The sequence below is a fragment of the Acetobacter persici genome (assembly GCF_018256955.1).
GTDB lineage: Bacteria > Pseudomonadota > Alphaproteobacteria > Acetobacterales > Acetobacteraceae > Acetobacter > Acetobacter persici.
The window spans coordinates 1-57,671 of the sequence record NZ_JAERKU010000006.1; the positions used below are offsets into that span (position 1 = coordinate 1).

Annotated in this window: 47 protein-coding genes and 2 tRNA genes (1 of these 49 running past the window's edge); 30 read left to right on the forward strand and 19 right to left on the reverse strand. The window is 57.6% G+C overall.

The genetic code is table 11. The features are described 5' to 3' along the window. The first annotated feature begins 104 nt into the window (after positions 1–104). Both JK199_RS08420 and JK199_RS08425 read left to right on the forward strand, forming a co-directional pair. Entirely contained in the window at positions 105–1,802 is a 1,698-nt protein-coding gene (locus JK199_RS08420) for a Hint domain-containing protein (protein ID WP_212375211.1), read from the forward strand. A gap of 225 nt (positions 1,803–2,027) precedes the next feature. Continuing rightward, entirely contained in the window at positions 2,028–2,987 is a 960-nt protein-coding gene (locus tag JK199_RS08425) for an NAD(P)H-dependent glycerol-3-phosphate dehydrogenase (RefSeq protein ID WP_212375213.1), read from the forward strand. An 83-nt stretch (positions 2,988–3,070) separates the two neighbouring features. Here JK199_RS08425 and JK199_RS08430 read toward each other — a convergent pair whose 3' ends face one another. Beyond that, positions 3,071–3,973, reverse strand: a complete 903-nt coding sequence (locus JK199_RS08430; protein ID WP_212375215.1) for a S1/P1 nuclease — start codon at positions 3,971–3,973, stop codon at positions 3,071–3,073. Positions 3,974–4,234: 261 nt separating this feature from the next. Between JK199_RS08430 and JK199_RS08435 the strand changes: the two genes are divergently transcribed. Both JK199_RS08435 and JK199_RS08440 read left to right on the forward strand, forming a co-directional pair. Then, complete coding sequence (locus JK199_RS08435; RefSeq protein WP_212375218.1) at positions 4,235–6,316, forward strand: phosphocholine-specific phospholipase C; 2,082 nt, start codon at positions 4,235–4,237, stop codon at positions 6,314–6,316. A gap of 482 nt (positions 6,317–6,798) precedes the next feature. Further along, positions 6,799–9,075: a TonB-dependent receptor gene (locus tag JK199_RS08440; RefSeq protein ID WP_244985026.1), complete on the forward strand. Its 2,277-nt coding sequence runs from the start codon at positions 6,799–6,801 to the stop codon at positions 9,073–9,075. A gap of 91 nt (positions 9,076–9,166) precedes the next feature. On the opposite strand, the gene JK199_RS08445 is transcribed toward JK199_RS08440, so the two are convergent. From JK199_RS08445 to upp, 4 genes are all read right to left on the reverse strand, one after another. Next, positions 9,167–9,862 (reverse strand): YfdX family protein, encoded by a 696-nt coding sequence (locus JK199_RS08445; RefSeq protein WP_212375220.1) that lies wholly within the window; start codon positions 9,860–9,862, stop codon positions 9,167–9,169. 160 nt (positions 9,863–10,022) lie between these two features. Further along, positions 10,023–10,535, reverse strand: coding sequence for a hypothetical protein (locus JK199_RS08450; RefSeq protein ID WP_077931376.1), 513 nt, complete (start codon positions 10,533–10,535; stop codon positions 10,023–10,025). 108 nt (positions 10,536–10,643) lie between these two features. After that, positions 10,644–11,318 (reverse strand): YoaK family protein, encoded by a 675-nt coding sequence (locus tag JK199_RS08455; protein ID WP_212375222.1) that lies wholly within the window; start codon positions 11,316–11,318, stop codon positions 10,644–10,646. Between the two features lie 5 nt (positions 11,319–11,323). Then, positions 11,324–11,974, reverse strand: coding sequence for a uracil phosphoribosyltransferase (upp, locus tag JK199_RS08460; RefSeq protein WP_212375224.1), 651 nt, complete (start codon positions 11,972–11,974; stop codon positions 11,324–11,326). A 179-nt stretch (positions 11,975–12,153) separates the two neighbouring features. Between upp and gpt the strand changes: the two genes are divergently transcribed. The 7 genes from gpt (at position 12,154) to JK199_RS08495 (ending at position 18,033) form a co-directional block, all read left to right on the forward strand. Continuing rightward, positions 12,154–12,651 carry a xanthine phosphoribosyltransferase gene (gene gpt / locus JK199_RS08465; RefSeq protein ID WP_025826780.1) on the forward strand — a complete coding sequence of 166 codons (498 nt, stop codon included), beginning with the start codon at positions 12,154–12,156 and terminating at the stop codon, positions 12,649–12,651. Positions 12,652–12,708: 57 nt separating this feature from the next. Then, a tRNA-Pro gene (locus JK199_RS08470) sits at positions 12,709–12,785 on the forward strand. A gap of 21 nt (positions 12,786–12,806) precedes the next feature. Next, a complete protein-coding gene (locus JK199_RS08475; protein ID WP_212375226.1) occupies positions 12,807–13,112 on the forward strand; it encodes an ETC complex I subunit in 306 nt (101 codons plus the stop codon). Between the two features lie 39 nt (positions 13,113–13,151). After that, a tRNA-Arg gene (locus JK199_RS08480) sits at positions 13,152–13,228 on the forward strand. A 184-nt stretch (positions 13,229–13,412) separates the two neighbouring features. Continuing rightward, positions 13,413–14,567 (forward strand): UDP-galactopyranose mutase, encoded by a 1,155-nt coding sequence (gene glf / locus JK199_RS08485; RefSeq protein WP_212375228.1) that lies wholly within the window; start codon positions 13,413–13,415, stop codon positions 14,565–14,567. Positions 14,568–14,645: 78 nt separating this feature from the next. Then, positions 14,646–16,745, forward strand: coding sequence for a glycosyltransferase (locus JK199_RS08490; protein WP_212375230.1), 2,100 nt, complete (start codon positions 14,646–14,648; stop codon positions 16,743–16,745). Between the two features lies 1 nt (position 16,746). Beyond that, a complete protein-coding gene (locus tag JK199_RS08495) occupies positions 16,747–18,033 on the forward strand; it encodes a polysaccharide pyruvyl transferase family protein (RefSeq protein ID WP_212375232.1) in 1,287 nt (428 codons plus the stop codon). 128 nt (positions 18,034–18,161) lie between these two features. Here JK199_RS08495 and JK199_RS08500 read toward each other — a convergent pair whose 3' ends face one another. After that, positions 18,162–20,402, reverse strand: a complete 2,241-nt coding sequence (locus JK199_RS08500; RefSeq protein ID WP_212375234.1) for a glycosyltransferase — start codon at positions 20,400–20,402, stop codon at positions 18,162–18,164. 287 nt (positions 20,403–20,689) lie between these two features. On the opposite strand from JK199_RS08500, the gene ispF reads away from it, so the two are divergent. The 10 genes from ispF to JK199_RS08550 all read left to right on the forward strand — a co-directional run bounded on the left by ispF (position 20,690) and on the right by JK199_RS08550 (position 33,482). After that, positions 20,690–21,844: a 2-C-methyl-D-erythritol 2,4-cyclodiphosphate synthase gene (gene ispF, locus JK199_RS08505; protein WP_212375402.1), complete on the forward strand. Its 1,155-nt coding sequence runs from the start codon at positions 20,690–20,692 to the stop codon at positions 21,842–21,844. Positions 21,845–21,969: 125 nt separating this feature from the next. Next, positions 21,970–23,334 carry an 8-oxoguanine deaminase gene (locus JK199_RS08510; protein WP_212375236.1) on the forward strand — a complete coding sequence of 455 codons (1,365 nt, stop codon included), beginning with the start codon at positions 21,970–21,972 and terminating at the stop codon, positions 23,332–23,334. 113 nt (positions 23,335–23,447) lie between these two features. Further along, positions 23,448–24,506: a tRNA dihydrouridine synthase DusB gene (gene dusB / locus JK199_RS08515; RefSeq protein WP_212375238.1), complete on the forward strand. Its 1,059-nt coding sequence runs from the start codon at positions 23,448–23,450 to the stop codon at positions 24,504–24,506. 10 nt (positions 24,507–24,516) lie between these two features. Then, positions 24,517–25,629: a two-component system sensor histidine kinase NtrB gene (locus JK199_RS08520; RefSeq protein ID WP_212375241.1), complete on the forward strand. Its 1,113-nt coding sequence runs from the start codon at positions 24,517–24,519 to the stop codon at positions 25,627–25,629. Positions 25,630–25,685: 56 nt separating this feature from the next. Further along, positions 25,686–27,134, forward strand: a complete 1,449-nt coding sequence (gene ntrC, locus JK199_RS08525) for a nitrogen regulation protein NR(I) (RefSeq protein ID WP_025826792.1) — start codon at positions 25,686–25,688, stop codon at positions 27,132–27,134. Between the two features lie 9 nt (positions 27,135–27,143). Next, complete coding sequence (locus tag JK199_RS08530) at positions 27,144–29,405, forward strand: sensor histidine kinase NtrY-like (protein ID WP_077931387.1); 2,262 nt, start codon at positions 27,144–27,146, stop codon at positions 29,403–29,405. Next, a complete protein-coding gene (ntrX, locus tag JK199_RS08535; RefSeq protein WP_077931388.1) occupies positions 29,395–30,786 on the forward strand; it encodes a nitrogen assimilation response regulator NtrX in 1,392 nt (463 codons plus the stop codon). Before JK199_RS08530 ends, ntrX begins: the two co-directional genes overlap by 11 nt. A 67-nt stretch (positions 30,787–30,853) precedes the next feature. Then, positions 30,854–31,138: an RNA chaperone Hfq gene (hfq, locus tag JK199_RS08540; protein ID WP_025826794.1), complete on the forward strand. Its 285-nt coding sequence runs from the start codon at positions 30,854–30,856 to the stop codon at positions 31,136–31,138. Then, a complete protein-coding gene (gene hflX / locus JK199_RS08545; RefSeq protein ID WP_051551864.1) occupies positions 31,089–32,435 on the forward strand; it encodes a GTPase HflX in 1,347 nt (448 codons plus the stop codon). The genes hfq and hflX overlap by 50 nt, the downstream gene beginning before the upstream one ends. 126 nt (positions 32,436–32,561) lie before the next feature. Beyond that, positions 32,562–33,482, forward strand: a complete 921-nt coding sequence (locus tag JK199_RS08550) for an arginase family protein (protein ID WP_212375243.1) — start codon at positions 32,562–32,564, stop codon at positions 33,480–33,482. A gap of 149 nt (positions 33,483–33,631) precedes the next feature. Here the strand turns inward: JK199_RS08550 and JK199_RS08555 are convergent, their stop codons facing one another. The 4 genes from JK199_RS08555 to JK199_RS08570 all read right to left on the reverse strand — a co-directional run bounded on the left by JK199_RS08555 (position 33,632) and on the right by JK199_RS08570 (position 38,838). Next, positions 33,632–34,588, reverse strand: a complete 957-nt coding sequence (locus JK199_RS08555; protein WP_212375245.1) for a ribokinase — start codon at positions 34,586–34,588, stop codon at positions 33,632–33,634. Between the two features lie 96 nt (positions 34,589–34,684). Beyond that, entirely contained in the window at positions 34,685–35,317 is a 633-nt protein-coding gene (locus JK199_RS08560; RefSeq protein ID WP_212375247.1) for an NUDIX hydrolase, read from the reverse strand. A gap of 84 nt (positions 35,318–35,401) precedes the next feature. After that, complete coding sequence (gene clpB, locus JK199_RS08565) at positions 35,402–38,011, reverse strand: ATP-dependent chaperone ClpB (RefSeq protein ID WP_212375249.1); 2,610 nt, start codon at positions 38,009–38,011, stop codon at positions 35,402–35,404. Between the two features lie 218 nt (positions 38,012–38,229). After that, positions 38,230–38,838: a superoxide dismutase gene (locus tag JK199_RS08570; RefSeq protein WP_212375251.1), complete on the reverse strand. Its 609-nt coding sequence runs from the start codon at positions 38,836–38,838 to the stop codon at positions 38,230–38,232. Positions 38,839–39,106: 268 nt separating this feature from the next. On the opposite strand from JK199_RS08570, the gene JK199_RS08575 reads away from it, so the two are divergent. Beyond that, the gene (locus JK199_RS08575) at positions 39,107–39,913 is read left to right on the forward strand and encodes a squalene/phytoene synthase family protein (protein ID WP_212375254.1); all 807 of its coding nucleotides are present in this window, start codon (positions 39,107–39,109) and stop codon (positions 39,911–39,913) included. Here the strand turns inward: JK199_RS08575 and JK199_RS08580 are convergent. Both JK199_RS08580 and JK199_RS08585 read right to left on the reverse strand, forming a co-directional pair. Beyond that, positions 39,908–40,273 (reverse strand): helix-hairpin-helix domain-containing protein, encoded by a 366-nt coding sequence (locus JK199_RS08580; RefSeq protein WP_244985018.1) that lies wholly within the window; start codon positions 40,271–40,273, stop codon positions 39,908–39,910. The genes JK199_RS08575 and JK199_RS08580 overlap by 6 nt on opposite strands. Continuing rightward, complete coding sequence (locus JK199_RS08585; protein ID WP_212375256.1) at positions 40,263–41,138, reverse strand: NAD(P)-dependent oxidoreductase; 876 nt, start codon at positions 41,136–41,138, stop codon at positions 40,263–40,265. Before JK199_RS08585 ends, JK199_RS08580 begins: the two co-directional genes overlap by 11 nt. Before the next feature lie 222 nt (positions 41,139–41,360). Between JK199_RS08585 and msrP the strand changes: the two genes are divergently transcribed. Both msrP and JK199_RS08595 read left to right on the forward strand, forming a co-directional pair. Continuing rightward, positions 41,361–42,314: a protein-methionine-sulfoxide reductase catalytic subunit MsrP gene (msrP, locus tag JK199_RS08590; protein WP_212375258.1), complete on the forward strand. Its 954-nt coding sequence runs from the start codon at positions 41,361–41,363 to the stop codon at positions 42,312–42,314. Positions 42,315–42,318: 4 nt separating this feature from the next. Beyond that, entirely contained in the window at positions 42,319–42,936 is a 618-nt protein-coding gene (locus JK199_RS08595) for a protein-methionine-sulfoxide reductase heme-binding subunit MsrQ (protein ID WP_077931396.1), read from the forward strand. Between the two features lie 244 nt (positions 42,937–43,180). Here the strand turns inward: JK199_RS08595 and JK199_RS08600 are convergent, their stop codons facing one another. Then, positions 43,181–44,662, reverse strand: a complete 1,482-nt coding sequence (locus JK199_RS08600) for a SulP family inorganic anion transporter (RefSeq protein WP_212375260.1) — start codon at positions 44,660–44,662, stop codon at positions 43,181–43,183. 134 nt (positions 44,663–44,796) lie between these two features. On the opposite strand from JK199_RS08600, the gene lpxB reads away from it, so the two are divergent. After that, positions 44,797–45,984 carry a lipid-A-disaccharide synthase gene (gene lpxB / locus JK199_RS08605; protein ID WP_212375406.1) on the forward strand — a complete coding sequence of 396 codons (1,188 nt, stop codon included), beginning with the start codon at positions 44,797–44,799 and terminating at the stop codon, positions 45,982–45,984. Positions 45,985–46,122: 138 nt separating this feature from the next. On the opposite strand, the gene hisI is transcribed toward lpxB, so the two are convergent. Genes hisI through JK199_RS08630 form a run of 5 tightly spaced genes read right to left on the reverse strand, consistent with a single transcriptional unit; the run spans position 46,123 to position 51,182 of the window. After that, on the reverse strand, positions 46,123–46,542 hold the full coding sequence (hisI, locus tag JK199_RS08610) for a phosphoribosyl-AMP cyclohydrolase (RefSeq protein ID WP_212360545.1): 420 nt from the start codon (positions 46,540–46,542) through the stop codon (positions 46,123–46,125). Then, on the reverse strand, positions 46,539–47,426 hold the full coding sequence (gene ygfZ, locus JK199_RS08615) for a CAF17-like 4Fe-4S cluster assembly/insertion protein YgfZ (RefSeq protein WP_212375262.1): 888 nt from the start codon (positions 47,424–47,426) through the stop codon (positions 46,539–46,541). The genes hisI and ygfZ overlap by 4 nt, the downstream gene beginning before the upstream one ends. A 29-nt stretch (positions 47,427–47,455) precedes the next feature. Further along, on the reverse strand, positions 47,456–49,228 hold the full coding sequence (gene asnB, locus JK199_RS08620) for an asparagine synthase (glutamine-hydrolyzing) (RefSeq protein ID WP_212375408.1): 1,773 nt from the start codon (positions 49,226–49,228) through the stop codon (positions 47,456–47,458). Further along, positions 49,228–50,277, reverse strand: coding sequence for a glycosyltransferase (locus JK199_RS08625; RefSeq protein ID WP_212375264.1), 1,050 nt, complete (start codon positions 50,275–50,277; stop codon positions 49,228–49,230). Before JK199_RS08625 ends, asnB begins: the two co-directional genes overlap by 1 nt. Further along, positions 50,274–51,182, reverse strand: coding sequence for a glycosyltransferase family 9 protein (locus tag JK199_RS08630; protein ID WP_212375266.1), 909 nt, complete (start codon positions 51,180–51,182; stop codon positions 50,274–50,276). Before JK199_RS08630 ends, JK199_RS08625 begins: the two co-directional genes overlap by 4 nt. 203 nt (positions 51,183–51,385) lie before the next feature. Here JK199_RS08630 and JK199_RS08635 point away from each other — a divergent pair, with 203 nt between their 5' ends. The 4 genes from JK199_RS08635 to der all read left to right on the forward strand — a co-directional run bounded on the left by JK199_RS08635 (position 51,386) and on the right by der (position 55,476). Continuing rightward, complete coding sequence (locus JK199_RS08635) at positions 51,386–51,778, forward strand: hypothetical protein (protein WP_086656072.1); 393 nt, start codon at positions 51,386–51,388, stop codon at positions 51,776–51,778. Positions 51,779–51,902: 124 nt separating this feature from the next. Beyond that, on the forward strand, positions 51,903–52,595 hold the full coding sequence (locus tag JK199_RS08640) for a tetratricopeptide repeat protein (protein WP_212354492.1): 693 nt from the start codon (positions 51,903–51,905) through the stop codon (positions 52,593–52,595). A gap of 111 nt (positions 52,596–52,706) precedes the next feature. Continuing rightward, positions 52,707–54,029: a PQQ-binding-like beta-propeller repeat protein gene (locus tag JK199_RS08645; protein WP_212375411.1), complete on the forward strand. Its 1,323-nt coding sequence runs from the start codon at positions 52,707–52,709 to the stop codon at positions 54,027–54,029. A gap of 13 nt (positions 54,030–54,042) precedes the next feature. Next, positions 54,043–55,476: a ribosome biogenesis GTPase Der gene (gene der / locus JK199_RS08650; RefSeq protein WP_025825836.1), complete on the forward strand. Its 1,434-nt coding sequence runs from the start codon at positions 54,043–54,045 to the stop codon at positions 55,474–55,476. A gap of 120 nt (positions 55,477–55,596) precedes the next feature. Here the strand turns inward: der and JK199_RS08655 are convergent, their stop codons facing one another. Then, complete coding sequence (locus JK199_RS08655) at positions 55,597–56,940, reverse strand: GntT/GntP/DsdX family permease (protein ID WP_212375268.1); 1,344 nt, start codon at positions 56,938–56,940, stop codon at positions 55,597–55,599. A gap of 317 nt (positions 56,941–57,257) precedes the next feature. Between JK199_RS08655 and JK199_RS08660 the strand changes: the two genes are divergently transcribed. After that, positions 57,258–57,671: the 5' end (the start) of an MFS transporter gene (locus JK199_RS08660; protein ID WP_212375270.1), read on the forward strand. 996 nt of this gene lie beyond the right edge of the window; 414 of the gene's 1,410 nt are visible here — the first part of the coding sequence; it begins with the start codon at positions 57,258–57,260; the stop codon falls past the right edge of the window.

Consider the following 57,671-nt stretch of genomic DNA (forward strand, 5'->3'; position numbering starts at 1 on the left):
CGACTGCGTTTCATTCGTCCGTATCCTTCTCGATCGGACTCTACTTTTAAATGGTTACATTTTCGGGGGGCACGTCAGGGCCAACTGAAAATAGAGAGGGTTCCATGGTTGCATCTGTACATCTCATTAACAATGACAGTGGAGATGAAATTCTGCTGAAGCCCAATAGCGACGGCATTATTGAAATTACGTCAGACTACAATGGTTGGACTATCGACGGGGCGACTGCAAATGGTGGCGCTACGACTGGGGTAAGTGTTGTTGTTGACGCCGGGGTGTCTGTAGATGCTGATGGATGGCGCATCGGTACTTCTACCTCATCGTCAACAGTGACAGTTAATGGTTCTCTAACGCTTCGTAACTCTGACATCATTGCTGACGGCTCTAAAACAATTGTTGGTGATGGTGGAACTCTGATTCTGGGTGGTTATGCAACTACCACTTCCGGTTTGATCGAATTTTCTGGCTCAGCTAACACACCTGCAGGTGGTGGTGGAACAATTGAAATTGCTGCAGGCACTACCCCAAGTATTATTGGATTTATTACAAACATAACGGAAAATGATACCATAATTATTGATGGTATGACTGCTGATGGCTACACTTATGTCGATGGTGTTTACACTTTGACAAGTAACGGCACAGCAATTAACGGTACGTCTTCTTTTCAGCTTCCCGCTGCGAACGAAGGTACAACGTTTACTGTTACAACAGTTGGCGGAAAAACCTATTTGAATGCTGATGTCGTGGTTTGCTTCCTTGCTGGCAGCATGATCCGCACGGCTGATGGTGAAGTGGCGGTTGAAGATCTCCAGATTGGTGATCAGGTTGTCACATTTGACTCGGAAACGGGCGTAGAGAGTGTTCGTCCGGTCGTGTGGGCCGGTAAAGCATCTGCAACGGCTCATGTTGGTCTGCCGGATGATCAGGCTGGTTATCCTGTTCGCATTCTTAAAGACGCTGTTGCTGAAGGTGTGCCTTATAAAGACCTTCTGGTTACGTCAGAGCATTGCATGTTCTTCGATGGTAAGTTTGTGCCGGTGCGTATGCTGGTAAACGGCTCTTCCATCTTCTACGATAAATCTATCGTTGCTTATGATTATTATCATATTGAAACGGCAGAACATGCGGTCATTTCAGCTAATGGCATGCTGACGGAAAGCTACCTGGATACGGGGAACCGTCGTTCCTTCCGTCAGGAAGGCAAGGTTGCAAGCATTGGTGGCCGTGCAAAGACATGGGCAGCGGATGCCGGTGCAGCACTGTGTGTTGACCGCGCATTTGTAGAGCCGCTGTTCCGCAAGCTGGAAGCCCGCAAGAGCAGCGTTGCAGAAGGTCTGCGTCATGCTGACGTTGTGGAACTGACCAACGATGCCGATCTGCATCTGGTTACGGAGACAGGCGCGGTTGTTCGCCCGGTTCGTCATGAAGGTCAGCGTTATAGCTTCATGCTGCCGGCGAATGTGTCTTCTGTGCGCATCGTGTCCCGCGCCAGCCGCCCGGCTGATGTGATTGGCCCGTTTGTGGATGATCGTCGTCAGATGGGTGTTGCTGTCGGTGACATCACGTTTGTAACGGCTGCTCGTCAGGAAAACATTGTGGTGCATCTGGCGGAAACCAAGCCGGAAGGCTGGCATGCTGATGCAAGCCAGGCTGAAGCAGCATGGACTGCAGGCAATGCTGTTCTGCCGCTGTCTGGCCTCACAGACGGTAACATGGGTCTGCTCAGCCTCAACGTTGTCGCCGCTGGCCCGTATGTTGTTGAAGCGCAGAAGGAAGATGTTCAGGTTCTCAGCGCCTGATATTTTCTTAAGTCTGTAGCCTGAAGGCAGGTCCTGTTCCGAAAGAAGCAGGGCCTGTTTTCGTAAGAGCCGAAATTTTCTGAATATGTTTGCGTCCTTCAGCGTATGAGCTTCGGTAGCTTTAAAATTGCATGGATTAAGAGAGCTGCCTCGGAAAATTGGTGGTCGTCTTATTTGCAATTATAGGCGAAAAGCCAGACGTGTCGCTGTTATAGGAAGCTGAGAATGAAGCATATTGCCGTTATTGGTGCGGGGGCCTGGGGAACGGCGCTGGCTCTCCATGCCAGCCGGACCGGGGCTGCGGTGTCTCTTTGGGCGCGAGACCCGGCTTCTCGCTTCATGAACGGGGCAATGCCGCGCCTGAGTGCTTTTCCCCTGCCTTCAAGCATTACCCTGACAAATGAATTCGCGTTCCGTGCTGACGTAACGCTTGTGGCTGTGCCCATGCAGCATCTGGCGTCCATTTTGACACAGATTGAAACAGACTCGCCTCTCATTCTGTGCTGCAAAGGAGTCAAACCCGATACACTTCAGTTTCCGCTGGATAGTCTTGAGGCCATCAGGCCAGGCCATGCGGGCGCTGTGTTGTCTGGGCCGAATTTTGCGCATGAGGTGGCGGCGGGACTTCCCGCTGCGGCTGTTGTCGCGGCACGGGAGGAGGGGCAGGCGCGTTCTCTGGCGGATCTGTTGGGAACGCCAGTTTTTCGGCTGTATGACAGCACGGATGTTATCGGGGTCCAGCTTGGCGGCGCAGCCAAGAATGTGATTGCGATAGCCGCAGGTGTGACGATTGGTGCAGGGCTTGGAGAAAATGCGCGCGCAGCCCTTGTAACGCGGGGACTGGCAGAAATTAGCCGTCTTGCGCAAGCACTTGGGGGCGATGCCGCGACTGTGTCCGGCCTTTCCGGAATGGGGGATCTGCTTTTGACCTGTACCGGCACATCCTCCAGAAATTTCCGTGTTGGCCGGGCATTAGGTGAAGGTCTCGCGCCATCAGACGCGGAAGCGGCAGCCGGTGGCGTTGCAGAAGGGGTTACCACGTCGCTGGCTCTGACTGAACTGGCCCGTCGCCATCAGGTCAATGTGCCGATTATCGAGGCTGTGGCCGCCCTTGTTACAGGGCAGGCATCTTTACAGGCGTTAATGGACCAGCTTCTAATGCGGCCTGCCGGGGCTGAAATCTGAGAGCAGATCTCCTGAACTGGATAACAGGGCGGCTTTTGCGTCTATGGGAAACATACACCGCCCCGGCGCGGCGCTAAGCCCGGTTATTGTTTGATCTGGACGTCCGCTAAGGCTGTGTTCAGCAGGTAAGCCAGCCGCACACCTGCCTTCATCAACTGGAGTGAAACAACAGTGCGTGCGGCGGCATCATAGCCAGCGGGGAGTTCAACCGGTGCGCTATCCGGGTCACATCCAGCTTTTGCGGTGTTCAGCTGATAAGCATAGGTTCGTGCCAGACCAAAACTTTCCTGTGCCCAGTCAGAAGGGGTCCCACTCTGCCATGCCTGCTTGTCATCATAGATAATGTGCATGAAGAGAGAGTCGCTCAGGCTTTTGGCGTTCGGGTCCAGTTCTGAAACAAGCGCCGTATCCCAGTAGGAGTGAAGGTTGGTTGTACGTGGGCCACCCAGCGCAAGGCGGACACAGTTACCGCCTTTGTCATGATTATCGGCCGCATGCAGCGGCTGGTGCAGATCCCCTACAAAATGGACCAGATATTTCAGGGCGAGAACGCGCTCAGCAGGTGGTGTGTCCGGGGCTGCGAGTTCTTTTGCAAACTGGGGAATTTTATTGACCACACAGTCTTTTGCCGGGCCACCGCTGGCAGGGTTGGTCTGCGCCGGGAAATTGTAGCACGCCTGAGCCAGATCCGGGTGGTCAAGCTCGATATCTACAAAATGCCATTCACCCGTTTCCTTGTGCCCGGCGCTGCGCCAGGAATCGGCCCATGTTGAGCGGGAGAGAAAGTCGGGCGGGGTCAGTGTATCTTTGTCCTGCTTTAACAGCAGGTCGATTTTATGCCGGACATCGGGAGTCAGGTAATCCCACGCCAGCGCCGCCACAACCTGATGGCCTTCACGCCCCCATGCCAGCGCCTGTGTGCTTGTGGCTGTCAGACCAAGCATCAGGCAGCCTGCCGCAGCGAGATGGGTGAAAGAGTGTCTCATGGAGAAGGCCTTCAAAAATTCTGATGAGGTCTGAGGAGTATCGTTTTTTCAGAAAAATGTATCTATTCGGAAAGGTAATATTTTTTACTCCTGGGAACAGCGCAGTTCTAAAGCACGCCGCATCAGGTCCGGGATGTCCTGATATGTGACATCATGATGAAGCCTGTCATTATTGGCGCGGAGAGGGTTGCTTCTGTATAGAGCTGCCTCTTGTCTGTTCGCAAAAGAGTTTTGTGAGCATGTGAAATCGAGAGGGCATGTATGTCGGTTATCGGGCGCCGAGGACTTCTGAAGGGCGGAAGTGGACTTGTAACAGCGGGTCTCCTTTCCTCCATTAACCGTGCGCTGGCTATTCCGGCGGAACGCCGGAGCGGCACGCTGGAAGATGTTGAGCACATTGTTGTGCTGATGCAGGAAAACCGCTCCTTTGACCATTATTTTGGCCACCTGAACGGGGTGCGCGGGGTTGGGGACCGTCACCCGGTGCGCTCGCCGGATGGGACGCCGGTCTGGTCACAGTGGCGCGCAAAACCCGAGAACGGGCGCGTTCTGCCATTTCAGCTCCGGACGCATGTCACAAGCGCGCAATGTGTTCTGGACCTTGACCATAACTGGGCTCCTACGCACGCCGCGATCAACGCCGGGTGGAATGACCAGTGGCCCCGGCACAAGACCGACATGACCATGGGCTATTACACGCGTGAGGATATTCCGTATCATTACGCGCTGGCGGATGCCTTTACGGTCTGCGATCATTATTTCTGTTCCACCCCGACGCAAACTCACCCCAACCGCTTTTACCTGATGACCGGAACCGTGGACGGGGAAGGTGTTGGCGGCGGTCCTGTGCTGGACAATGTGGACTGGGTTGATCGTGCCTTTTACCCGAAGGTGCCCGGACCATTTAACTGGACCACTTATCCGGAACGGCTTGAGGCCGCCGGGGTCAGCTGGCAGGTTTATCAGCAGGGGCTTTCTCCGGCTGATGTGGAGAAAGGTAATTTCGGTACGAACGTGCTGATGAACTTCCGCAACTATGTCGATGCGCCCGAGACGTCCCCGCTTTATCAGCGCGCCATGACGAAGCGCACGCTTGATACGTTGCGGCAGGATGTGCTGGCGGATCGGCTCCCGCAAGTTTCCTGGCTCCTGCCGCCTGCGGCTTATTCCGAGCATCCGCGCTGGACCCCCGGTTATGGCGCGACCTACATTGCCCGTGTGCTGAATGCTCTGACAGCCAATCCGGACGTGTGGGCAAAAACCGTTCTGCTCGTCATGTATGATGAAAATGACGGATATTTTGACCATGTTCCGCCGCCGCAGCCGCCCACGCCTGTTTTGCCGGGGAAAAGTACCGTTGATACCCGCGGCGAGATTCATGATCGTCTCACGCCGCATGAACCGAAACGCTACACCGCAGACATGCTGCCTTACGGGCTGGGGCCGCGTGTCCCTATGCTGGCTTTGTCTCCGTGGAGCACGGGTGGGTTTGTCTGCTCGGAAGTGTTTGACCACACCTCGGTTCTCCGGTTTATCGAAGCTCGCTTTGGGGTGCGTGAAACCAATATTACGCCTTGGCGGCGTTCTGTCTGCGGGGATCTGACCAGCGCGTTCGATTTCTCACGCAAGCAGGGATTGAAGGGGAATCTCCCGGATACGGCGGATTACAGGAGCAAAACGGACCAGTCCTGCAAGCTGCCTGATCCGGCGGTTCCGGTGCAAAGCAGTCTGTCTGATATTGGCGAACAGGAAAAAGGACACAGGCCAACGCGCCCGCTGCCCTATATTCTTGCTGTTAATGAGGTGGATGGACCCGCAGGAGCCTGCACTCTTCAGTTTGAAAATCATGGCACAGCCGGGGTCTGCTTCTATGTTTATCAGGAGCAGTCAGATGAAAAGCCGCGCCGGTATACGGTCGGGGCTGGTGCGTCGTTGCAGGATCAGTGGCATGTGCCTGCGGGCGGGATGCTGCGTCTCATGGTGCTCGGGCCGAATGGGTTCGCGCGGTATTTCCATCGTAAAGGGCGTCCGGATGTCGGCGTTTCAGTGATGGATCAGACCGGGGCAGGGGCGATTGTTGTCAAACTGACAAACCATACAAACCGGCCACAAAATGTGCAGATGCAGGACAATGCGTATGGCCTGGCAAAGCGGACGGTGGTGCTGCCTGCCCGTGGCGTCCGGCAGGAGCAGATTGGTCTGGCCGGAAGCCACCACTGGTATGATGTGACGGTTTTTGCATCCGCAGAGCCAAATGTAACCAGCCGTTTTGCAGGGCATGTTGAAACAGGCAGCACGGGCGTGACGGACCCTGCAGCCGGGAAGCCCCTTCTTCACGGATGAGGCATCATGCTCCCGGTGCGCCGGGAGCATGCGGTGCCCAGCTGATTGATACGAATATGTATAAAAATTAAATAAAGGCGTATTTTTTAATGAGGAAAAATAAGGTGCGTAAAGCGGTCTGGAAAAATAAGAAATGCAAAAGAAGCTCAGGAAAAATGTAGTTTTCTGAAGTTGCCTAAATTTTTTTTATTATTCCGATTTCGATTTGTTGCAAAAAAACATCAGGCTGTTGTTTTTAGGCGGCTGTCATAAAATTTTAAAATAAATCTTATTTCGCAAATGTTAAGGGAGGGCTGCGCCTAACAATAATTTTAATGGAACAGTTCACCGCAATGCAGAAACTTTTGGCCACTTCCGCGCTGATTGGCTTTACAACCCTCCCGTTCTCAGCAGGCTTTGCTGCAGAACCTGATGCGACGAAAAAGAACGTCGGGCATGTGCGTGCGTCTGCACCGTCAAAAGTTTCCTCCAGTGAGCCATCCATGATGGGCTCCACGGCTCCGACCGATCAGGCTCCTGAAAAGGTTGAAGTCAAAGGTGCACGCCACCGTCAGGTGGGCGGGGGTCTGATGGTCAAGGAAGACGCGCCGAAATCGCGCTCGACCATCACGTCAGAATATATTGAAAAGCAGGCAACTGGCCTGAACCCGATGCAGCTTATTGAAATGCTGCCGGGGGTGAACACCACCTCGACAGACCCGATGGGCCTGTCCGGTGGTCATATGACTATGCGTGGCCTGACTGAAAGCCAGATCGGCTTTACTCTTGAAGGCTTCCCGATCAACGATATCGGGAACTATGCCGTCTATCCGCAGGAAATCGTGGACCCGGAAAACCTGCGCAGTATCAATGTTGAGCAGGGCTCTGCGGATCTGGACAGCCCGCATATCAGCGCCACCGGTGGTGCTGTCAACATGTATCTGATGAACCCGAAAGATCATCTGGGCGGGAAAATCGTTGGTTCCTACGGGAATTATAATGCACGCCGCATTTTTGGTCGTCTGGATACCGGCTATGTCGGCCATACCAACGTCAAAGGCTTTGTCTCTTTCTCCGATGCGGCTGAGCAGTCCTGGCGCGGGCCGGGCGGCCAGAACAAGATGCATGGGGAAACCAAGTGGATGAGCGCCTGGGGGAAAGGCAACGTTGTGTCTTTCTCACTGGTCGGTAACCAGTCAACCGGCGTGCTGTTCCCGTCCACGAATATGGCGGCCTGGCAGTCAAAAGGTGTTTACAACACCTATGAAAGCAAATGGGACCCTAAAAAGCCGAGTGCAAACTATTACCAGCTGCACCGCAACCCGTTTACCAACATTTATGCCAGTGCTCCGTCTACCTTTACGCTCACTGATAATCTGACCCTGACCGAAACGCCCTACTTCTGGTATGGCAATGGCAACGGCGGCGGTGCGTATAATGAAAGCCTGACCAGCCAGCAGTATGGTGAGCAGACAGTGACTGGCTCTATCGGGCCTTATAATGCTTCCAACACAAAATCTCTGCTGCTGTATAACCCGTCCAATACGCAGACCTACCGCCCCGGTGCGGTGACAAAACTGACGCTGCACACCGGCATTAACCGCCTGACCGTGGGCTACTGGTTTGAATATTCAAAGCAGCGGCAGACAGCGCCGTTCAGTCTGATTGACGGCGAAACAGGCAAGCCTGACGATCTGCTGGGCGGCGGGACCAACATGGTCTATTCCAACGGTGTGACGGCGCAGTATCGTGACACGCTGACGCAGACCCGTATCCACACCATGTTCATTGTGGATAGTCTTTCTCTGCTGAATAACCGCCTTACGATTGAGGCCGGCCTGAAATACGCTGTGGTTAATCGTGACGGGCAGAACAACCTGCCGGATACATCTACCGGGCCTTATATTAAAGGGTCCTGGCAGCAGCCGCTGCCGGCTGTGTCTATTCGTTACAAAATTAACGATGAAAACCAGCTTTTTGCGTCTTCAACCACCAACTTCCGTATTCCGATGAATACGTCACTGTATGACTCAGGGTCCTACAACACAAAATCCCACAGCTACAGCACTCAGGCTAACGCGAACATGAAGCCGGAAATCTCCATTTCTGAGGAGTTCGGCTGGCGTTATCAGGGGCCGCTGGTGATGGGTTCTGTGTCATACTTCCATTATAACTTCACCAACCGTCTGTATCAGCAGAGCGTGGTGACAGATACAGGCTATACCTATACCCGCAGCATCAACGGCGGGAACTCTCATGCTGATGGTGTGGATCTGGAAGTGGGCACACGGCCGATCCTGTATCACCTGCGCCCCTATTTCTCTGCTGAATATATTAACGCCCGCACAGACAGCAATATTGCTGCCGGTGGTGCCAGTGACTTTGTGTTCAGCAAAGGCAAGTTTGCGCCGCAGACGCCGAAATATCAGCTGGGCTTCAACCTCGATTATGATGACGGGCACCTGTTTGGTGGCTACAGCCTGAAATATGTTGCCAGGCAGTATTCAACGTTTGTGAATGACCAGCATATTCCCGGTTATCTGACGATGAACATCAATGCGGGTTATCGCTTCAAGGACTGGGGTATTATGAAGTCTCCCACCCTGCGCCTGAACCTGCGGAACATCACGGATCGTCGTTACCTTGGGTTTGTTAACGGTACGGCCGCTAACGCTCTGGCAACAACCGGGATGTATGGGTCCAAGATCAAAGGTGGCAACACAACCTATTCCGTCGCAGCACCGTTTATGGTGATGGGAACGGCCAGCGTCGATTTCTAAAAAACCGCACTGACACGCAGCCTTTTCAGCTGCGTGAAAGGTCTGGATGGGGGAGGTGCCGTGTGCGCCTCCCCCATTTTCTTTTCAGCCGTCAGTGGCTGGATTTTGCAGGCGCTTTGCCGTGATCCGGCATGGCGGACTCAGCAAAATCTTCTGAGACAAATACCAGACCGTTCAGGATCTGGTCGAGCGCTGCAACAGCTTCAGACGCCTGCTTGCCTTCGGTAAAGACCGTTGCGCGGTTCAGCGCACCCTGCGTCTGCGCCAGCGGCGCAAGCGCGACGATGAAGTCAGCATCTTCCCCCACAACCTGCATGGTCTGGGCAGCCTGATCGGTCTGACCAGCTTTCAGTTGACCATTCGCCGTGGCAACAGCTGCCTTCTTTTCCGGAGCCAGTGTTTCTGTGGCGATGAATTCTCCGCCAACCGGAATCCATGTGGTGGGTGTGGTTGCGGGCGTGTGATCGGGAGACGCCGGATGTTGCGGTGCTGGCTGAAGCTGGCTTTCCGCAGCATTAAACTTTGTTTCAGCCTTGCCGGCGGCGGTCAGACGCTTCTGAGCATCGTAAAGTGCCGGAATCGCGGCGTCGGTTTTGCCTGCTGCCAGCGTTTCACGGGCCTGAACAATGTCTGCCATGGCGCGCTGGCCGTCAGCGGACAGATGGCGGAAGGCGCGGCCCGCTTTAAACTGTTCCCATTTGGTGTGAAGGCTGCTGGCGTGCGCCATCATCGGTGTGGCGGTCAGCATGGCCAGAGCGGCCAGAGATGCCTTTGTGTTAAAACGCATGAATAAGATCCATTGCTGCAATAAAGAAGGGCGCTGTCAGAAAGGCCCTTTTCCGCACACTAATATTGGATGCGCCGTGGCTTCCGACAACTCTCTGCCGCGGGATGCTGCTCAGCGGGTTTATCCTAGCCTGATACCTCCTTCCGGGATGGCCTGCGGTTCAGAGGCTGGTCCGCATATGGTCCCGCAGTGCGTTGCAGCGTTTGGCATATTGAGACGCTTTGGAGGCGGTGACAAAATTGATGAGAAACGCGGCAACCAGTGAGAAGAAGGACAGGACAGTCAGCAACTCACCGGTGAATGAAATGTCCTCATTATAATGCAGGGCGGAATACCAGAGCAGGGTAATGCTCAGCACTGCGCCAAAAAAGCCAAACACCCCGGTTGATTTGATCAGGGAATCTTCAATGCTTTCAAAGGCAGACGTCTCCCGCCACAGATCAAAAAGCTGGCGGTCCACTTCGCCTATGGCATTTGCGTGGTCTGCCTTTTGTTCATCCGTGCGCATGTGCGGGTTTTTGCGGTGGATATCCAGTTCCTGCCGCGCCTTGGTGAAGACGCGCCGACGCTCCTTGATGGCGGGCAGGCTGATATCGACAAAACTCAGGATGGCCACGTTAAGCCCGGCTGAAAGCTGCACCACAGCCTGAAAATCACCCCAGGAGATACTCATATCCGGCCGCCTTGCTGCTCAGTCTTTGTGATGCCAGTCTCCTACTGAGAACGGCGTCTGGCACCAAGGGCTCTCGGGCATGTCAGCTATTCGGCAAAGCGGAACTGCTCAGTCGAGCTGGCCGGTGCGCTCGGCCCGGCCAATATCAATGCAGAGCAGGACAATTACGGGTAACGGCCAGAGAAAAGGGAATTGCGCATGCAGGCCCAGAGCCAGAGACGCTACGGCTGCTCCGGCCAAAAAAGCGACCCATGATAATCCCGGCAGAAAAAGTGTCGCCAGTGAAGGGCGGGGAATTTTACGACCCGGCCAGAATGACAGCAACCACGCGGCTATGGCCGCCGCGCATTTCAGCAGATTGCTGGTAATAACGACTGTCTGAATGGCGTTGCCTGAAAAACGGGCCAGAGTTTGCCCCTGAATGGCCATGAGAGCAGGCAGGATCAGACGTTCATAACGCACCTGCTGAGGTGCGCCATGCAGGCCTTCCGCAAGGCACAGCAGAAGCGCCATGATGATAAAATTATAGACTGGCGGCACAATAAGCCGGAGGCAGGATGCAAGAATGGCTGTCAGAAAAAAGACCAGAATCAGTTCCGCAATCTGCATGCCATGCTGCCAGTTTCCGGCAGCAAAGGTCGCGTCCATATGGATTGTGTTGCCTGTCATGGCGCCTGCAAACATCCCACCCAGATCAATAAAGCTGAGCGCGTTGATGTATCCCGCCAGCATTCCAAGCAGCAGAATACGGCGGGCAGATGCAAAAACAGGAGCAGGCGCCATAAGATTTAGCGGGTGCTGAACAGACGGTCCCCGGCATCGCCAAGTCCGGGGCGGATGTAGCCGTGGTCATCCAGTCCGCGATCGATTGAGCAGGTGATGATGGGCACGTCCGGATGGGCTTTTTGCAGGCAGGCAATCCCTTCCGGTGTGGAAAGCAGGCAGACAAACAGCAGGCGTTTTGCTCCCTGTTCCTTCAGGCGCGTCAGGGCTGCGGCGGCACTGTGGCCTGTGGCAAGCATGGGGTCCACCACAACGCAGCGGCGTGAGGCAATCTGTGTGGGGAGTTTGAGGTAATATTCCACGGCCTCAAGGCTGTCCGGGTCACGATACAGACCAATATGCCCAACAGGCGCGAACGGCACGAGGTCCAGCATACCATCCAGCAGACCATTTCCGGCCCTCAGGATGGAAATGAAGCAGACATCCGGGCCCGCCAGCTGCTGGCCCTGCATTGTCTCAAGAGGTGTTTCAATGTCCACCGGTTCCAGCGGAAGGTCGCGTGTGGCTTCATAGCACATCAGCAGGCTGAGTTCGCGCACCAGACGGCGGAAGCCGGCGGTAGAGGTTTCCTTGCGGCGCAGATGGGTCAGCTTGTGTTGGATGAGAGGGTGGTCAAGCACCACAGGCGGGAGGGGGGAGAGGGGTTCTGAAGTCATGGGGGAAGCATAACGATTGAAAGAAAATTACGCTATATTTTCGGGTGAAGGAAATTTTTCTTAATCGAGGTTTGCAGCGCAGCCCGGACTAGTGGCAGAAGGGCGCGGTAAGGCCCCGACGGGTCCTGTTGGCCGGGTCTGTCTGGCCTGATGTTTGTTTGAAGAGGAAGTAGCGCCAGATGGCCGTAAATTACGCGACTGTCACATGGGACCAGTTACACAGAGATGCCCGTATTCTGGCAGAAGCTCTGGTGCCTAAAATGCCCTTTAAAGGTGTGGTTGCAGTCACACGGGGCGGATTGATCCCTGCGGCTATTATTGCGCGGGAACTGAACTGCCGTCTGGTCGAAACGATTTCCGTCGTGACGTATGATGAAGAAGAGCGCGGCAAGCCTACCATCATCAAATCTCCCGATGCGGCAGGGGATGGTGAGGGGTTTCTCGTTATTGACGATCTGGTGGATTCCGGCGTTACCGCGCGTGTCGTGCGTGAACGCTTGCCCAAAGCCTATTTTGCCTGCCTGTATGCCAAGCCAGCCGGGATGAAGCTGACCAATCATTTTGTGGTGGAAGTGCCGCAGGATACCTGGGTTTTGTTCCCGTGGGATACAGCGCCGTTGTTTGTGCCTCCGCTGGCGACCAAGGCCATGGATAAAGCTGAAAACAAGGCTGACTGATTTTTTACCACAATGGGCTTGCCAGCCTGCCGAATGCCGCTTAGGTTCCGCTGCATTCGGGGCGTGGCGCAGCCTGGTAGCGCGCGTGTTTTGGGTACACGAGGCCCCCGGTTCGAGTCCGGGCGCCCCGACCACTTATATCTGGAGGCATCACTATGCCGGCACGGATTTATAAGCAGCCTAAACCCGCGGGGCAGTCAGGACTGGCTGGCACGCGTGAGTGGGTTTTTGAATATGGGCAGACAGCCCCAAGGCGTCAGGATGCGCTGATGGGCTGGACAGGAAGTCAGGACACTCAGTCCCAGCTTCGCCTGTATTTTGAGTCTTGCGATGAGGCTGTGGCTTACGCTGAGCGTGAGCACGTGGCATACGAGATTGAAGCCCCGGTGCAGCGTATTCGCAAGCCCAAAGTGTATGCCGACAATTTCCGGTCTGACCGGATCCAGAACTGGACCCATTGATTTTCCGGATATTTCCGACTATCGGAGGGTGCAGAGTACGCGCCCTTAGCTCAGTTGGATAGAGCAACAGCCTTCTAAGCTGTGGGTCGCTGGTTCGAATCCAGCAGGGCGCGCCATAGACTTTATCCTTCATTCTCAACATCAAAGGCTGGCTGATAATTCAGCACAGTTTGCAGCCTGCTTTTGCTTGCCGAAAGCCGGGCCTGAGGGTAGGCCTTGGGGAGAATGAAGATATCGTCATTCCGGCCCGGTTAAGGGCTTTGCGTAAAACCAGACCTGGTCCTGTCGGGAGTTGAGAAGTTGAAGTCATTCTGCGTTGTGGGCGCCGGGTTTAGCGGAGCAATTCTTGCCCGGCATCTGGCTGAGCGTGGCCACAAGGTGACGGTTGTGGATGAACGCCCCCATATTGGCGGCAACTGCCACACAGAGCGGGATGCGGAGACCGGTGTTATGGTCCATAAATATGGGCCGCATATTTTCCATACGGCCGATAAGAGGGCGTGGGAGTATGTGCAGCGTTTCGGCAAGTTTCAGCCTTATGTGAACCGGGTTAAAGCGATTTCAAAAGAGCGTGTCTATACGCTTCCGGTAAACCTTCTGACCATCAACCAGTTCTTTGGAACAACCATGGGGCCGAAGGACGCACGGGCTTTTATTGAAAGCAAAGCGGATCGCTCTATTCAGGCTCCTCGTTCTTTTGAAGAACAGGCGCTGAGCATGATTGGCCCGGAACTCTATCGCGCATTTTTCCACGGCTATACGCGCAAACAGTGGGGGCTTGAACCGACGGAGCTTCCGGCCTCTATTTTAAAGCGTTTGCCGCTGCGCTTTAATTATGATGATAATTATTTCAATCATCCGTATCAGGGGATGCCGGAAGACGGTTATACAAGCATTGTCCAGAATATTCTGGCTGTTGACGGGATTGATCTTCGGCTCGGTTGCTCTTTTGAAAGTCTGGAAGAGCAGTATGACCACGTTTTTTATACAGGCCCCATTGATCGGTATTTCCAGTTTCGCCTTGGGCGCCTTGGATACCGGACCCTTGATTTTGAGCGGTTTGTGGATGACGGGGACCATCAGGGCACGGCTGTTATCAACTATTGCGATGAAGCTGTGCCGTTTACCCGTATTTCCGAGCATAAGCATTTTGCACCGTGGGAGCAGGAGAAATTCTCTAAAACGGTGTGCTTCCGTGAGTATAGTCGCCTCGCCGGTGAGCAGGATATTCCATATTACCCTATTCGTCTGGTGAACGAGAAGAAAATGCTGGACAGCTATATTGCGCTGGCGCGCTCAGAAAAAGCTGTGTCTTTCCTTGGGCGGCTCGGCACTTATCGTTATCTCGATATGGATGTGACGATTACGGAAGCTCTGGCCGCATGTGATCAGATTGACGCTCTGCTTCAGAGCGAAAAAGGCACACTCCCATCATTTTTTGTCGACCCTTCGTAAGGCTCTATTCGGGTATGCCCACGCGTAGGTGAGGCGTAATTATTAAGTCTGCTCTCAGTTATTGTTTGGAAGTGTTATATGCCAGGTATGGATGTTTCTATTATTCTGAATGTGCACAGAGAGCAGGATTTATTATATCCGACCCTTCGCTCTCTCCGTGATTCTGTTGAGCATGCGCATCTTTATAATATTAAATCAGAGCTGGTTATTGTTGCAGACCATGCTGATGAAAGAACGCTCTCGCTTTTAAAGAATTACGATTATTCCGGGTTTGATTCTGTCAGGTTGGAAAATATCAAAGTTCGTTCCTTGGGGCTTGCGCGTAATTACGGCATTGGGGTTGCCGTTGGCGATTATATTGTCCCTGCAGATGCGGATGATCTGGTTTCAAGAAATTTCATCCATGCGCTTTATCAGAAGCAGCAGGAAGCGCCGAATGAGAAGATAGTTGTTTTCCCTGAATATTATCATTCTTTTGGCGATGATAATTATGTTTGCCGGTTCTACCCGCTTGATCAGGTTGGTCTTTACAGAATGCTTGGGGAGCATCCGTATGTCTCCCGCTTTATGGCAAGACGACAGGATCTGCTTGAGGTGGCGTATCGGGACTGCTCTGCCTCTGCGGTCTATGCCTATGAAGATTATGATATCAACTTACGGCTGATTGCTGCTGGTTTTAATTTGGTCGTGGCAGAGGATACGATCATTTTCTATCGTCAGAGACGCGGGAGTATCATGGCATCTTTGGGGAAAGACAGAAAGCGTATGGTGCCTAATTCCCGCTTTTTTGAGGGAGATGTGTTTTTGGATCTGGTCCAGAGCAAAAACCAGACCAGTATAATTCCTCAGAAGCATATCGATTTTAAAAAATCTTATACCAGCACACTTTATCTTCAGGAGCTGGTTCATCAGGCGAACATGATCGAGCCTGAAATCCATCCTTACAGCCTTCGGGACGCACAGTTTTTTACAAATGTCGGTATTTCTGAGAGTTTTGGTCTTGGGTACGAAAAAATCTGTACGGCGTTAAAAGGTAAGACCTATACAGATGTTTTCTTTCTGCCTTTCCTTTCCAAGGGAGGAGGCGAAAAATATGTTCTCAATTTTATCGAGACAGCGCTCAAAGACAACAATAAAACCTGCTTGCTGATCCTTGGGCAAAGGCTTTGCAGTTCTAAAGAACGATGCAAGGTGCCACAGGGGCTGGATATTATTGATCTTGATACGCTTCTAAATGGGAGTGCTGCTGCACGCATCCCTGAAATGGCTGTCAGAATTATTGAAAATTTTGCCGCTACAGCACGAATTTTTATGAAATTCTGCCCGTTTTGTGAAGATGTTATGCGTTCCTATACTGACTTTTTCCAGCAGCGGCAGCTTGTCTATTTCTATTTTTGTGCATCTTACTACATTATGAATCATACGCTCTATGAAGACGGAGCAGAGTATCGTTTTCTGAGTGATTACAGAAACCATATTGATTATGTTGTCTCGGACCATAGCCTTAATCTTGAGCAGCTAGAGTATCGTATCCCGGTTTATCAGGGGCGCACCCAGACCCTTTATACCTATAGCCAGTCTGTCGCACCTGCGTTGCGGCATCAGGAAGGAGGGCGGTGCCTGATATGGGCTTCGCGTCTGGATTCACAAAAACGCCCTGATTTATTGCATAAACTCGCTGTCGAGTTGCTGGCTGAAAATATTGACACGAAAATTTACGTTTATGGGAGTGCGGTCCTTGATCAGTTTGAACCAAACTATTTCGATGATTGCCCAAATGTTATTTATAAAGGTAGCTTTAGTGGCCTAGAGAGTATTCCGTTCACTGATAAAAGTGCGTTCCTTTATACCTCACTTTTTGATGGACTTCCGAATGTTCTACTTGAGGCTGCGCAGATGAATATTCCCATTATTACGGTGGATGTGGGAGGTGTTTCTGAACTGATTAGCGAGAATTCTGGTTTTCTGGTCCGCAACAGCGCGGATGATACGGAACTGATTGCACGGTACGTCACTAAAATTAAAGAATTTCTTAGTGCATCCGACGCGGAAATTCAGAATAAAATACAGTGTTTGCATGAACATTTTGAGCAGCAGCATGCGCGCTCAACATATGCTCTAAACGTCGCTGCGTTTTACAGGCAGCTTGAAGAACAGCTTGTGAAGGGAACCCTCTGAAATGAATGAAAACTATAAAAATGTCAGACAAGCTGTTCGTGAAGAAATCTGGCATAACGCCAAGCTGATTGAGTCCCTGAAGCATTTTATAGAGAATGACGCTGCCTTCTATCCCGGTTACGGTAACCTTGGAGATGGGCTGATAGCGCTGGGAACTCTGGACCTGTTTGAAGATCTTGGGTGGTCCCCTAAATGCATTGAGGGCCGGTCCAAAGAGACATTTTCCGGGTATAATTATATTGTGATGGGGGGCGGCGGAGGCTGGGTTAAAGGCCTTTGGGAAACCTATCTTGAGCAGACCATCACATTTTTGCAGAATGGTGGGCAGCTTCTTATTCTTCCCACCAGCTTTTTTGGCTTTGGTTCAGAATTTGTCCCCTATGCGGATCAGGTGACGATTTTCTGCAGAGAGCAGCAAAGCTATGAAGAGCTTCTCCGGCAGGGGATGCCGGAAGATCGGATTTTTGTCTGTTCCGACATGGCTTTTTATACAAAAGAGAAGCATTTTTCCGATCTGGAAATTGAAGGCGAGTATCCGGTTCTCCAGATTTTCAGGCTGGATGAAGAAGGCGGCCGGAAAACGCCTCCCAGAACATCCGTTGATCTGCCGCTCCTGTTTAATGATGTTCAGTGGACAAGCATTGAGCAGTGCGTAAAGCCCCTGCGTGCGGTGGCTGGTCTGATCAGCCAGTTTGAATGTGTCGAGACAGATCGCCTGCATATGGCGGTGCTTGCGGCCCTTTTGGGGCGAACAGTTCGTCTTGAGCCCTCAAGTTACTTCAAGATCAAAGCGATTTTTGAGTACACGCTACATCGGTTCCCCACGGTTTCTTTTGAAGAGCGTGGCTCGGATTATACACTTGCAGAGCAGGGGAGTCGGGCGGAAGCAAGACTGCTCCGGGATACTGTGAAGCGCCTTAATCTTGACCGGCAGGCGGAGTGGGAGCAGCGCGCTTCCGTGCTGAGGCAGAATGATGCACTTTTGCTGCGTCTGGAAAAATTGCAGAAAAAATTAAGCGAGACGTCTGCCGAAAAAGATCTGGAAATAAAGAAGTGGGAAGATCTTGTTGACCGGGAGCGGAAGAGGCGGCGAGACCTGACCGATCATGTCACGCATCTTGAGCGTGACGAAGCCTGCAAGCGGCGTGAGTTTGATGAAGTCCGGCAGGAGCTTGAACGGATTAAATCTTCACGGCTGCATCGCCTGAATGAGCGATATTACAGCATTTTCCGTTTGCCGGTCTTTGGTTTTGTGTTGCGGATAGTCAGGAAAATCATCGTAAAATAAAGTCGGTTAAGCACGAAGGGTCTTTAATCAAAGGCCTTGTTTGAGCTGGTCAGTTCATCTGATCAGCCCGGCTTCTCAGAAAGTTGTAAGCCCCGATGGCTTTATAACGGCCATCGGGGCGGAAAATCTTATTTTCTCAAGCGGGACATGAGTTGTCCGGCTCCCAGTTTACGCAAGCCGATGCGAAGATCGCGAATAGCTCCGGGCTGGTTCACCCGATCATAATATTTGTGGGCTAGCTGGACCAGTCTGCCTTCTGCGTGGTCCGGTGCTGCCGTCTGTGCAGGCTCAGGGTGAGTGTTACGCTCAGGCGGGAAGGTCGGGTTGTGATACTGGGTGTTGGGGCCGTTGGCATTCAGGAACTTGATAATCTCACCATAGGTTCCTGAAAGTTTATCCTGATGTTTATCAATGATGTAATTATAATTGATATTAAACATCCTGAATTTATCGCGGAAGATGGATTCCTCGCGAATACGGTATTTGAACAGCGGGTGCGGGATCATCACGCCGCGGACACCGTTAAGCACCATTGAAATGGTTGCCTCCCAGTCATCCAGAAACATGCCAAGCTCCGGATCATGCTGCCCATGTGCGAGGTAGGTGTCCCGCCGCACCACCAGCCCCTGACAGTTTGTGGTGTTCATGATCATCTGGAGCGGGATTTCGGGGTTGAAAGTCGGCCAGAGCCGCAGGCGGCCAGTCTGATTGAAGTCCTCGTTCCATGCGCCAACAAACCCAACATTGCTGTAACGGTTCAGGATTTTGAGCGCGGCTTCATAATAAGAGGCGCAGACAAGATCATCCGCATCCAGAAGTGCGATATACTCTGTTGTTGCGTGCTGCACGCCGATATTCCGGGTTTCGGCAACGCCTGAGTTTTTCTTGTAAAGCACCTTCAGGTCCGCGTAACGCGCTTCCAAAGTTTTGAGGGTAATGATGGACTCTTTGTCTGTTGATCCATCATCCACAACAAGAATTTTGATATTAGGCAGACTACTGAATTTGATGCTCTCAATGGCTTCAACCAGCAGAGTGCCCAGATTGTAATGCGGAATGATAACGGTGAGACTGGCGGAGGCCTGCGCTGCGGGGTGGGTGAGTTCCTTCCCGGATGTAAAGGGGAAAGTGGCACGGGCGGATTGCTGTTGGGCTGTTGCAAGCACCCGCTCTTTCTGAGTCATGACTGAGGCGTAAGAACAGGTTTTCTCAATGGTGGTCATGGCATTCTGCGAGATGGCATGACGTTCGGCATCCTTCAGAGCGTCAATTTTCAGAATGGCGTTTTGTATGGACTGGGGAGAATGTGCGTCAAACAGAAAACCGTTTTCTGTATCGCTGATAAATTCTGCCTGTCCGCCACTCAGAGAGGCCGCGACAATGCCGCCGTCAGCCATATGTTCAATGACAGAATAGGGGTAGTTTTCGCACAGGGAAGGGTGGAAAAGTGCCTTGAGTTGTTTTTTGATCAGGAGAATTTCTGAATGCTCTTTAAGGCCCGCAAATTTCAGCAGGCCTTTTTCAATCCATTGCTGATATTTCGTGCTCAGAGTTTCTTTGAAAGACTGATTGTTTTTGAAATAGTGCGTGTCAGACCCATAAACATACAGCGAGGACTGGCCGCCATTGCTCCAGTAGAGGTCAAACCCTGCCAGCGCATGATCGATGCCTTTCCAGTAGCAAACTCTGGACGCGATGGCGTAGTCAGGAATGTCGTGAATCTGGCTGCTTTCGGCGGCGTCAGTGCCGGTTTTTGAAGGGACGAAAGGTTTCTCGTAGGGGTTAGGGATAACATCAATCGGAACCTCCTTTTCAAGAAATTCCGTGAGTAGTTTCTTTTTGAGGAAGTTGCTCGGGGAGATAACCTTATCGGCAGCCATGAAACAGAACTGTTCCATATATTTTGTAAAATATGTGGGTAGTTCATAAATGTTTTTCTTGTCCCATTCGTCAATCATGCTGACGGGCGTATGGGCTGTTACCAGAACTTTCAGGTCCGTAAAGGGAGCTTCAAGGCACAGCTTTCTCTGAAGTGTGAAATAGCCCAGCCCGAACCCATCGCACACTTCCAGCCAGTCCGGCTGGAACCCGTCCGTAATGATTTTTTTGACCTGATTGGAAAATTCATAACTCATGGCCGCCCAGTGACCCATATATTTAAAGGAGTCACCGGCAGAAGGGTTGAAGCGGATCACTTTGACGCAGCCAAAATAGGTGCAGACTTCATCCTGCACGTTGAAATCGGCCGTCAGAATAACCGTTGGTTCCCGCCGTTCTATTTTTGCCGCGATATATTCCTGAACATATGTGCACAGACCCCCGCCTGTGACGTCAGGAGGGCATTCAAAAGTAAGTAAAAGTGTTTTCATGGTATCTCTGGTCTGTGTCGCAGAAAAATAAAGCCGGATATTAAGGCCTCTGATGGTTGTCAGCTATATCATTGTTTTTATTGGAGCGGACGAATTTTTCCACCATGCCGCAGGTTGCGTGAGATTTACTGTGACGGGCAGGCCGGACGCTGTGGTGTCTGACACGGGTGGCAGACGGATTTCACAAGGATGTACTGCGTAAGCTGCTGCTGTGCCGGGCTGATGGGCGGCTGAGTGCGCTATTTTGTGCCTTGACGCGCCGGGATTCCCGCAGCATTGCTCCGGGTATGCGAGTAGCTGCCATTCTTCTGGCTGCCGGAACAGGCAGCCGTTATGCCGCGACCAGCGGGTCCGCAACGCCGAAGCAGTACGTGCTGCTGGCGGGCCAGCCGGTTATCCGCCATGCTGCGGAAGCCCTTTTGCCTCATGTAAGCTGTGTTCAGCCGGTGGGTGACCCGGAGACGCTGGCGCAGGCGCTGGAAGGCGCTGCCGTTCTGCCGCCGGTGGCGGGCGGGGCGACCCGTCAGGCCAGTGTGCTGGCGGGGCTGGAAGCGCTTGCCGCTCTGCCGGAAAATGAGCGCCCGGACCTTGTTCTGGTGCATGACGGCGCTCGTCCTTACGTGCCAGCAAAGCTGGTGCAGGCTGTGATTGCTGCTCTGGCTGAACATCCCGGTGCGATCCCTGCCGTGCCGGTTGCAGATACGCTGAAGCGCGAAGAAGATGGCGTGATTGCGGGAACAGTGCCGCGTGACCATCTGTTTCGGGCACAGACCCCGCAGGGCTTCCGGTTTGGTCTGTTTTTAGACCTGCATCGCGGGGCGGGTTCCGCCACGGCAACGGATGATGCGAAACTGCTGGAAGAGGCAGGGTTCAGTGTCGCGCTGGTGCCCGGTGATGAAGATAATATCAAGCTGACTTATGAGGAGGACCTCGTGCGCCTTGAACGACTGATCGGTCCGACTCTCCTGCCGCGCGTCGGGCTTGGATATGATGTCCATGCCTTTGAAGAAGGCCGCCCGCTGATCCTGTGCGGTATCACCGTGCCGCACACCAAAGGGTTGGCTGGTCATTCCGACGCGGATGTTGGCATCCATGCGCTGTGTGACGCCATTTATGGCGCGCTGGCGGAAGGGGATATCGGCACGCATTTCCCGCCCAGCAAGAATGAATGGAAGGATGCTGATAGCGCCCGCTTTCTGGTTCATGCTGGGCAGCGGATTCGGGAACGCGGCGGCATGCTGATCAATGCCGATGTGACGCTGATCTGTGAGCGCCCGAAAATTGGCCCGCATGCGCAGGCGATGCGCCAGCGGATGGCCGATCTGCTGGAAGTAGATGTCAGCCGGATTTCCGTAAAGGCGACGACATCGGAGCGTCTGGGCTTTACCGGGCGTGAAGAAGGCATTGCCTGCACAGCCGCCGTGTCTGTTCTGATGCCCTGATGCCCTGATGCCCTGATGTTGCAGCGCGTAATGCGCCTGTGCATGAAAGTTTGACGCAAGGCCGCGCATCGGACCGATGGGCGGCCTTTTTCATGGTCTGACTCATGGACTGGGAGAAGAAACCCATGACCACCATCCTGCTGAAAAATACCCTCCGTCTCGTCACGATGAATGACCAGCGTGAAGAGCTGGAAGGCGGCTGGGTTCTGGTGCGGGGGCGGCAGGTGGTCGCAGTCGGTTCCGCACTGGACCCGCTGCCAGAGGCGGATGTGGTGGAGGATATGAGCGGGCATGTGGTGATGCCCGGAATGGTGAACACGCATCACCATATGTATCAGACGCTGACCCGTGTGATTCCCGCGGCGCAGGACAGCTCTCTGTTTGGGTGGTTACAGGCGCTGTATCCTATCTGGGCAGGGCTGACGCCGGAGATGATCCGTGTTTCCACCTGCACGGCCATGACCGAGCTTTTATGGTCCGGCTGCACGACCACCAGTGATCATCTTTACCTTTTCCCCAACGGCAGCCGGCTGGATGATCAGATTGAAGCCGCGACCCGCATGGGGATGCGCTTCCATGCAGCACGCGGTTCCATGAGTGTGGGGGAGAGCAAGGGGGGACTGCCGCCAGATAGCGTGGTGGAGGAAGAAGCCGCTATTCTTGCCGATACGCAGCGGGTGATTGAGGCGTTTCATGACCCTTCTCCGCTGGCTATGCAGCGGGTCGTGGTGGCACCGTGCTCTCCGTTTTCCGTAAGCCCGGATCTGATGCGCGAGGCTGCCGGGCTGGCCCGTGCCACAGGCACCATGCTGCATACGCATCTGGCGGAAAATACCAGTGACATAGCCTATAGCCGTGAGCGCTTTAACATGACGCCCGCGGAATATGCCGAGGATGTCGGCTGGGTTGGCGCGGATGTGTGGCACGCGCATTGCGTGAAGCTGGATGCGGCGGGGATCAGCCGCTTTGGGGTAACACGGACCGGGATGGCGCATTGCCCCTGTTCCAATATGCGGCTTGGTTCAGGTATTGCGCCGGTGCGGCGGATGGTGGCGTCCGGCATGCGGGTCGGGTTGGGGGTGGACGGGTCGGCCTCCAATGATGGCAGCCATATGCTGGGGGAAGCCCGGCAGGCCATGCTGCTTGGGCGTCTGCTGGAAACGGAAGATAATTGCCCGATGATGCAGGCGCGGGAAGTGCTGGATCTGGCGACCCGGGGCGGCGCTGCGGTGCTGGGGCGTGATGATATTGGCGTGCTGGCTCCCGGCAAGGCGGCCGATCTTGTGGCGTTTGATCTGCGAGGGATTGACCATGCGGGGGCGCAGTCAGATCCGGTGGCGGCCCTTGTCTTCTGTTCGCCCCGGCGGGTTGCGTATTCCATGGTCAATGGACGGTGGCTGATCCGGGATGGGCAGTTTGTGGATCATGATCCGGCATTGCTGGCCGAGACGCATAACGCGCTGGCGCGTCAGCTCCTGGAAAAGGCCTGAAAGCCGGGTTTTCGGGAACTTTCCATCGGCAGAACGTTACGACTATAAAAAGATTGATTCCCGAATTCGAAGTGCGTATATCTGCCTAAATCATAGGCAAAGTGGAAAAGACTGTGCAAACGCAACCGTTATTGCGGCCGATTGATCTGGGCGGCGTGCGCCTGGAGACGCCCGTTATTCTCGCCCCCATGTCCGGGGTGACAGACCTGCCTTTCCGCCGTCTGGCGCGAAAGCTGGGAGCCGGGCTTGTCGTGTCCGAAATGATTGCGTCCTGGGCGATGGTGCGGGAGAACGACACAACGCTGCGGATGGCTGAGGTTGCCGATGCCGGTGGCCCGAACGCCGTGCAGCTTGCCGGGTGTGACCCGGACGCGATGGCGGAAGCCGCGCGGATTGCTGTCGGCCGTGGCGCGGACCTGATTGATATCAATTTTGGCTGCCCGGTAAAAAAGGTGGCTGTGGGTCAGATGGCCGGGTCCGCACTGATGCGGGATGAGGTGGGCGCTGCCCGCCTGCTGGATGCCGTGGTGAAAGCTGTCCCTGTGCCGGTCACGCTGAAAATGCGGATGGGGTGGGACCATGCCCACCTGAACGCACCGGTGCTGGCCCGTATTGCGGAAGATGCAGGCATCCGCATGATTACCGTGCACGGCCGGACCCGCCAGCAGTTTTATAATGGCACGGCGGACTGGGCTTTTGTGCGGAAGGTGAAAGACGCCGTGGGTCTGCCTGTTATTGTGAATGGGGACATTCTGACCATTGAGGATGCCCGCACCGCGCTGGCGCAATCCGGTGCGGATGGCGTGATGATCGGGCGTGGATGCTATGGCCGCCCGTGGTTTCTGGCGCAGGTTGCGCATGCTCTTCTGACAGGGGAGGAGGTGCCGGACCCCACGCTGGAGGCGGAAAAAGCCATTGTGCTGGAGCATTATAAAATGATGCTGGAGCATTTTGGGGAACGCCCCGGCCTGCGTCTGGCCCGTAAGCATGTGTCCTGGTATTCCGCCGGGCTGCCGAGTTCTGCCGGGTTCCGCGCGGCGGTGAACCGCGTGGATAACGCTCCGGACGCCATAGCGATGATTTCGGACTTTTACGATCAGCAGATTGCTGAGGGTGCTGTGCGGGAGCCGCGGGCCTCCCGCCATGCCGATGCGCAGGCGCACGCGGCATGAAACAGGCTGTATGAAGAAGCCCCCCTCAGCGCCTCAGGATGGCAGCCCGTCCGCAGGGTTACTGCTGGATAGTCTGCCTGTGCCGGTGCTGGAACTGGGGCCAGAAAACAGACTGCGTTTTGCCAATGCCGCGGCGGAAGAGTTTTTTGGTACCTCCCGGCATCAGCTCTGCCAGAGCATGCTGGAAGATCTGGTGCCGGAAGACCATCCGCTCTTTTTACTGGTGCAGCATGTGCGGCGGGAAGGCGGTTCCATCACTGAGCATGAACTGGTGTTCAGCAGTCCGCGCTTCCATCATGAAGGGGTGACGGTGCAGGGAGCGGATGTTCTGGATTATCCCGGCTCCATTCTGCTGACCTTTCATGACTCCTCCGCCGCGCGGGCGCTGGACCGCCAGCTTGCTTTTCGTTCCGCCGCCCGCAGCGTATCAGGCATGGCGGAGATGCTGGCGCATGAAGTGCGCAATCCGCTCTCCGGCATTAAAGGCGCTGCGCAGATTCTGGAACATTCCGTCGGGGAGAGTGATAAGGAACTTGCCACCCTGATTTGCGACGAGGTTGACCGTATTGATGCGCTTGTTGAGCGGATGGGTGTTTTTGGGGAAGCCCCGGCAGATTACCGCTCTCTGAACATTCACCGCGTTCTGGAGCATGTGCGCCTGCTGGCCAGCAAGGGCTGTGCGGCCGGTGTGCGGATTGTGGAACGGTATGATCCGTCTCTGCCGCATGTGTGGGGGAACCGGGACCAGCTGGTGCAGATGCTGCTGAATCTGGTCAAGAACGCTGCTGAGGCCATTCAGGAGTCAGACAAGCCAGGTGAGATAACGCTGAGCACCAGTTACCGGCCCGGAATCCGGCTGGCTGTGCCCGGCACGTCCCAGTGGCGGCATCTGCCACTGGTTGTGACTGTGCGGGATACAGGGCCGGGTATTTCAGAGACCATCCGCCCGCATCTGTTTGAGCCGTTTGTCAGCACCAAAATGAGCGGCAGCGGTCTGGGGCTGGCTCTTGTGGGCAAGATTATGGATGACCACGGGGGCGTGATTGAGGTGGAAAGCCGCCCCGGACGCACGGAAATCAGCCTTTATCTGCCCGTTGTGCCTGAAGGCAGCGAAAGCATCTGACGTCTTCGTTCTTTTTTTGTAATGATCTTTCTGTATCTGAGTGTAACCTGACTCCCATGACACCTTTGCCGACCATTCTTGTTGCTGATGATGATCGCTCCATTCGTACCGTTCTCGGGCAGGCGCTGGGGCGGGCCGGGTATCAGGTTCAGTCCACGCCGAATGCGGCAACGCTCTGGCAGTGGGTTGAGGAAGGTGAGGGCGATCTGGTGATTACCGATGTGGTGATGCCCGATGGCAACGGGCTGGATCTGATTCCCCGCATCCGGCAGGCGCGGCCTGATCTGCGTATTATTGTCATGAGTGCGCAGTCCAATCTGGTAACGGCGGTTAAAGCCACCCAACGCGGGGCGTTTGAATACCTCGCCAAGCCATTTGACCTGAAGGAACTGCTGGGCGTTGTGGCCCGCGCACTCGTGGCCCCGGCGCATGAAGCGGATAAGCCAGTTGCGCTGTCTCCTCCGGAAGAACGCCTGCCGCTGATTGGTCAGTCCCCGGTCATGCAGGGGATTTACCGGAGCATTGCCCGCCTGACGACGTCTGATCTGACGGTGATGATCAGCGGGGAAAGTGGTACGGGGAAGGAACTGGTGGCCCGTGCGCTGCATGAATACGGCCGCAGGCGGGGTGGCCCGTTTGTTGCTGTGAACATGGCGGCTATCCCGCGGGATCAGATTGAGAGTGAACTGTTCGGGCAGGAGCGCGTGCCCGGCGCTGCAACAGGCCGAAGCCCCGGACGTTTTGAGCAGGCAACAGGCGGCACGCTCTTTCTGGATGAAATTGGGGATATGCCGCCGGAAGCCCAGACCCGGTTGCTGCGCGTTTTGCAGGAAGGTGAATTTACAACCGTAGGTGGCAGAGCGCCCATTCGTGCGGACGTGCGGATTATCGCCGCGACACACCGGGACCTGCGGCAGGCCATCCGTGCGGGCACTTTCCGTGAGGACTTGTATTACCGGCTGAATGTTGTGCCGCTCCGCCTGCCGCCTTTGCGTGAGCGGTTGGAGGATATTCCGCTGCTGGCCCGGCATTTTCTGGCGCAGAGCCGGGAGGCCGGAGCCGGGGCGCGTGTGCTGGACGATTCTGCCATTGCCCGCCTGCAATCCTGGCGCTGGCCGGGGAACGTGCGTGAGCTTGAAAACCTCATGCGGCGCATTGTGGCGCTTTACCCGCAGGAAACCATCAGCAGTGATCTGGTTGATGCGGAACTGGCCGAACCGCTGGCGCATGAAGCAATTACAAAAAATGAAGTGGTGGAAGAACCGCTGTCTGATGCCATTTCCCGCCATATCATGCGGTATCTGACAGCCGGGCGCGAAGGGATGCCCTTGTATGATCTGTATGAGCGTGTGATTGCGGAGGTGGAACGCCCCCTTATCCAGATGACATTGCAGGAAACGCGTGGAAACCAGATCAAGGCAGCGGCCATGCTGGGGCTGAACCGGAATACGCTGCGCAAGAAAATTCGCGAACTTGAAATTCCCGTTGTGCGCGGTGTGGTCTAACCTGCCTGCATGCAGCGTTTTCTGTCTTCCCTGAGCACTCTTCTGGCCCGCACCCGCTTCCACTGGCTTTTACGGTCTCTGGAGCGGAAAACTGTTGCCCTCACGCTGGCGGCGCTGGCGCTTGGCCTTGGGTTTGCAACCTTTGTCGTGCTGTCGGGCGGCATGTCCTTTGGCCATTATGCTGTTATTGAGCCGCTGGTGGTGGTGCTGAACAGTGTGGTGCTGGGGCTGCTGCTGCTGGCCGTAACCATGCGCGTCGGGCCGATGCTGGTGGAGCACCGGAAAGGGCTGGCGGGTGCCAGACTCCATGTCAGGCTGGTCACGCTGTTCGGGATTGTTGCGGTTGCGCCCACTCTGGTGGTGGGCGTCTTCGCGACGCTGTTTTTCCACTACGGTATCCAGATCTGGTTTTCAGACCGGGTGAATACGGCGCTGAATGAGGCCATGGAGGCCTCCCGCGGGTATCTGACGGAACATAACGCCAATATCCGTACCGATGCGTTTTCCATGTCCAACTACATCATGAGCGCACAGAATGAACTGGCCGCCAGCGGCATGAATCTGTTGCAGGACCATGATGCTCTGGCGGAAATGCTGGATAGTCAGGCGACCATGCGCGGGCTGACGGATGCGCTGGTGTATGATCCGATCACCAACAAGGTTGTGGCATCCGGCGGGCTGATGAGCCGCTCCGGCGCGCAGGCTCTGCCGCCTCCCGCCGCCACGACGATGGCGCGGTCCAATGATATCGCTATTCTCGATTCTCCGGATCAGCGAACAGTGCGGGCGGTTGTTGAACTGTCCCAGACCCCGGCGCTGATGCTGGTGATTACCCGTCTGGTGGACCCCACCATTCTGGAACATATGCACCGCACGGAAAAAGTGATTGCGGACTACCGGCGGCTTAACGGCAACCGCGCCAAGATCCAGCTGACATTCGTCATGATTTTTGCGCTTGTCGCGTTGCTGGTCCTGGCGGCGGCCGCGCTGATTGGGCTGGCGCTGGCAAACCAGATTGCCAGACCGCTCGGCCTGCTGATTCTGGCAGCCCGCCGCATCAGTGAGGGCGATCTGGGCGTGCATGTGCCGGAAGCCAACCGGGATGATGAGGTGACAAGCCTCTCCCGTGCCTTCAACCGGATGACGGAGCAGCTTGCCAGCCAGCGTTCGGAACTCATGGTGGCCTACGGGCAGATCAATGAGCGGCGGCGCTTTACGGAGGCCGTTCTCTCCGGTGTTTCCGCCGGCGTGATCGGGCTGGATGTAGAGCAGCGGATTGAACTGCCGAACCGTGCGGCAAGTCTGCTGCTGCAAATGGACCTGATGAACGCCATTGGTGAACCTCTGGCGACCCGCGTGCCGGAATTTGCTGAACTGCTGGCCGAGGTGCGCTCGGTACCGGATCAGGTTGTTACGCGGGAAGTGCAGACCGGGCCGGAAACCAGCCGCCGCATGCTGCTTGTGCGGATTGGCGCGGAACTGCGTGGCACGGTGACGGAGGGCTATGTGATGACGTTTGATGACATCACGGCCCTGCAACAGGCTCAGCGAAAAGCCGCGTGGGCGGATGTGGCCCGCCGCATTGCGCATGAGATCAAAAATCCGCTGACCCCCATCCAGCTTGCAGCCGAACGGCTGAAGCGCCGCTTCCTGCGGGAAATCACGTCTGATCCTGAGACATTTGCACAATGTGCGGATACCATTGTGCGTCAGGTCGGGGATATTGGCCGCATGGTGGATGAATTCTCCGCGTTTGCCCGTATGCCCCAGCCTGTCATGACCAATGAGGATCTCTCCCGTATTATTCGGGAAGTTCTGGTTTTGCAGCGGAATGCGCACCCGGAAATTACCTACCATGTCGGGCTGCCGGACAGAGGGCCGGTGGTAAGGTGTGACAGGCGGCTGATCAGTCAGGCGCTGATCAACCTGTTGCAGAATGCAGCCGATGCCATTGCCATGACAGCAAAACAGGGTGATGCTGAGGGAAATGGCTCACATGCGGCGAGTGCTGTATGGATTGGTCTGAAGGAAGAGGAAGGCAACGTCGAAATTTCTGTTGCGGATACCGGCGTCGGTCTGCCTTCGGGCGACAGGCATCGGCTGACTGAGCCATATGTGACGCACAAGGCGAAAGGCACCGGGCTGGGGCTGGCTATTGTGAAAAAGATTATGGAAGACCACGGGGGTGCGGTGCGTCTGGAAGACAGGGCGGAGGGAACTGGAACGGTGGCTATTCTGATTTTGCCGATGAAAGACGACCATGGCGCATGAAATCCTGATTGTTGACGATGAGCCCGATATCCGGATGCTCATTGAGGGCATTCTTGAAGATGAAGGCTATGAAACGCGGGTTGCCGCGACATCAGATGCCGCCATTGCCGCGTTTCGGGCCCGCAGGCCGTCTCTGGTGATTCTGGATGTGTGGTTGCGGGACTCTCAGCTTGATGGGCTGGGCATTCTGAATGTGCTGCACGCGGAAGAGCCGTCGATCCCGGTGATTATGATTTCCGGGCACGGCACAATTGAAACCGCTGTTGCGGCCCTCCAGCATGGTGCGTACGACTTTATTGAAAAGCCGTTTCAGGCTGACCGCCTGCTGGTTGTGGTGCGGCGTGCGCTGGAAGCCTCGCGTCTGGCACGGGAAAATGAGGAACTGCGCCTGCGCGCCGGACAGGATACGGAGCTGTTTGGCAACAGCGCACTGATTACAGCCGTGCGCGGCCAGATTGAACGTGTCGCCCCCACCGGCTCCCGCGTGCTGATTACTGGTGGCCCTGGTGCGGGGAAGGAAGTCGCGGCCCGGATGATCCACGCCCGGTCTCGCCGGGCCGATGGCCCGTTTGTGGCCCTGAACTGCGCTATTCTCGCCCCCAACCGGTTTGAGGAAGAGCTGTTCGGGCTGGAAGGGGCGGCCGATGGCACGGGCCGGCGCACAGGTGTGCTGGAACGCGCGCATGGCGGGACGCTGGTGCTGGATGAAGTGGCGGACATGCCGCTGGAAACACAGGGCAAGATTGTGCGGGCCCTGCAGGACCAGACGTTTGAGCGGCTGGGGGGCTCGACCCGCGTAAAAGTGGATATCCGGGTGCTGGCCACCACCAACCGGGACTTACAGGCCGAGATCATGGCCGGGCGCTTCCGGGAAGATCTGTATTATCGGCTGGCCGTTGTGCCCTTGCGTCTGCCGGGCCTGCGGGAACGGCGGGATGATATTCCGGGGCTTGCGGAACTGTTCCTGCGTCGCGCTGCGGAAATGGCAGGTCTGCCCCAGCGTGAACTCTCAGCGGATGCGATTGCCGCCCTTCAGGCCTATGACTGGCCGGGTAATGCGCGTGAGTTGCGGAACCTGATGGAACGCGTGCTGATTATGATGCCCGGCAACAGTATGGAACCCATCCGGGCGGAAATGCTGCCGTCCACGCTGGGGGAGGGGGCTCCGGCCCTGCTGAAGTTTGATGCCTCCGCCGATGTCATGAGTCTGCCCCTGCGGGAGGCGCGAGATATGTTCGAGACGCAGTACCTGCAGGCCCAGCTCCTGCGTTTTGGCGGAAATATCAGCCGGACAGCAATATTTGTTGGCATGGAACGCAGCGCACTGCATCGCAAACTGAAGCAGCTTGGTGTAACCTCTGAGGAACGAGGGGTCGGCTGACGTGTTTGCATTCACTGTGCAAGCCATCGTCCGGCTATAACAAAAAACGAGAATAGGGCCTCCCACCGTGGATAAGGACACCGGATATAATGTGCAGGACGCGTTTCTGAGCCAGATTCGCCGTTCGCGCTCATCTGTGACAGTTTTTCTTGTGAATGGCGTAAAATTGCAGGGCAATATTACGTGGTTTGATGATGCCGCCGTTTTGCTGAAACGCGACGAGCATACACAGCTTATTTACAAGCATGCCATCAGCACGGTCATGCCGACTGTGCCTGTTAATATCTTTGAAGCACCGGAAAATGGTGCTCAGACAGACAGAGAACCCACACTTGGCGACGATTTTATCTGATACAAAGCCTGTTGCGACCCGTGGCGCGGTTATTCTCCCGTGGGAAAAATCCGCCCATGATCAGGACGTAAGGGCAGCGGAAGCCCGGCTTGAGGAAGCAGTTGGTCTGGCGGCCTCTATCGGGCTGGTGATTGTTTTACAGGCCACTCTCCTGCTGCGGGCCAGACGGTCTGCGACCTTACTGGGGAAAGGGCAGGTCGATTCCCTCAAAATTGCCGTGCAGGCTGAGAAAATCGACGTTCTGGTGGTGGATGCCCGGCTCAGTCCGGCTCAGCAGCGTAATCTGGAAACCGCGTTTGGCTGTAAGGTTATTGACCGGACCGGGCTGATTCTCGACATCTTTGGCGCCCGTGCTGCGACAAAGGAAGGGACGTTGCAGGTCGAACTGGCGCATCTGGAATATCAGCGGTCCCGGCTTGTGCGGTTGTGGACCCATCTGGAGCGTCAGCGTGGGGGTTTCGGCTTCCTCGGTGGCCCGGGTGAAACGCAGATTGAAGCTGACCGCCGGATGATTGGCGACCGTATTGTGCGGCTCAAGAAAGATCTGGAACAGGTGCGCCGCACACGCGGGCTGCACCGGCAGGCCCGCAAGCGGGTGCCGTTCCCTGTGGTGGCACTGGTTGGATATACCAACGCGGGGAAATCAACGCTGTTCAACGCGCTGACGGGGGCGACGGTTTACGCAAAAGACCAGTTGTTCGCGACGCTCGATCCGACCATGAGGGCCATTACGCTGCCTTCCGGCCGACGGGTGATTTTGTCCGATACCGTGGGCTTTATCAGTGACCTGCCGACGGAGCTGATTGCAGCGTTCCGCGCAACGCTGGAAGAAGTGGCGGAAGCAGACATTATCCTGCATGTGCGCGACATTGCCCACCCGGACAGTGCCGCACAGAAAAAGGATGTGTTCCACGTTCTGGAAGGCATGGCGCGGGATAACATGATTGAGCCAGACTGGTCTGGCCGCATGATTGAAGTGCTGAACAAGATTGATCTGCTCGGTGAGCCGGAAGAACTGGCGCAGATGGGCGATGCGGTTGCGATTTCCGCCATGACCGGAGACGGTCTGCCGGAACTGCTGGCCCTGATTGACCAGCAGATGACGGCGACAATGGAAGAGGTGCGCTATCGCGTGCCCTTGTCTGACGGCGCTGCCTCCGCATGGCTGCATCAGCATGGTGAAGTTCTGAACCGTATTGATGATGAAGAGGGCGCGGATATTACCGTCCGCATCAAGGCTGAGGATCGGGCACGTTTTGAACTGCTGTTCAAACAAGTTGAACCGCTTCTGGCGTAAAGTCTGATCCGGGTTATCGGTGTGTAAAACGGTCAGGTTCTGTATGAGTCTGACCGTTTTTTATGGCCTTGTTTTTCCCTTCTGTTCCCGTAATGTTTTGGGGGCAGATGCGGGAGGCCCTTACCAATGGATATTATTCTGGCGCCGACCAACCTTGGACTAAGCCCGCTGTACGTAGGGCATGAACCCGGAACATGGCGTGCGCCGGAGGCGCTGATGTCTGCGGGGCTGTTGGAGGCTTTGGGCGTGGAAGCCTCGGTTATCAGCCTTCCGCGTCCTCATTATTCTCCGGAGCCTCCAGCCGGGACACTTATCCGCAATGGCGATGCAATCCGCACGTTCAGTCTGAGGCTTGCGGAAGACGTGGCGAAAACTGTCGCGAGCGGGCGGTTTGCTCTGGTGCTGGGCGGGGATTGCTCAGTTCTGCTGGGGGCACTGGCGGGTGCGCGGCGCAGTGGTCCGTTGTCTCTCATTCATTGTGACGGGCATAGTGATTTTCGGCATCCCGGTAATTATGACGCGAGCCGGACGATGAGTGGCGTGGCAGGTATGGATCTGGCACTGGCGACAGGACGAGGGGAGGATTTTCTGACCCAATGGCCCGGGATCACTGGCCCGTTAGTGCAGGATGCGCACGTGCTCCAGATCGGGGAACGGGAAAGCCATGACGCTGATTTCGCATGGCCAGATATTGTTCAGACAGTTATCACCCAGATTGATATTTTTGCGTTTCAGGCACTGGGGGTATCCGGGGCCTCTCTGGCTCTTCAGGAGTTTTTGAAAAAGCAGCCTGCTGGCTTCTGGATTCATTTTGATGTGGATGTTCTGGATCAGAGTATCATGCCCGCAGTGGATTGCCCCGGTTCACCCGGTCTTTCGCCTGATGATGTGGTGGCACTCCTCAACCCTCTGGTCTCTGACGCACGCTGTCTGGGTATGACAGTTTCCATTTATGATCCGGACAAAGATCCGACGGGATGCTGTGCCAGAACACAGGTCCAGATATTGGGGCAGTTCGCATACCGGGCTACTAACGTGCCCGGCTAAATGCGGAAGCGTCTGGCCCCTGTGCGTGGGCAGCAGGTGGGGTGGAGAGGATGTGGATTTTCCTTTAGTATTTCAGGAAAGTTTTGAAAGTCATGAGAGCCAGAGACGCCTGTTCCTGCTTTTTAAGAGAACGGGAACAGAGCTTTCGTTTACGCTTTTGGTTGCGCTGCCATCAGGGCCGCAACAGCCTCCCATTCCGGGGCGGCGTCTGCTGCGCCGTGGCGTGTTGTCGCCAGTGCACCGCAGGCTGAAGCAATTCTTACGGCGTGTGAAAGCGGTTTCCCCTGAGCCAGAGCGAACGCCAGTCCGGCGTTGAAGCAATCTCCCGCTGCCACAGTGTCAACCGGGTTGACCGAGAACGGCGCGCTGTGGCCGCTTTGTTTGCCGTCATGCCAGAACACACCCCGGCTGCCCATTTTCACCAAAACCGCCCGGACGCCTTTTGCTAGAAGCAGATCAGCCGCGCGGGCTGCGTCTTCCGCTGTGTCCGGGCGCAGGCCGGTAAGCTGGAAGGTCTCACTTTCATTCGGGGTCAGAATATCAATCTCCTGCCAGAGTGCGTCCGGCAGGCCGTGTTCCGGGGCAGGGGCGGGGTCCAGCACAACCAGAGCGCCCGCTGCACGCGCTTTGCGGGCCGCAGTCAGAACGGCGGCGTGAGGAATTTCAAGTTGCAGCAGGACAACGGCGGCACGTTCCAGCCAGCCGGATGCGGCCTCAACGTCCGTCTCATCCACAGCCATGTTGGCCCCGCCAACCACCGTAATGCAGTTTTCCCCACTGCCATCTATCCCAATCAGGGCGATACCTGTGGGGTTGGCCGTGTCTTCCCGCAGGGGAGCCAGATCAACTCCAAAGCCTTCAAGCGCCTGACGTGCCTGCGCGCCAAAACTGTCCTGACCGATGCGCCCGGCGAGTGCGACCTGGAGACCGGCCCCCGCAGCCAGCCGCCCGGCAGCGGCAGCCTGATTGCTGCCCTTGCCGCCCAGCATGACGGCGTAGCTTTCCCCATGCACCGTCTCACCGGGGCGCGGCAGGCGGGCAGCACGCGCTGTAACGTCAATATTGATGCTGCCAAAAGACAGGATCAGGGGCTTCAGGTTCGCCATAGAGTGTATTCCGCTCAGATTTGAGCGCCCTGTTTAGCATAAAGCAGCGGCGGCAGAGGAGGGGTGGTTAGCAGGCCGGGCAAAGCGGTATGCGCGTCAGTCGAACTCGGTCGGCAGGGTGGGGGTCGCATGATGTGCAAAGAGCCGTTCAATCTGGTGCGGGAGAACGCGGCCGGTTGAAAGGTCAGCGGGGATTTCGTCGCGGGCAAAAAAGCGCACTTCGCTGGTTTCAAGACTGGTGGTGGGGCTGCCGCCTGTCAGTTCTCCAAGAAAAAACAGCTTGGTCACGGTAAAGGCTTCCGGCGGCTGATGGCCCTGCTTGGCGCGATCCAGCGCCATGGCAAGCTTGGTAATGCGGACGGTATAGCCGGTTTCTTCCCAGACTTCCTTGGCGGCGCAGTCTGCGGCGGTCAGATTTACATCAGTCCAGCCGCCGGGCACGGTCCATTTGTTGTGGTCCAGCACTTCCCGCACCATGAGAATACGGTCGTCTTTGTCAAACACGCCGACACGCACTTCCAGTTTTGGTGTGGCATAGCCAGACTGTTCCTGAAAAAGTGTTTCTATTTTTCCGGCGGGAAGGCCGCTGCCTTCCGCCATCATCCGGGCCGCAAGGGAGCGCAGCATTTCATAGCGTTCTTTATCAAAAGGGTCTCTGGCGTAGGTCAGCCCGGTCTGGGAAATGCCCTGAAGTTCACGGGCCCACAGCAGCCAGTTGGGTTCAGCCATAAGGAAACTTCCTTCATCATGCGCGCAATAAAAAACGGGAAGGCCTGAGCCTTCCCGTTTCCGTTGTGCCTGTTTGTCGGGTGATCAGGCAAGAGCCGCGGCGGCCTCCTGACCGTTAATGAGGAGGCCATCACCGTTGGCGGAGACTTTAACATCCTCACCATCATGAATGGTCCCCTGTAGCAGCAGTTCTGCCAGCGGGTTCTGAAGGCTGCGCTGGATGACCCGTTTGAGCGGGCGGGCCCCATACACAGGGTCGTACCCCTCATTGGCCAGCCATGCGTGAGCCAGATCATCCAGACTGAGGACGATTTTACGATCTTCCAGCAGCTTTTGCAGGCGGCGGATCTGGATATCCACAATTTTAGTCATGTCTGCTTTCTGCAGGCGGGAGAACAGAATGATTTCATCCAGACGGTTCAGGAATTCCGGACGGAAATGCTCCCGCACCACCTTCATCACCTGTGCCTGCACCATGTCAGTCGATTCACCGTCCGGCTGGTGGGCCAGAACATCGGAGCCGAGGTTGCTGGTCAGCACAATAATGGTGTTGCGGAAGTCCACCGTGCGGCCCTGACCATCCGTCAGACGGCCGTCATCCAGCACCTGAAGAAGAATGTTGAAGACATCCTCATGCGCTTTTTCAACTTCATCAAACAGGATGACCTGATAGGGCCGACGCCGCACGGCTTCCGTCAGCACGCCGCCTTCTTCATACCCGACATAACCCGGAGGAGCACCAATGAGGCGGGCGACTGCGTGTTTCTCCATGAACTCACTCATGTCGATACGCAGCAGAGCCTTTTCATCATCAAACAGGAAGCGCGCCAGAGCCTTGGTCAGCTCGGTTTTACCCACACCCGTCGGGCCGAGGAACAGGAAGGAGCCAATCGGGCGATTGGGGTCCTGCAATCCGGCACGCGCACGGCGCACGGCGTTGGACACAGCTTTAAGCGCCTGCTCCTGACCCACCACGGATTTACGCAGATCATCTTCCATGCGCAGCAGTTTGGCGCGTTCACCTTCCAGCATGCGGTCCACCGGCACACCCGTCCAGCGGGAGACAATGGAGGCCACGTCCTGATCCGTCACGGCTTCTGACACGAGGCCACTTTTGCCTGCGTCAGACTGGGATTTCTGCGTTTCCTCTTCAATCTGCGCCTGAAGATTGGGAATGACGCCATACATCAGTTCAGAGGCTTTGCCGAGGTCGCCTTTACGCTGGGCCACGTCCACTTCGGACTTAGCCTGATCAAGCTGTTCCTGAAGCTTCTGTACAGCGTTCACACGGTCTTTTTCCGCGTGCCAAGCCGCACTCATGGCGTCAGATTTTTCTTCCAGATCGGCCAGTTCCGCTTCCACGGCTTCCAGACGGTCCTTGCTGGCGCTGTCATTTTCCTTGCGCAGGGCTTCACGCTCGATTTTGAGCTGAATGACGCGACGGTCGAGTTCGTCGAGTTCTTCCGGCTTGCTGTCAATCTGCATGCGCAGGCGGCTGGAAGCCTCGTCAATCAGATCAATCGCTTTGTCCGGCAGGAAGCGGTCCGTGATGTAGCGGTTGGACAGTGTGGCAGCAGAGACCAGCGCGCCGTCCGTAATCCGGATGCCGTGGTGCAGCTCATATTTTTCCTTGATGCCGCGCAGGATGGAGATGGTATCCGCAACCGAGGGTTCCCCCACAAAGACCGGCTGGAAGCGGCGGGCAAGCGCTGCATCCTTTTCGATATATTTGCGGTATTCATCCAGCGTGGTGGCCCCTATGCAGTGCAGGGTGCCGCGGGCCAGTTCCGGCTTGATAAGGTTGGAGGCATCCATTGCCCCATCCGTACGGCCCGCGCCAACCAGCGTGTGCATTTCATCAATAAAGAGAATGACCTGCCCTTCGGCCGATTCAATTTCTTTCAGAACAGCTTTCAGGCGTTCTTCAAACTCACCGCGATATTTGGCGCCAGCCACCAGAGCGCCCATGTCGAGCGAGAGCAGCTTTTTGTTCTTGAGTGCTTCCGGCACGTCCCCGTTCACGATGCGCTGGGCCAGACCTTCCACAATGGCGGTCTTACCCACGCCGGGTTCACCAATCAGCACCGGATTGTTCTTGCTGCGGCGGGCGAGAACCTGAATGGCGCGGCGAATTTCCTCGTCACGGCCAATCACAGGGTCCAGCTTGCCAGCCTGCGCAACTTCAGTCACGTCACGGGCGTATTTCTTCAGAGCATCAAAATTGGCTTCAGCGTTTTCGCTGGTCACGGTGCGTCCTTTGCGGATGGTGGCAATGGCTTTGTCCAGAGCGTCCGGCGTGGCACCGTTCTCTTTCAAAGCGCGCGCGGCAGGGCTGTCAGAGGCGGCAACGGCCACCAGAAGACGGTCCTGCGCTACAAAGGAATCTCCGGCTTTTTGGGCCTGCTGCTCGGCAGCATCCAGCACACGGACCAGATCGGGTGTGGCGGATGGCTGGCCAGCGCCGCCGCCCTGTACTTTAGGCAGTTTTGCCAAAGCCTGTTCATTCGCCGCTCTTACGGCATCGGGGTTGCCCCCGGCTGCGCGGATCAGCGAGGAAGCAGCCCCTTCCTCATCATCCAGCATGGCTTTGAGAAGATGTTCCGGCGTGAGCTGCTGATTAAAATCGCGGATGGCGATTGTCTGTGCGGCCTGCAGAAAACCGCGAGACCGTTCTGTAAATTTTGCGATATCCATAATTTCCCTCTTGTCCCTTCTACTCAGGCGACTGAAGGCCTTGTCTCCATCCCATTATGGCAATGGCGGCATGGTCTTTTCTCGCAAACAGAGATTGGAAGATCTGTTGCAACAATCAAGAGGGGGTGATGCAGGGCTGGTATTTTTTGCAGGCAATCAGGCAAAAAAAACGCCTCCGGTGAGGGAGGCGTTCTTTGCGGACCAAGCTTGAAAGAAACTCAGGCAGCGTTGAGCTGAGCTTCAGCAAATTCGTAGTTTGCCAGCTTGTCCAGATAGTTGGTGATGTAGTCCGGGCGGCGGTTGCGGAAGTCCAGATAATAAGCGTGTTCCCACACATCCAGACCCAGCAGCACCTTGCCCTGACCTTCAGCCAGCGGGTTGGAGCCGTTGGCGGTTTTGGTCACAGCCAGCTTGCCGTCCTGACCCAGAACCAGCCATGCCCAGCCGGAGCCGAACTGCGTGGTGGCGGCCTTCTTGAATTCGTCCTTGAAGGCATCAACGCTGCCAAAGTCACCGTTGATTTTTGCGGCCAGCTTATCCGGAATGGCGCCACCGTTGGCGGAGAGGTTCTGCCAGAAGAGGATATGGTTCCAGTGCTGCCCTGCATTGTTGGAAACAGGAGCCTGAGCGCTGTCACCTTTAACGGCCAGAATAATTTCGTCGAGGGATTTGCCCTGCAGCGCCGGGTTGGCTTCGACAAAGTTGTTCAGCGCCGTAACATAGGCCTGATGGTGTTTGTCATGATGCAGTTCAAGCGTTTCCTGGCACATGCCGCGTGCGGCAAGAGCGTTGTAGGAATAGGGAAGGGCTGGCAGTTCAAAAGCCATGACATACTCCATAAGAAAAAAGCGCGCGGATATGCGCCATAATCCAGAGCTATGAGGCTCCGGCACATGCGTCAAGGGAGGGCGGTGTGACAATCGTGCTTTTCTGCGGGCCGGTCACACACTCTTGTCCCTGCATGCGGTGTCTTTTTGATTAACGTCTTCTGCCGGAAAAAGATCCCTTGAGGCCTGATCAGGCGTGGCTGATTTTTCCATCAGGCCCGGTGGCAGCAGATAAAATGACGGCAGAGAAGATGCAGGGGGAGAGTGCGTGAAGAGAGAAGTGCGGGGTGAGCAGTCGGCAGGGCCTTCCAGAACGGAGGGGCTGGAGGAGGCCGTGCGTCAGGCGGACCCGGATCGCGCTTTGTGTGCGGGGTTTTTGCCTGCTTCCGTCCGGGCGGATGTGACGGTGTTGCTTGCGTTCCATACAGAACTCACCCGTGCACTGGCCCCGGCGCGGTCTGCGGCAATAGCCGGGCCTATGGCAGGGCTGATCCGCCTCCAGTGGTGGCGGGATGTGCTGGAGGGGGAGCGTGCTCCGGACCACGCACTGGCTCCGGCGATTTTGTCCGCGCTGGCGCGTGGTGTTTTTCATCGGGAGACGCTGCTGCGGGTTCTCAGCGCACGGGAGGCAGAACTTAACCCTGAGCCGGAAGTCAGCCCATGGCGGCAGATGATGCGGGACGGCGCAGGCTGTGTGCAACGGGCGGTGGGTGAGGCGCTTGGTGTGCGGGATGAGGCTGTACTGACGCGGCTGGAAGCCAGCGGCGCGGCCTACTGTGCAGGTGCCATGCTGCGGCACTGGCCGCATATCCAGCAGAGCGGGCGGTATTTATTCCCCGGAGAGACGGCGGCCCTGCGGCAGGAGGGTGAGGCGTTTCTGCAAAGCTGTGACGCGGAAACACTTCCCGCCGCCGGGAGGCTTGCCGCTCTGTCCGCTGTGCTGGCTGCCCGGGATCTGGCACGGACCAGCGCGCAGGCCGGGCAACCGCGCGGGCTGGGGGACCGTCTGGCCGTGATGCGGGCAGGCTGGAAGGCGGCCCGCATGTTTCAGAAGTCCGGTGAGCCAGCGTTATAAACCGGGGCTATAAACAGGAAAGCTGCCGTCCTGCTGGCGTGCTTTGCGCTGTGGCGTAAAGCTCCACCAGTTTCTGGCTTCTCCCGTGCGGGCCTGATGAATGGCCGCGGCAAAGACATCATGCACGCAGGGGTCATGTCGCTGCCGGGTTTTCTGACAGAGCGTCAGATAAAGGTGGTCCGCGTCCTGCCCGGCAAGCTGCCCGATTGTCTGGATTTCCAGCACGGCAAAATCCGCAAGTGCGGCCTTGCCAATGTTGCGCAGGCTGACGAGGCCCCCGTGGCCATCCGGCACAGCCGGTTTCCCGGCCGCGCGTTGCTGACCAGTCCCGCCTTGCTGCGGTGGGTCTTCAGGCATCATTCGCGACGATATGTTCCATCACCCCGATCAGGGCAGAATAGTCCTCATTCGCGGCAGCGCGGCGGGTGAGGGAGAGTTGCTGCGTTGTGGCGGCCATGGTTGGCATGGGCACAGCCTGACGGGCGGCGGCATCCAGCAGCAGGCGCATGTCCTTCTGCATCAGGCGGGTGGGGAACTGCGGCGTGAAGTCTCCCTCCTTAGCGGCCCGGATTTTACGTTTGTGGTGGGGGGAGATGACAGCGACTTCTCCCAGCGCATCAAACAGCATCGAACGGTCCAGCCCGGCCGCCAGACCGTAGGCAATGGTTTCCGCTACGGCCGCAAGGCCAGCCCCCATAATCCCGTTAATCACCAGTTTCAGCCGTGCGCCGCTGCCAGACGGCCCGGCGTGGATGGTTGTCTTGCCAATGCAGTCAAACACGGGGCGGGCGCGTTCCAGCAGGGCGTCGTTCCCCCCGGCCAGCACAACCAGAGCGGCGGCTTCAGCTTCCGGCGTGCTGCCGGAGACGGGGCAGTCAATCACACAGACCTGTTTGTCCTGCCCGGCTTTCTGGAGTGCATCCGTCGCTTCCGGGGAGACAGAGCTGGTGTTGAGCAGCAACTGGTTTGCGTGGGCACCTGCCAGTGCGCCGTGTTCTCCATACATCGCGGCGGTCAGTGCTTCATCATCCGGCACGCAGACAAGGATGATATCCGCTTTGCGCGCGACATCGGCAGGGGTGGGGAGGAATGGTGTGGTGCCATCGCCTCCCTTGCCGGAGGGGGTATAGGCAACCAGAGCGTATCCGGCTTTTTTCAGGTTGTCCCCCATCCGGCTGGCCATGGCGCCAAAGCCAATAAACCCAATGGTCTGCTGCGTCGTCATTCTGCAAGTCCCTGTTCTTGTGTGTGCGCGGAGTATGGCAGAAACGGCCGGGCGGCTCATGTGGTTTCCTGCATAGCGCTATTACACGAAATGCGGAGTAAGGCCGGGCGGTGCGGACGGCTACCAAAGTTTCATGACGCTTTTTTCCATATACATTCGCCAGACTTTCGTTTTCACTGAACGCACTGGTTAGAGTTCTGTAAAAAAGGAAGGGGCTTCCTTATGGCTGTGTATCGCTATCCTCGCCCGGCTTCCTCGGATATTACGCCGCGTCGGCTGTTTTTTTCACGTCGGGCTTTGCTGGGCACGGCTGTCGGGGGTGTTCTGGCCGGTGGCCTCAGGCCCGGTATGGCACATGCTGATGCGCCTGTTACGGAGTCTGCACGCGGCTGGCCAGCGGCTGAAACGCCGACACCTCGCGATGATGTCACACATTATAATAATTTTTATGAATTCGGGATGGAGAAGAGTGACCCGGCAGAACTGTCCGGCGGGTTTCACCCTCGCCCATGGCAGGTGCAGGTGGACGGGCTGGTTGACAACCCGCAAACCTGGGATCTGGATGCGCTGGGCGCGCGCTTTGGGCATGAGGACCGGCTGTATCGGATGCGGTGCGTTGAGGCGTGGTCCATGGTGATCCCGTGGCAGGGGTTTGAACTGGGGGCGCTTCTGCGGGCTGCAGGCGTTAAAGCGGGGGCGCGCTATGTTGCGTTTACGTCAGTTGTCCGGCCTTCTGAAATGCCGGGGCAGAGGGGCGGTTTATTTTCACTGAGCTGGCCGTATGTGGAAGGGCTGAGGCTGGATGAGGCCATGCATCCGCTCACCCTGCTGGCAACAGGGGTGTATGGAGAGGCGCTTCCTGCCCAGAATGGTGCGCCCATCCGGCTGGTTGTGCCGTGGAAATATGGGTTTAAGGGCATCAAATCCATCACGCGTATTACCGTGACAGATCAGCAACCCCCCACAAGCTGGAACAGGATGGCGCCGGAAGAATACGGGTTTTACGCCAATGTTAATCCGGATGTGGACCATCCGCGCTGGAGCCAGTCGAGCGAGCAGATTATTGGCGAGGGCAGTCTGTTCCGGACAGCGCGCAGACCCACGCGGCTGTTTAACGGCTATGCGGAACAGGTTGCCGGTTTGTATCGCGGTATGGATCTGAGGAAGGATTTTTAGGCAGATGGCTCCAGCACCCTCAGGGCGGCGGCGTTCCCGTTTTTCGCCGTTAACGCGGCAGATTTTTCTTTATCTGTTTGGCCTGCTTCCCGCTGTGCTGGTGCTGGCACAGGGCATGGCAAACATGCTGGGGCCTAATCCGGTTTCGGCCTGTTTGCATGAATTCGGGCGGTGGGCGTTCCGGTTTTTGCTGATCTCACTGGCAGTCAGCCCGTTAAGGCGTTTTGCCAGGCTGGATTTCATGGTCTATCGCAGGCCGCTTGGTTTGCTGGCGTTTACCTATGCGGCGTTGCATGTCGTGTTTTATGCTGGTGTGGCAAGGCATTTTGATACGCATGTCCTGTGGAAGGATTTTACTTCCCGGCCGTTCCTGACGTTCGGGCTTCTGACATTTCTGATTCTGCTCGTGTTGGCTCTGACATCTACCCGCAGGGCGATTATGGCTCTGGGGCGGCGTTGGGCAAAGCTGCATAAGCTGGTGTATGTGGCCATGATACTGGCCTCTGTGCATTACACCATCGCCTTTAAAACCTGGCATGTGGAGCCATTTATTTATGCCGCACTCGCGGCTGGTCTGCTGGCCTTGCGGCTGGTGCCAAAACAGACAAAGCGCGTTGCCTGATTATAGAAGTCACACACGCCACGCTGGTGACAGCCCTGAGGCGGTTTGTTCTCCCGTTCTCTCCGGCATGGCTGCTTGACAAAAGGGGGCACTCAATCCGCTCTGTTTATGTGCGTCCGTCTTTGGGAAAATACCTGATTGTGGACTTGCTGGTCTTAAAAGCCGGATGAAAAATTCTGATAAAAAAACCCCGCCAGACGGGAAATTTGGCGGGGTTTTTTGTGCGACTATTCTGTAAGCCTCATTAAGCAGAGGGAGAGATCTGTGTCTCTGCCAGAAGTGTGTCATGCCCCAGCGCGTTGAGAAGCTGAGCGGCCCGGGCATCCGGGTTGAGGATCTGCACGGTTTTGCCGCGCCCCTGCAGGCGTGAGACGATTTTTTCCAGCGTGTCGGCAGCGCTGATGTCCCACAGACGGGCGTCTTTCAGGTCCAGCACGATGTGTGTGGCCGTGTCCTGAAAATCAACGGCGTCAGACAGGAGGCTGGCGGAGGCAAAAAAGATCTGCCCGTGAATGTGATAGGTGCGGGTTATGCCGTCCGGGCTGAGAGTGTCAGTAATTTTCAGAAGTGTCATGACTTGAAAGGAGAAGAACAGGCCGCTCAGCAGCACGCCGCAGGCAACCCCCGCCGCCAGATCATGCGTGAGTACCACTACTAGAACCGTGACCAGCATGACGGTGGAAGACAGGCGCGGGTGGCGCACAAGGTCCCGCAGGGAAGACCATGAAAACGTGCTGACAGACACCATGATCATGATGGCCACCAGAGCCGCGACAGGCACGCGGGCCACAAAACCATGAAAGGCTACCAGAAGCAGCAGCAGGAACGCCCCGGCGGTAAAGGTGGAAAGCCGACCGCGCCCCCCGTAACGCAGGTTGCCAACCGTCTGGCCGATCATCCCGCAGCCAGCCATGCCGCCAAACAGGCCGACAAAAATGTTGGAGAGGCCAAGGCCCGTGCATTCCATGCGTTTGTTGCTGTGGGTGTCCGTCATTTCATCCACCACCGTGGCGGTCATGAGGGATTCCAGCAGCCCGACCATGGCCATGGCAAAGGCGTAGGGCAGCACGATTTTAAATGTGTCCAGCGTTAGCGGCACATGCGGCAGCGTGAAGGACGGCAGGCCGGTGGGCAGTGCCCCCAGATCAGACACCACATGGACAGGCATGGGCACGGCCATGGTCAGGCCCGTCAGCACCAGAATACAGATCAGAGGGGAGGGGATGGCGGTTGTCAGGCGGGGCAGCAGATAGACAATGGCCAGCCCCAGAGCAATGAGCGCGTAGGTGTGCCATGTGACATGCAGCATCTGCGGAATCTGCGCGGAAAAAATCAGCAGACCGAGCGCGTTGACAAACCCTGTCTCCACCTCCCGCGAGACAAAGCGCATCATGCTTTGCAGTCTGAGCAGGCCAAACCCGATCTGAAAGGCCCCGGCCAGAAGGGTGGCAAGCAGCAGATACTCAAACCCATGCCCATGCACGAGGTCCGCCGCGACCAGAGCAACAGACCCGGCTGCGCCGGAAATCATTCCCGGTCTGCCGCCCGTAATGGCAATGGCGATGCTGATAACAAAAGAGGCAAACAGCCCCACTGCGGGAGCCACACCCGCCGCGTAGGAAAAGGCAATGACTTCCGGGATGAGGGCAAAAGTTCCAACCATGCCCGCCAGAAGATTTTTGACCGGATCGTCCGTCCATTCTCTGAGATATTGGCTAACAGTCACGAGACCTCTTTCTGCTGTGTCCGATATTTTGTCTGATGCTGTAGGGCATAAGATGGAGACACCCGGATCGGAAAGGTTTTTCTGAGATTGTGCTGCGCCGGGTGCGTCGGTATGCGTGGTTTATGGATGCGCATATTCCTTCTCCCGCTTCTGCTCCCCTGATCTGGATTCTGGCTGGTGAGGCGAGCGGTGACGTGCTGGGCGCCCGCCTGATGCAGGCGCTGCGTGCGCGTAACCGGGCCATCCGCTTTGCCGGTGTGGGCGGTGTGCGCATGGAGGAGCAGGGGCTGCGCAGCCTGTTCCCTATGCGGGATCTGGCCGTAATGGGGCTGGTGGAAGTGCTGCCGCGCCTGCGCGCGCTCTCAGCCCGGCTGAATGAGGCTGTACAGGATATTGAAGCCCGCAGGCCGGACCTTGTGGTGACAATTGACAGCCCCGGTTTTGCCCTGCGCGTGCTGCGTCGCATTCGGGGGCTGGGCATTCCCCGTGTGCATTACGTGGCCCCACAGGTCTGGGCGTGGCGGCAGAAACGAGTGAAGGAATTCCCGGGCCTGTGGGAAGAGCTTTTGTGCCTTCTGCCGTTTGAAGAAGAGTTTTTTAGCAAGCATGGATTGCTGACAAAGTTTGTCGGCCATCCTGTAATGCAATCAGGAGCCGAGACTGGCGATGCCGCGCGCTTCTACCGCAAGCATGGGGTGAAAGAGGGCGCGCACGTCCTGATTCTGATGCCCGGTAGCCGACGCTCCGAAGCGCCGCGCCTGTTGCCGGTGTTTGGAAAAATGCTGGCCCTGTTGCGGCAGGAGATGCCGGATGTGGTGCCCGTTATTCCAGTCTCCCCTGTTGTCGCGGCGACCGTGGCGCGCGAGACAGCCCGCTGGCCGGTGCGTCCGGTGATTGTGACGGATGTGCAGGACAAACATGATGCATTTGCCGCAGCCGGGGCCGCGCTGACAAAGTCTGGCACATCTACGCTGGAGCTTGCGCTGGCCGGGGTGCCCATGGCGGTGACCTATCGGGTTAACCTCCTGACGGCCTTTATGGCGCGGCGGCTGATCCGTGTGCCGTATGTGGCAATGGTCAATCTGCTGGCGGGCCGGGCCGTGGTGCCGGAACTGTTGCAGGAACAGTGTCGTCCCTCCGTGCTGGCACGCGCCGTGCGGGCATTGTTTGAAGACCCTGAGATGGCCCACGCGCAGAAGGAAGCCTTTAAAACCGTGTTGCAGGGTTTGCAGGGGCCGGGGGGCACGCTGCCAGCCGAAGCCGCGGCAGACGCTGTACTTCAGTTGCTTGCGGAGCGGTCTCAAAAGGAACAGGGGCCATAAAAGCCCTGAAGAGTTCAGACTGATTCCGGGTGTCGGAAATGTTTTTCCTGAAAATTTTGAGGCTTTTTGCCATTTAGGCTTACTGAGTAGCTGGTAGCCAGAGGCCGCCTGTTGAGCAGCCTCTGTCCAATATTCCTGTTAAGCCTTTTTACCGTAAAGCGCGTTCGGGTCGATTTCCGGCTTCATCAGTTCTACCAGCCCTTCCGGCCTGAAGGCGCGATAGAAACAGCTGCGGCGGCCTGTGTGGCAGGCAACGCCAATCTGGTTGACCAGAAGCAGCACGGCATCTGCATCGCAATCCAGACGGGCTTCAGTCAGATACTGGATTTGTCCGGATGTTTCCCCTTTGCGCCAGAGCTTTTTACGGCTGCGGGAGAAATAGCAGACGCGGCCTGTCTCCAGGGTTTCCTGAAGGGCTTCACGCGTCATCCAGGCGATCATCAGCACTTCGCCGGTGTCATGCTGCTGGGCAATGGCGGCAATCAGGCCGGAGGCATCGAATTTAACGGTGTCCAGCATGGCGGAAAGAGCGGAGGGGGCAAGGGGCTGATAGGTCATGAGGAAGAAGACGAATCCGGGTTTGGGGTGGATGCAGGCGGCTGGGGCGGCACAAGGGCCTCAGCAAGCCAGACGGGCGGGCGGGGCACAAGAGTATGCCCGCCACAATCCAGCTTTTGTGTCACAGCACTGGTTTTGAGCAAAGCAAGCCCGACATGATCCTGTGAGGAGCACAGCGTGCCCACCTCCACACCTCCGGCCAGAACGGGTGTGCCGGGGGCGGGCATCGGGCCGGTGCTGGCAACCGGCACCATGCGTTTTTTGACCAGCGTGCGGTAATGCATGCGGGCCGTTACTTCCTGCCCCATATAGCAGCCTTTGCTCCATGAGACGCCGCCCAGCAGGTCCATATTGGCCTCGGCGGCCAGTGTGCGGCCCACTTCACAATCCTGCACCCCGTCGGGCAGGCCCAGAATCAGCCGGTGCAGATTGTAGTCCTGAGGGGTATCGGTTGGCTGTGTGGGCTCCGGCACATCCAGCAGACGCCACCCGGCGGCGGGCAGGCGCGGGTCCGCAAAGCTGATGCTGTTTTCCAGCAGGGCTGCATCTGGCGCGTTCCCCCATGCGACCATAACGCGCATGCCGGTGGGCTCCATCTGAACATCGGCCCGCAGACGAAAGCGCAGGAGCTGTTTGCACAGGGTGTCCGCCTGCTCACTGGCGCAGTCCAGCAACAGGCAGGTATCATCCGGATCTGACACCAGAAAGAAATCTGCCTGCCAGCGGCCTTGCGGTGTCAGGCAGGCGGACCATGTGGCCTGCCCCGGCTCAAGCGCCGCGACGTCGGCCGTCACGAGCCCTTGCAGGAATTTGACCCGGTCCGCGCCGGAGAGTTTCAGAACGGTCCGGTTTTCCAGCAGGGCACTATGAGAAGAGGTGGGCATGACAGGTGCTCCCGATGATGAGGCAGACTTTATAACGGCCGGCTGAGTGTTTCAAAAACATCTCCTGCCGGAGCAAGCCCGTGGATATGTGTGCGGTGCCACAGGGCATAGAACAGTAACGTCCATGCGGCGGGGCCGGTTTTGCGGCCTGCTGCTGCCTGAAAGAGTGCCCGTACCCGCTCGGGTCTGGCAATTTCCTGAATGCAGTCCTGTTGTGCGACAAGCTGCCCCAGCCGCGCTCCATCCTGCGCAATCCATGTGCCGATGGGCACGGTAAAGCCCTGTTTGGGGGCAAAGGGACGGGCTGCGGGGCAGTGCTGTTCCAGCCAGCGGCGGAGCAGCCATTTGCCTTTATCGTCCCGCACACGGAGGGTGTCGGGCAGACGCCAGGCCAGATCTGCCACAACCGGGTCTAGCAGGGGTGTGCGGCCTTCCAGCCCGTGGGCCATCAGGCACCGGTCCAGCTTGAGCAGGAGGTCATTGGGCAACCATTCCGCAATATCGACGGATTGCACGGCGGACAGGCGGGTGGGTGCGTTTGCCGCGCACATCTCAGCGGCCATAAGGCCATCGCGCCAGTGTGCGGGCCGGTGGCGGAGCGTGTCCAGACGGTCAAACATGCCCTGCCGCCACATGCGGCGTCCGCCCTTCCACCATGGCCGCACGGCGGAGCGATACCGGCCGTAGCCCGCAAACAGTTCATCCCCGCCTTCACCGGACAGGATCACGCGGACATCCCTGGCCGCTTCACGCGCCAGAAACCATGTGGGGATAATGGCGTAATCGGCCGCAGGATCATCCATGCATGCGGCTATGGCGGGCAGGTGCTGCCAGACCATGGCGGCGGTAATGCGCACGGTCTGATGTTCAGTCTGTGCTGCGCGGGCAAGGGCTGTGGCGGCGTCGGCCTCATCCGCTGCGTTGCGGGCGTCAAAAACGGCTGTCCATGTGCGTAATTTTTCAGGGCGGGGCAGGCGGCTCATGGCTGTCAGCAGGCTTGCGCTGTCAATCCCGCCGGACAGGAACAGGCCGAAAGGCACATCCGCGCGTTCATGCGCCTGCACGCTGTTCATCAGTGCGTCGTCCAGACGGGCCAGTGCAGCCTCTTCCGTCAGGATGTGGCAGGTGTCCGGCTGGGACGGGAGGGGGGACAGCCGCTGGCGGTCCAGAATACGGCCCTGCACGATGCGGAGCGTCTCACCGGGCAGGACGCGGGAGATACCTTTGAAAATCGTCTCCCGCCCGGTGGTGAACTGAAGTTGCAGCAGTTCATCCCGCGCGGAGGAGGACTCCGTGCGGGGCGCAAGCCCTGCGGCCAGCAGGACGGCGGGTTCGGACGCAAACGCAACGCCGCCGTCAAATTCCGTGAAATAGAGCGGCTTTATGCCAAACGGATCCCGGCAGAGCAGAAGCTCATCCTGTGCGCTATCATACAACGCAATGGCATACATGCCGCGCAGATGGCGGGGGAAGTCCGCGCCATGCCGTTCCCAGAGCCGCAGGGGGGATTCACAGTCGCTGCCGGTTTTGAAGTGGTCGGGGCCGATTTCAGCGCGGATCTCCGGATCATTATAGATCTCGCCATTGGCAATCAGGGTACCCGACCCTGCGGAAAGAGGCTGATCCCCGCCTGCAATATCAATAATCGAGAGGCGCGTGTGGATTAGGTCCGCGTGCGGAAAGCGGGCAAAATGCGCGCCATCCGGGCCACGATGTTGCAGGGCGGCGGCCATGCGGTCCAGCACGTCCTGCCCGCAGGGGGGCGTACCGCGTGTGTAAACCAGACCACCAATGCCACACATCAGGGCGCCTCCACTGTGGACAGGAAGTCCGACCATGCCCGGAGCACAGGGCCTGTGGCAAACGTCTGATCATAGTCCGCGCGGCCTGCGGCGGCGAGCTTGCTCGCTCTCACCGGGTCTTCCAGCACAGCGGCAAGTTGCTGTGCGAGGGCGCGGTCATCCTCCACCGGGGCCAGAAGGCCGTTTTCTCCAGAGCGGATCAGTTCCGTCGGACCTTGCGAGGCTGCGGCCACCACGGGCTTCCGGGCTGAAAACCCTTCAATCACCACATTGCCCAGCGGTTCATGCCGGGAGGGGCAGACAAGGGCCGAGCAGGCGCGAATCAGGCCGCCGGGCTGCGTGGCCCAGCCGGGCATCAGCACGCGGTCGGCCACGCCTTCCTTGCGGGCAAGGTCTTCCAGTGCGGCGCGTTCCGGGCCTTCCCCGGCAATAACCAGCCAGACGCCGGGGAGGTGCGCCATGGCGCGGATCAGCACATCAAACGCCTTGTTGGTGTGCAGGCGCCCCAGAGCGAGAAGAAAAGGCGCGCCGGGGGGCAGACCTTCCGGGCGGACGGGGGGCGTGCTGGCCAGTTCCGTGGCAAAATTGGGCAGATAATGCACCCGATCCTGCGGCCAGCCCTGCTCGCGCATCCAGCGCACCAGACCGTGGGTGTTGCCAATCAGGTGTGAGCAGCGGCGATAATAGGACAGATCATAAAACCCGCCGAGCCGACCGGCCAGAATCCAGTCTCCCTGTGGGGTGAAGCGCGCCGCCCGGTTCATCCAGGCAACCGTCACGCGCGGGGCAAACTGTTTGAGGCGCGCGCGGATTTGCGGGCGCGTCCGCCAGTCTGTCAGGCCGCCAAAATTCAGTTCACAGGCGGGGGCGCCACCAGCCTGCATACGGGCTGCACGGGCTGCGTCCTTGCGGATGATGGGCAGGACGGAAAGGCCGGATGCAGCCTGCGCCATACAGAGCCGTTCAAAAAACAGTTCAGCCCCGCCGGTGGGCGCTCCGGCCATAACATGCGCAACGCGGAGGGGGGAGGAAGGGAAGTGTCCGGTCATGCGTATGTTTCCGCCAGCAGGGTGGAGGCCGCCTGTGTGACAGCCGCAACGGAAAGTCCGGCAATGGGGGCTTCTCCCTCCGGTCCGGGGGCGGCAATCCATGTGGCGCAGCGGCCTGATGGAGCATATTCCGAGGCGCGGGAGGGGCCAAAAAGCCCCAGAGTCGGCGTTCCCGCCGCTGCCGCCAGATGCATGAGGCCGGAATCGTTCCCGATAAACAGGCGGCACCGGGCCAGCATGGCGGCAACCTGCGTCAGGGAGAACTGGCCACCGGCATCAATCGCGTTCGGCAGGGCTTGCAGAACAGGCAGCGCAAGGGCGCGTTCCTGCTCACCGGGGCCGTAGAAAATGGCCGGGCGGGCCGCCGGGTTCTGGCGGGACAGGTCCGCCCACAGCGGCAGATAGCGCTCTGTGGGCCAGATTTTGCCGGTCCAGTTGGCCGTGGGGCCAAGCGCAATAACCGGGCCGCCCCCGGCAGGAATGATCTGACTGGCGAGGGTTTTATCTGCCTCGGAAAGCCAGACTGTTGGCATCGGCGGAGGGGAGAGGTGAAAAAGCTGCGCAAGATGGCTCAGCCGGAGGCCGGGGCGGCGGCCCCCGCGCATGATCATCCGTTTGCGCGTGCGCAGGAAAAACGTGGTGGCGGAGCCGCGCAGGTCAAGCGCGAGATCCCATTTCTGGCCAATGCAGGCTTTCCACAAATCCAGCCAGTGCCGGTCATGCGGGCGCTTGGTCATGATGAGCACGCGTTCGAGTCCGGGCAGGTTCTGAAATAACCCAGCGGCCACGGGCCCGCAGGCAATGGTAAAACGCGCATTGGGGTAGATCTGGATAAGGTGAGCCAGAAGGCCGGTCGAGAGCACGGCATCGCCAAGGCGTGTGGCCGTGATGAAGAGAATGCGCATTGGAAAGAGTCTATACGGGCCTCTCCCCGTTTTTCCAAGTGCGCGGCACGGAAGGAAATTTTATGCCGTATTCTGGCCCACAACAGGGTGCAGAAGGCGGGGGATGGACATTTGCACGGCCTGTGTCATGTGAACGCGCAGGTATGCCAGCAGCCGCCCGAAGGTTCGGGCCGGAGATGGCGTGCAGAACAGGGAAATTGAGAATGAGGAAAGGTTTTTTTCTGGTTTTGGGTGGCCTGCTGGCCGGGGCTGGTCTGGCAGACTCCGGCACGGCCCGGGCCGCAACCGGAGCATGGGGTGCGCCTGCCTGCGGGGCGGAGCCTGCAGCACCGTCTGTCGATGTGTCATCCGTTGAGCATTACAACGCCAGCGTGGACAAGGTGACAGCGTATGAAAAAGCTGCCCGGGCCTATAACACCTGTGTAGCCCGCACGGCGAACAAGGAAGAAACCGCCATCAGCAATGAGGCGCGGGAAAAAATTGCCCATATTCATGAAGGCAGTTCCGCAGTGCAGAAGCGGATTGCCGGCAATTTTGTGCATCTGACAGCCTCATTGAAAGCCGCAAGCGCAAAATTCGGTGGCAGCGCTCACTGAAAGCTGGCCTTCTGCCACGTATGTTAAGGGGTGTCTTTCTCGCAGGTGGCTTGTATGATGGGTGTGCATAGGGCAGAAGTGCCGATTACGCACGCATCATAGTCAGAACGGGAACCAGCCAGACGTGGCAGAAGATGTTTTCAAGGAAGTTGACGACGAATTGAAGGCTGAACGCCTGCGTCAGACTGCTCGCCGTTATGCTGGTCTCGGGATCGGGGTGATCGCCGCCGTGGTGGTCGGGGCCGGAGCGTGGTCATGGCATGTATCCAGCCAGAAATCGGCCTCTCTTGCCGCCACCGGCTCCTATCTGACAGCCCTGCGTGAGACGGATCATCTTCCGCCCGCTCTCTCCACACAGACGCCGCTGACGGAAACGGCCCAGACTGGCCTTTCTGCCTTGCAGAAGCTGGTGGCGACCGCCCCCAAAGGTGTGGCAACGCTGGCCCGCCTGCAGGAAGGCGCGGTGCAGGCCGCGCATGGGGATGTCAAAGCGGCTCTGGCAGCATGGGATGCCGTGCAGACGGACCAGAGTGCGGACCCTGTCCTGCGGGATCTGGCCACGCTGTTATGGTGCCAGAAACAGCTTGATGCGGGGGACCCGGCTACACTGCGCTCACGCCTGTCTCTGCTGACTGGCAGCGGCAAGCCGTGGAATGGTCTGGCGACAGAAGCTCTGGCGACGCTGGATGTCCGTGAAGGGCATCTGGATGACGCCCGTAAGAAATTTGCCGTGCTGGCCGCGGCGCAGGACGTTCCTTCGGGCGTGCGGAACAGGGCTCAGGCGCTGTCCCAGGCTCTTGATCCGTCGGCAGGGTGAGGCATCATGAGTAATAAAACAGACGCTGGCAAAACAGACTCCGGCAAAACACGTTCCGGCTTTTTTGGCCGTCCGTCCGTCGCACGCAGAAAGCTTCTGGCCGGGGCCGCCATGATGCCCGTTCTGGCGGGTTGCAGCCTGTTTGATGAAGATGAAAAGCCCATTCTGGCGGGCCACCGCACCAATGTGCTGTCCTCCGGCGCGGGGCTGACGGTCGATAAGGAAGACCATACCCCCATTACCCTGCCGGAAGCGGTTTCGGTTTCAGACTGGCCGCTGGTTGGCCGCGTGACCTCGCATGTTGGCAGCAACTATCGCTGGGGTGGGCTGCATCCGCGCTGGACGAAGGATATCGGGGCGGGCATTTCCGAACCGGACCTGCTGGCATGGGCCGCTCTGGGCGACTTTGGCCGCGGGCTGATCCAGTCTCCCCCCGTGGTGCATGACGGGCGTCTGTTCATCATGGATGCCCGGTGTGTGGTGCGGGCATTTAGCTGGCCGCATATGTCACATTTGTGGACCATCAACCCCAAACCCAAGAAGCTCCAGTCCAGCAACGTGGGCGGCGGCATCGGCGTGGATGGGGATACGGTCTATATCATCGACGGTATTTCTCAGGCGCTGGCCGTCAACGCGGCGACTGGCAAGATCAAATGGCGCTCCGATTTCGGGACGCCGGGCCGCTCCGCCCCGACTATCGCGGATGGCCGCGTGTTTTTTGCCACCATTGACGAGCGCCTGTTTGCGCTGGATGCCGCAACCGGCAGCCAGCTCTGGTCCTACACGGCGACGGCCGCGGAAACCACGGTGTTCGGTCAGCCTGCTCCGGCGGTGGTGAATGGTGTGGTCATCGCCGGGTTTGGCGGGGGAGACCTTGTGGCTTTCCGCGCGGAAAGTGGTGAGGTTGTCTGGAGTGACATGCTCGGCAACGTCGGCAGTCAGGCCAGTACGCTGAATCTGGCCTGTGTGCGAGGCCTGCCGGTTGTGGTGGACAGCACGGTTTATGCCGTCAGTTTGGCGCAGGTCATGGCTGCTGTGGATATCCGGACAGGCCGCCGCCTGTGGGAGCGTGCAGTCGGGAGCCAGAACAGCCTGCTGTGCGTGGGGGACTGGCTTTATGTCCTGTCTCAGGATGATCAGCTTGCCTGTATCGACCGTCTTTCCGGGCATGTGCGCTGGATTACGCAGCTCCGCCGGTTTGAGCGCGTCGATGTCAGCAAAAATATTGTGACATGGATTGGCCCGGTTATGGCCGGTGGCCAGCTTGTGTGCGTCAGCACCATGCCGGGCAACGGCGTTGTGCGCGTCAACCCGACGACGGGTGCTATTATTTCCGTGGATTCCACGGATCAGGTTTCTTTTGTTCCCCCTATTGTTGTTGACGAGCAGATGCTGATTGTCACCAACGACGGAAAGCTTCGTTCTTATGGCTGATCGCCGGCGGCCCATGCGGCCTGTTGCGCCTGTACCTTCTGCTGATCTCCCGCTGGTGGCTATTGTTGGCCGCCCGAATGTTGGCAAATCGACTCTGTTTAACCGCCTTGTTGGCCGCCGTCAGGCGCTGGTGGCCGATACCCCCGGTGTCACGCGGGACCGTAAGGAAGGTCTGGCTGTCCTGCGGGGGCGCACCATCCGTCTGGTCGATACGGCAGGACTGGAAGAGGCAGCTCCCAACACGCTGTTCGGGCGTATGCGGGCATCGTCCGAAAGTGCCGTGCGGGATGCCGTACTCGTGCTGTTCTGCATTGATGCGCGTGCAGGGATTACCCCGGCGGACGAGCATTTTGCCGCATGGGTGCGCAAGCAGGGGCGGCCGGTTATGCTGGTGGCTAACAAGGCGGAAGGGCGCGGTGGCGCGGCCTCTGCCATGGAAGCCTATTCTCTGGGGCTGGGGGAACCGGTTGCCGTTTCTGCCGAGCACGGGGAAGGTCTGTCTGACCTGATGGGCGAGATTGTTGACCATCTGCCGCCGGAACCGGAACCAGAGGACGTATTTGAGGAAGAAGATGCATTCGAGCCAGATGCAGAGGCACTGGACCCAGATGCGGAAATTGTTCTCCCCGCCCGTCCGCCCGGCCCGATCCGGATTGCGATTGTTGGCCGCCCGAACGCCGGGAAATCCACGCTTCTGAACTCCCTGCTGGGAGAAGAGCGGATGATTACCGGACCGGAACCCGGTCTGACGCGCGATTCCGTCGCGGTAACGCTGCATGATGAAGGCGATGTCTTTGAGGTGGTGGACACCGCCGGTCTGCGCCGTAAGGCCCGGATTGACGAAGCGCTGGAAAAAATGTCGGTATCCGCCTCCATTGAGGCGCTGAAAATGGCGGAAGTGGCGGTGCTGGTGCTGGATGCCACGCTGGGTGTGCATGAGCAGGATTTGCAGATTGCCCGCCTGATTGAGCGTGAAGGCCGGGCCTGTGTGCTGGCTCTGAACAAATGGGATGCGGTGGAAGACCGTAATGCCACGCGTCAGGCTATTCTGGACCGCCTGAGCATTTCCCTTGCCCAGATGCGGGGTGTGCCGGTGGTGACGTTCTCCGCGCTGACGGGGGCTTCCGTGCATCGGCTGCTGCCTGCCGTGCGGGAAGCGTGTGAAGTATGGAATGCTCGTGTGCCCACCGGTGCGCTGAACCGTTGGTTTGAGGAAGCTCTGGAACGCCATGCGCCGCCGCTGGTGGATGGCCGCCGCCTGAAGCTGCGTTATATGACGCAGGTGAAAGCCCGCCCGCCGACATTCGTGATTTTTGGCACCCGCGCCGAGCAGACGCCGGAAGATTATAAACGGTATCTGGTGAACGGCCTGCGTGAGACCTTTAATCTGCCGGGCGTGCCGATCCGCCTGCAAACGCGCGGCACGAAAAACCCGTATTCCAAATAAATTCGTCTTCGGGACCCTGAATGACAGACCGGCCTATCAGGCCGTCCGGGTTTCAGGGTTTGCGGCAGAACGTTTTGAAAAGGGCTCTCTGGAAACAGAGAGCCCTTTTTCTGTTGGGGGTTAGTGAATCACCCAGGACAGCGGCAGGCAGATCAGCAGGCCGAGGACGGCAATGAGCGTTTCAATCATCGTCCAGCTCCGCAGGGTCTGGGAGAGGTTCATCCCCAGATATTCCTTCATCTGCCAGAAGCCTGCATCATTCATCAGGCTTAGCCCTACGGAGCCAGCCCCTGTCACCAGCACCAGCAGTTCCGGTGAGACAGAATGGGACGCAGCCAGAATGGGGCCGACAATACCGGAGGCTGTTGTGGTGGCGACCGTCGCGGAACCCGTGGCGATACGGACCAGCAGGGCAAGCATCCATGCCAGAACCAGCAACGGCACATGCGCGCCCAGCGCCAGATTTGTAATGGCGTGGGACAGCCCGCTGTCTATCAGTTCCCGCCCGAAGCCCCCGCCTGCGCCAATCAGCAGCATGATGGTGGCTGTCGGGGCCAGACACTCATTGCTGAAGCGCAGGACAGTCTCACGGGAGAGGCCACTGAGGCTCCCCATCAGCCAGAAGGACATCAGCGTCGCGACAAGCAGGGCAATATCCGTGTTCCCCAGAAAATGCAGAATACGGTAGGGCAGGGCTGTTGCGGGCCAGACCAGTTCAGCCAGCGCGCCAGCCAGCATCAGCACAACCGGGCTGAGCAACGTCGCGCAGGAAAGCGCAAAGGACGGCAGTTTGTCGTGCTCAAACTGGCCGGTAAACTGCTCCTCCAGCGCCGTGGGGGCCAGCGTGCCGATGCGCGGTGCGATGTACCAGGTGTAAACCGGCCCCGCGAGCGCTGCGATGGGCGTGCCAATTACAATCCCCCAGAACAGCGTGCGGGCCGTGTTGGCATGATACGCTGTAATCGCCAGTAACGTGGCTGGGTGCGGGGGCACCATGGCATGCGTGACGGATAAGGCCGCCGCCATAGGAAAGGCCAGAACGGGCAGAGGCAACGTGTTGCGGCGGGAGAGAATGAAAGCCAGCGGAATAAGCAGTACGAACCCGACTTCAAAAAAAACTGGCAGCCCGACCAGCAGGCCAATCACCATCATGGCCCATGACAGATGTTTTTTCCCGGCCATGCGGGAAATGGTCAGGGCGATCTGGTCCGCGCCGCCGGTTTCCGCCAGAATTTTCCCCAGCATGGTGCCCAGTGCCACAACACCCGCCACATGCCCCAGAACGTGGCCCATGCCGTTTTCAAAAGAGCTGATAGCCTGCTCCGTTGGCATGCCCGTTGCCAGAGCCAGCCCGACGGAGACGATAAAGAGCGTCACAAAGGGGTTGAGGCGCGCCACGCCGATCAGGAGCATGAGCAGGATGATGGCGGCGGCTGTCAGGCCTGAGGCGAGTAAGGGCGTCATGACCCGAGGATGGAGCGGGACGGGGCGTGAATGTCAACCATTCGTGCAGGCAGGGGGCTGTCGTCTTTTCCAGTGGGGGAGCAGCCAGAAAACGCAGGGCCAGTCAGGAGCTGGAGATTTCTTGTTATTTCATAAATGAATAAATCCACTCTCTCCGCACGCGCACAATTCCGTGTGCTGGCTCCTGTGGCCTGTTGTCTGGTGGTATGCCGCAGAAAGACCAGTAAGCCTGACTGGCCTTCCCCTTTCCGGTTCAGGGTGGCACAGAAGCCCTCCGGCGCAGGACGTGAGACGTCAGAAAAGGAATGATCAGGCTGATGAATGAACATGCGCAGAACGCAGGGAACACGGTAGAGCCGGCAGCCACGGCAGGCCTGTATGGCCGCGCGCGGATGTGGGCCATGCTGGCGGTCTCGCTTTCCGTGCTGATGGCCTTGCTGGATTACGCCATTGCCAACGTGGCCCTGCCCGATATTGCGCGGGACCTGCATGCGTCGTCCTCTGCGTCCATCTGGGTGGTAAATGCGTATCAGCTAGCCAGTCTGGTCTCTTTGCTGCCGCTGGCGGCACTGGGGAGTATGGTCGGGTTTGCGCGCATGTGCCGCTTTGGCATCGTGCTGTTCATGGGCGCTTCTGTTCTGTGCGCGCTGGCGACGACACTCCCAGCACTCGCTGCGGCCCGCGTATTACAGGGCATTGGCGGGGCGTGCATCCTTAGCGTGAATATTGCC

Excerpts from the sequence above, each read along its gene's own strand:
- JK199_RS08420 (WP_212375211.1), top strand. The coding sequence starts at position 105 with ATGGTTGCATCTGTACATCTCATTAACAATGACAGTGGAGATGAAATT.
- JK199_RS08425 (WP_212375213.1), top strand. The coding sequence starts at position 2,028 with ATGAAGCATATTGCCGTTATTGGTGCGGGGGCCTGGGGAACGGCGCTG.
- JK199_RS08430 (WP_212375215.1), bottom strand. The coding sequence starts at position 3,973 with ATGAGACACTCTTTCACCCATCTCGCTGCGGCAGGCTGCCTGATGCTT.
- JK199_RS08435 (WP_212375218.1), top strand. The coding sequence starts at position 4,235 with ATGTCGGTTATCGGGCGCCGAGGACTTCTGAAGGGCGGAAGTGGACTT.
- JK199_RS08440 (WP_244985026.1), top strand. The coding sequence starts at position 6,799 with ATGATGGGCTCCACGGCTCCGACCGATCAGGCTCCTGAAAAGGTTGAA.
- JK199_RS08445 (WP_212375220.1), bottom strand. The coding sequence starts at position 9,862 with ATGCGTTTTAACACAAAGGCATCTCTGGCCGCTCTGGCCATGCTGACC.
- JK199_RS08450 (WP_077931376.1), bottom strand. The coding sequence starts at position 10,535 with ATGAGTATCTCCTGGGGTGATTTTCAGGCTGTGGTGCAGCTTTCAGCC.
- JK199_RS08455 (WP_212375222.1), bottom strand. The coding sequence starts at position 11,318 with ATGGCGCCTGCTCCTGTTTTTGCATCTGCCCGCCGTATTCTGCTGCTT.
- upp (WP_212375224.1), bottom strand. The coding sequence starts at position 11,974 with ATGACTTCAGAACCCCTCTCCCCCCTCCCGCCTGTGGTGCTTGACCAC.
- gpt (WP_025826780.1), top strand. The coding sequence starts at position 12,154 with ATGGCCGTAAATTACGCGACTGTCACATGGGACCAGTTACACAGAGAT.
- JK199_RS08475 (WP_212375226.1), top strand. The coding sequence starts at position 12,807 with ATGCCGGCACGGATTTATAAGCAGCCTAAACCCGCGGGGCAGTCAGGA.
- JK199_RS08490 (WP_212375230.1), top strand. The coding sequence starts at position 14,646 with ATGCCAGGTATGGATGTTTCTATTATTCTGAATGTGCACAGAGAGCAG.
- JK199_RS08495 (WP_212375232.1), top strand. The coding sequence starts at position 16,747 with ATGAATGAAAACTATAAAAATGTCAGACAAGCTGTTCGTGAAGAAATC.
- JK199_RS08500 (WP_212375234.1), bottom strand. The coding sequence starts at position 20,402 with ATGAAAACACTTTTACTTACTTTTGAATGCCCTCCTGACGTCACAGGC.
- ispF (WP_212375402.1), top strand. The coding sequence starts at position 20,690 with ATGCGAGTAGCTGCCATTCTTCTGGCTGCCGGAACAGGCAGCCGTTAT.
- JK199_RS08510 (WP_212375236.1), top strand. The coding sequence starts at position 21,970 with ATGACCACCATCCTGCTGAAAAATACCCTCCGTCTCGTCACGATGAAT.
- JK199_RS08520 (WP_212375241.1), top strand. The coding sequence starts at position 24,517 with ATGAAGAAGCCCCCCTCAGCGCCTCAGGATGGCAGCCCGTCCGCAGGG.
- ntrC (WP_025826792.1), top strand. The coding sequence starts at position 25,686 with ATGACACCTTTGCCGACCATTCTTGTTGCTGATGATGATCGCTCCATT.
- JK199_RS08530 (WP_077931387.1), top strand. The coding sequence starts at position 27,144 with ATGCAGCGTTTTCTGTCTTCCCTGAGCACTCTTCTGGCCCGCACCCGC.
- ntrX (WP_077931388.1), top strand. The coding sequence starts at position 29,395 with ATGGCGCATGAAATCCTGATTGTTGACGATGAGCCCGATATCCGGATG.
- hflX (WP_051551864.1), top strand. The coding sequence starts at position 31,089 with ATGGTGCTCAGACAGACAGAGAACCCACACTTGGCGACGATTTTATCT.
- JK199_RS08550 (WP_212375243.1), top strand. The coding sequence starts at position 32,562 with ATGGATATTATTCTGGCGCCGACCAACCTTGGACTAAGCCCGCTGTAC.
- JK199_RS08555 (WP_212375245.1), bottom strand. The coding sequence starts at position 34,588 with ATGGCGAACCTGAAGCCCCTGATCCTGTCTTTTGGCAGCATCAATATT.
- JK199_RS08560 (WP_212375247.1), bottom strand. The coding sequence starts at position 35,317 with ATGGCTGAACCCAACTGGCTGCTGTGGGCCCGTGAACTTCAGGGCATT.
- clpB (WP_212375249.1), bottom strand. The coding sequence starts at position 38,011 with ATGGATATCGCAAAATTTACAGAACGGTCTCGCGGTTTTCTGCAGGCC.
- JK199_RS08570 (WP_212375251.1), bottom strand. The coding sequence starts at position 38,838 with ATGGCTTTTGAACTGCCAGCCCTTCCCTATTCCTACAACGCTCTTGCC.
- JK199_RS08580 (WP_244985018.1), bottom strand. The coding sequence starts at position 40,273 with ATGATGCCTGAAGACCCACCGCAGCAAGGCGGGACTGGTCAGCAACGC.
- JK199_RS08585 (WP_212375256.1), bottom strand. The coding sequence starts at position 41,138 with ATGACGACGCAGCAGACCATTGGGTTTATTGGCTTTGGCGCCATGGCC.
- msrP (WP_212375258.1), top strand. The coding sequence starts at position 41,361 with ATGGCTGTGTATCGCTATCCTCGCCCGGCTTCCTCGGATATTACGCCG.
- JK199_RS08595 (WP_077931396.1), top strand. The coding sequence starts at position 42,319 with ATGGCTCCAGCACCCTCAGGGCGGCGGCGTTCCCGTTTTTCGCCGTTA.
- hisI (WP_212360545.1), bottom strand. The coding sequence starts at position 46,542 with ATGACCTATCAGCCCCTTGCCCCCTCCGCTCTTTCCGCCATGCTGGAC.
- ygfZ (WP_212375262.1), bottom strand. The coding sequence starts at position 47,426 with ATGCCCACCTCTTCTCATAGTGCCCTGCTGGAAAACCGGACCGTTCTG.
- asnB (WP_212375408.1), bottom strand. The coding sequence starts at position 49,228 with ATGTGTGGCATTGGTGGTCTGGTTTACACACGCGGTACGCCCCCCTGC.
- JK199_RS08625 (WP_212375264.1), bottom strand. The coding sequence starts at position 50,277 with ATGACCGGACACTTCCCTTCCTCCCCCCTCCGCGTTGCGCATGTTATG.
- JK199_RS08630 (WP_212375266.1), bottom strand. The coding sequence starts at position 51,182 with ATGCGCATTCTCTTCATCACGGCCACACGCCTTGGCGATGCCGTGCTC.
- JK199_RS08635 (WP_086656072.1), top strand. The coding sequence starts at position 51,386 with ATGAGGAAAGGTTTTTTTCTGGTTTTGGGTGGCCTGCTGGCCGGGGCT.
- JK199_RS08645 (WP_212375411.1), top strand. The coding sequence starts at position 52,707 with ATGATGCCCGTTCTGGCGGGTTGCAGCCTGTTTGATGAAGATGAAAAG.
- der (WP_025825836.1), top strand. The coding sequence starts at position 54,043 with ATGCGGCCTGTTGCGCCTGTACCTTCTGCTGATCTCCCGCTGGTGGCT.
- JK199_RS08655 (WP_212375268.1), bottom strand. The coding sequence starts at position 56,940 with ATGACGCCCTTACTCGCCTCAGGCCTGACAGCCGCCGCCATCATCCTG.